Annotated in this window: 40 protein-coding genes and 1 pseudogene; 13 read left to right on the top strand and 28 right to left on the bottom strand. The window is 70.8% G+C overall.

What is annotated here, in order from left to right:
• Positions 1–97 precede the first annotated feature (97 nt).
• Entirely contained in the window at positions 98–1,096 is a 999-nt protein-coding gene (gene corA / locus AB0O76_RS41660; RefSeq protein ID WP_365502541.1) for a magnesium/cobalt transporter CorA, read from the bottom strand.
• A 62-nt stretch (positions 1,097–1,158) separates the two neighbouring features.
• Here corA and AB0O76_RS41655 point away from each other — a divergent pair, with 62 nt between their 5' ends.
• The 5 genes from AB0O76_RS41655 (at position 1,159) to AB0O76_RS41635 (ending at position 8,313) form a co-directional block, all read left to right on the top strand.
• Positions 1,159–1,845, top strand: a complete 687-nt coding sequence (locus AB0O76_RS41655; RefSeq protein WP_365502537.1) for a histidine phosphatase family protein — start codon at positions 1,159–1,161, stop codon at positions 1,843–1,845.
• Positions 1,846–1,926: 81 nt separating this feature from the next.
• The gene (locus AB0O76_RS41650; RefSeq protein WP_365502535.1) at positions 1,927–2,517 is read left to right on the top strand and encodes a DUF3090 domain-containing protein; all 591 of its coding nucleotides are present in this window, start codon (positions 1,927–1,929) and stop codon (positions 2,515–2,517) included.
• On the top strand, positions 2,481–3,353 hold the full coding sequence (locus AB0O76_RS41645) for an SCO1664 family protein (RefSeq protein ID WP_365502534.1): 873 nt from the start codon (positions 2,481–2,483) through the stop codon (positions 3,351–3,353). The genes AB0O76_RS41650 and AB0O76_RS41645 overlap by 37 nt, the downstream gene beginning before the upstream one ends.
• Before the next feature lie 502 nt (positions 3,354–3,855).
• A complete protein-coding gene (gene mshC, locus AB0O76_RS41640) occupies positions 3,856–5,085 on the top strand; it encodes a cysteine--1-D-myo-inosityl 2-amino-2-deoxy-alpha-D-glucopyranoside ligase (protein WP_365502532.1) in 1,230 nt (409 codons plus the stop codon).
• Between the two features lie 168 nt (positions 5,086–5,253).
• A complete protein-coding gene (locus AB0O76_RS41635) occupies positions 5,254–8,313 on the top strand; it encodes an NPCBM/NEW2 domain-containing protein (RefSeq protein WP_365502530.1) in 3,060 nt (1,019 codons plus the stop codon).
• Between the two features lie 81 nt (positions 8,314–8,394).
• Here the strand turns inward: AB0O76_RS41635 and AB0O76_RS41630 are convergent, their stop codons facing one another.
• The 4 genes from AB0O76_RS41630 to AB0O76_RS41615 form a co-directional block, all read right to left on the bottom strand.
• Positions 8,395–8,952, bottom strand: coding sequence for a hypothetical protein (locus AB0O76_RS41630; RefSeq protein WP_365502528.1), 558 nt, complete (start codon positions 8,950–8,952; stop codon positions 8,395–8,397).
• Positions 8,953–9,032: 80 nt separating this feature from the next.
• Positions 9,033–10,817, bottom strand: coding sequence for a S8 family peptidase (locus AB0O76_RS41625; protein ID WP_365502526.1), 1,785 nt, complete (start codon positions 10,815–10,817; stop codon positions 9,033–9,035).
• 245 nt (positions 10,818–11,062) lie between these two features.
• On the bottom strand, positions 11,063–12,019 hold the full coding sequence (locus AB0O76_RS41620; RefSeq protein ID WP_365502524.1) for a PAC2 family protein: 957 nt from the start codon (positions 12,017–12,019) through the stop codon (positions 11,063–11,065).
• Between the two features lie 154 nt (positions 12,020–12,173).
• Complete coding sequence (locus AB0O76_RS41615; RefSeq protein ID WP_249590945.1) at positions 12,174–12,845, bottom strand: FadR/GntR family transcriptional regulator; 672 nt, start codon at positions 12,843–12,845, stop codon at positions 12,174–12,176.
• 172 nt (positions 12,846–13,017) lie between these two features.
• On the opposite strand from AB0O76_RS41615, the gene AB0O76_RS41610 reads away from it, so the two are divergent.
• On the top strand, positions 13,018–13,560 hold the full coding sequence (locus AB0O76_RS41610) for a MarR family transcriptional regulator (protein WP_365502522.1): 543 nt from the start codon (positions 13,018–13,020) through the stop codon (positions 13,558–13,560).
• Here AB0O76_RS41610 and AB0O76_RS41605 read toward each other — a convergent pair.
• The 12 genes and pseudogenes from AB0O76_RS41605 to AB0O76_RS41550 all read right to left on the bottom strand — a co-directional run bounded on the left by AB0O76_RS41605 (position 13,542) and on the right by AB0O76_RS41550 (position 26,207).
• The gene (locus AB0O76_RS41605) at positions 13,542–14,561 is read right to left on the bottom strand and encodes an aromatic ring-hydroxylating dioxygenase subunit alpha (protein WP_365502520.1); all 1,020 of its coding nucleotides are present in this window, start codon (positions 14,559–14,561) and stop codon (positions 13,542–13,544) included. The two genes, AB0O76_RS41610 and AB0O76_RS41605, sit on opposite strands and share 19 nt — an antisense overlap.
• 5 nt (positions 14,562–14,566) lie before the next feature.
• Complete coding sequence (locus AB0O76_RS41600) at positions 14,567–14,791, bottom strand: recombinase-like helix-turn-helix domain-containing protein (protein ID WP_365502518.1); 225 nt, start codon at positions 14,789–14,791, stop codon at positions 14,567–14,569.
• 33 nt (positions 14,792–14,824) lie between these two features.
• Positions 14,825–15,760, bottom strand: a complete 936-nt coding sequence (locus AB0O76_RS41595; RefSeq protein WP_365502516.1) for a PDR/VanB family oxidoreductase — start codon at positions 15,758–15,760, stop codon at positions 14,825–14,827.
• Positions 15,761–15,774: 14 nt separating this feature from the next.
• Positions 15,775–17,586, bottom strand: a pseudogene (locus AB0O76_RS41590) (thiamine pyrophosphate-dependent enzyme); the annotation flags it as partial.
• Positions 17,587–17,614: 28 nt separating this feature from the next.
• Positions 17,615–18,367 carry a ferredoxin reductase gene (locus AB0O76_RS41585; protein WP_365502514.1) on the bottom strand — a complete coding sequence of 251 codons (753 nt, stop codon included), beginning with the start codon at positions 18,365–18,367 and terminating at the stop codon, positions 17,615–17,617.
• The gene (locus AB0O76_RS41580) at positions 18,360–18,989 is read right to left on the bottom strand and encodes a sulfite oxidase-like oxidoreductase (protein WP_365502512.1); all 630 of its coding nucleotides are present in this window, start codon (positions 18,987–18,989) and stop codon (positions 18,360–18,362) included. Before AB0O76_RS41580 ends, AB0O76_RS41585 begins: the two co-directional genes overlap by 8 nt.
• The gene (locus AB0O76_RS41575) at positions 18,986–20,356 is read right to left on the bottom strand and encodes an amidohydrolase (protein ID WP_365502510.1); all 1,371 of its coding nucleotides are present in this window, start codon (positions 20,354–20,356) and stop codon (positions 18,986–18,988) included. Before AB0O76_RS41575 ends, AB0O76_RS41580 begins: the two co-directional genes overlap by 4 nt.
• A gap of 49 nt (positions 20,357–20,405) precedes the next feature.
• Entirely contained in the window at positions 20,406–21,188 is a 783-nt protein-coding gene (locus AB0O76_RS41570; RefSeq protein ID WP_365502508.1) for a purine-nucleoside phosphorylase, read from the bottom strand.
• Positions 21,185–22,105, bottom strand: a complete 921-nt coding sequence (locus AB0O76_RS41565; protein ID WP_365502506.1) for an ABC transporter permease — start codon at positions 22,103–22,105, stop codon at positions 21,185–21,187. The genes AB0O76_RS41570 and AB0O76_RS41565 overlap by 4 nt, the downstream gene beginning before the upstream one ends.
• Entirely contained in the window at positions 22,102–23,199 is a 1,098-nt protein-coding gene (locus AB0O76_RS41560) for an ABC transporter permease (protein WP_365502504.1), read from the bottom strand. Before AB0O76_RS41560 ends, AB0O76_RS41565 begins: the two co-directional genes overlap by 4 nt.
• 1 nt (position 23,200) lies before the next feature.
• Positions 23,201–25,168, bottom strand: a complete 1,968-nt coding sequence (locus AB0O76_RS41555; RefSeq protein ID WP_365502502.1) for an ABC transporter ATP-binding protein — start codon at positions 25,166–25,168, stop codon at positions 23,201–23,203.
• Positions 25,152–26,207 (bottom strand): BMP family ABC transporter substrate-binding protein, encoded by a 1,056-nt coding sequence (locus AB0O76_RS41550; RefSeq protein WP_365502500.1) that lies wholly within the window; start codon positions 26,205–26,207, stop codon positions 25,152–25,154. The genes AB0O76_RS41555 and AB0O76_RS41550 overlap by 17 nt, the downstream gene beginning before the upstream one ends.
• 350 nt (positions 26,208–26,557) lie before the next feature.
• Here AB0O76_RS41550 and mtnA point away from each other — a divergent pair, with 350 nt between their 5' ends.
• Entirely contained in the window at positions 26,558–27,619 is a 1,062-nt protein-coding gene (gene mtnA, locus AB0O76_RS41545) for an S-methyl-5-thioribose-1-phosphate isomerase (RefSeq protein WP_365502498.1), read from the top strand.
• Positions 27,620–27,884: 265 nt separating this feature from the next.
• Here the strand turns inward: mtnA and mtnB are convergent, their stop codons facing one another.
• From mtnB to AB0O76_RS41500, 9 genes are all read right to left on the bottom strand, one after another.
• Positions 27,885–28,490, bottom strand: coding sequence for a methylthioribulose 1-phosphate dehydratase (gene mtnB / locus AB0O76_RS41540; RefSeq protein ID WP_365502496.1), 606 nt, complete (start codon positions 28,488–28,490; stop codon positions 27,885–27,887).
• On the bottom strand, positions 28,487–29,242 hold the full coding sequence (gene mtnC / locus AB0O76_RS41535; RefSeq protein ID WP_365502494.1) for an acireductone synthase: 756 nt from the start codon (positions 29,240–29,242) through the stop codon (positions 28,487–28,489). Before mtnC ends, mtnB begins: the two co-directional genes overlap by 4 nt.
• Positions 29,239–29,823: a cupin gene (locus AB0O76_RS41530; protein WP_361827500.1), complete on the bottom strand. Its 585-nt coding sequence runs from the start codon at positions 29,821–29,823 to the stop codon at positions 29,239–29,241. Before AB0O76_RS41530 ends, mtnC begins: the two co-directional genes overlap by 4 nt.
• A 68-nt stretch (positions 29,824–29,891) precedes the next feature.
• Positions 29,892–30,956, bottom strand: coding sequence for an LLM class flavin-dependent oxidoreductase (locus tag AB0O76_RS41525; RefSeq protein ID WP_365502492.1), 1,065 nt, complete (start codon positions 30,954–30,956; stop codon positions 29,892–29,894).
• A 43-nt stretch (positions 30,957–30,999) separates the two neighbouring features.
• Positions 31,000–32,124, bottom strand: coding sequence for an MsnO8 family LLM class oxidoreductase (locus AB0O76_RS41520; protein ID WP_365502490.1), 1,125 nt, complete (start codon positions 32,122–32,124; stop codon positions 31,000–31,002).
• 119 nt (positions 32,125–32,243) lie between these two features.
• Positions 32,244–33,866, bottom strand: a complete 1,623-nt coding sequence (locus tag AB0O76_RS41515) for a glycerol-3-phosphate dehydrogenase/oxidase (RefSeq protein ID WP_365502488.1) — start codon at positions 33,864–33,866, stop codon at positions 32,244–32,246.
• A 13-nt stretch (positions 33,867–33,879) separates the two neighbouring features.
• Positions 33,880–35,421 carry a glycerol kinase GlpK gene (gene glpK, locus AB0O76_RS41510; protein ID WP_365502486.1) on the bottom strand — a complete coding sequence of 514 codons (1,542 nt, stop codon included), beginning with the start codon at positions 35,419–35,421 and terminating at the stop codon, positions 33,880–33,882.
• A gap of 63 nt (positions 35,422–35,484) precedes the next feature.
• Positions 35,485–36,276 (bottom strand): MIP/aquaporin family protein, encoded by a 792-nt coding sequence (locus AB0O76_RS41505; protein WP_365502484.1) that lies wholly within the window; start codon positions 36,274–36,276, stop codon positions 35,485–35,487.
• A gap of 410 nt (positions 36,277–36,686) precedes the next feature.
• Positions 36,687–37,451 carry an IclR family transcriptional regulator gene (locus AB0O76_RS41500; protein WP_365502482.1) on the bottom strand — a complete coding sequence of 255 codons (765 nt, stop codon included), beginning with the start codon at positions 37,449–37,451 and terminating at the stop codon, positions 36,687–36,689.
• A 277-nt stretch (positions 37,452–37,728) separates the two neighbouring features.
• Between AB0O76_RS41500 and metH the strand changes: the two genes are divergently transcribed.
• The 4 genes from metH (at position 37,729) to AB0O76_RS41480 (ending at position 45,672) form a co-directional block, all read left to right on the top strand.
• The gene (metH, locus tag AB0O76_RS41495; protein WP_365502480.1) at positions 37,729–41,250 is read left to right on the top strand and encodes a methionine synthase; all 3,522 of its coding nucleotides are present in this window, start codon (positions 37,729–37,731) and stop codon (positions 41,248–41,250) included.
• Between the two features lie 110 nt (positions 41,251–41,360).
• Complete coding sequence (locus tag AB0O76_RS41490; protein WP_365502478.1) at positions 41,361–42,062, top strand: HAD family phosphatase; 702 nt, start codon at positions 41,361–41,363, stop codon at positions 42,060–42,062.
• Positions 42,063–42,386: 324 nt separating this feature from the next.
• Positions 42,387–43,994: an ABC transporter substrate-binding protein gene (locus AB0O76_RS41485; RefSeq protein ID WP_365502476.1), complete on the top strand. Its 1,608-nt coding sequence runs from the start codon at positions 42,387–42,389 to the stop codon at positions 43,992–43,994.
• Between the two features lie 91 nt (positions 43,995–44,085).
• Positions 44,086–45,672, top strand: a complete 1,587-nt coding sequence (locus AB0O76_RS41480; RefSeq protein WP_365502474.1) for an ABC transporter substrate-binding protein — start codon at positions 44,086–44,088, stop codon at positions 45,670–45,672.
• A 77-nt stretch (positions 45,673–45,749) separates the two neighbouring features.
• Here the strand turns inward: AB0O76_RS41480 and AB0O76_RS41475 are convergent, their stop codons facing one another.
• Both AB0O76_RS41475 and AB0O76_RS41470 read right to left on the bottom strand, forming a co-directional pair.
• Complete coding sequence (locus tag AB0O76_RS41475) at positions 45,750–46,421, bottom strand: response regulator transcription factor (protein ID WP_135332738.1); 672 nt, start codon at positions 46,419–46,421, stop codon at positions 45,750–45,752.
• Between the two features lie 14 nt (positions 46,422–46,435).
• Complete coding sequence (locus AB0O76_RS41470; protein ID WP_365502472.1) at positions 46,436–47,317, bottom strand: RecB family exonuclease; 882 nt, start codon at positions 47,315–47,317, stop codon at positions 46,436–46,438.
• Positions 47,318–47,889: 572 nt separating this feature from the next.
• Between AB0O76_RS41470 and AB0O76_RS41465 the strand changes: the two genes are divergently transcribed.
• Positions 47,890–49,539 (top strand): site-2 protease family protein, encoded by a 1,650-nt coding sequence (locus tag AB0O76_RS41465; RefSeq protein ID WP_365502539.1) that lies wholly within the window; start codon positions 47,890–47,892, stop codon positions 49,537–49,539.
• A gap of 50 nt (positions 49,540–49,589) precedes the next feature.
• Positions 49,590–50,492 carry a tRNA (adenine-N1)-methyltransferase gene (locus AB0O76_RS41460; protein ID WP_365502470.1) on the top strand — a complete coding sequence of 301 codons (903 nt, stop codon included), beginning with the start codon at positions 49,590–49,592 and terminating at the stop codon, positions 50,490–50,492.
• Positions 50,493–50,567 lie beyond the last annotated feature (75 nt).

Raw genomic sequence — 50,567 nt, 5'->3', positions numbered from 1 at the left:
GGAGGAGGGCGACAACGCGGAGCGTTGGCAACCGACGACAACGCGGCAGATGGGCGTGCCAGGGGTCGCGACCCCGGCAGGACCCATCGGACAGGTCCTAGAGCCAGCCGCGGCTCTTGAACATCCGGTAGAGGAAGACCTCGAGCGCGGCCATCAGCAGGATCACGGCCGGGTACGACCACACCCAGCGCAGCTCGGGCATGTGGTCGAAGTTCATGCCGTAGACCCCCGCGAGCATGGTGGGGACGGCGACCATGGCCGCCCACGCCGAGATCTTCCGCATGTCGTCGTTCTGCCGCACGCTCATCTGCGCCAGATGCGCGGAGAGGATGTCGGACACCAGCCGGTCGAGGCTGTCCACCGAGTCGTTCACCCGCGTCAGATGGTCGTTGACGTCCCGGAAGAACGGCCGGGCCGTGTCGTCCACGAACGGCACGGCGGGCGCGAAAGGGCCCGCTCCGGAGAGGCGCATCATGGGCATCGCCAACGGTCCCGTGGCTCGGCGGAACTCGACGATCTGGCGCTTGAACGTGTAGATCCGGGACGCCGTGTTGCGGGTGCCGCCGCGGTCCGGCGAGAAGACCTCCGCCTCCAGGACCTCCAGGTCCGTCTGCAGCTCGCCGGCCACGTCCAGATAGTGGTCGACCGTGGCGTCGGCGATCGCGTACAGGGCGGACGTCGGGCCGTGCTTGAGCACCTCGGGGTCCGCCTCCATGCGATGGCGTACGGCAGCCAGTGGCGACTCCTCGCCGTGCCGGACGGTCACCACGAAGGAGTCGCCGATGAAGACCATGATCTCGCCGGACGAGACCGCGTCGCTCTCCAGCTCGTACACGACCGGCTTCAGGACCACGAAGAGCGAGTCGTCGAACACTTCCAGCTTGGGCCGCTGATGCGCCTTCAGGGCGTCCTCCACCGCCAGCGGATGCAGCGCGAACTCCTCGCTGACCTGGTTGAACTCCGACTCCGTCGGCTCGTACAGACCGATCCAGACGAACGCGTCGCCGGTGGCGCGCGCCTCGGCGAGCGCGTCCGAGAAGTGGCCGGAGCACTCGGTCCTTCGCCCGTCGCGGTACAGCGCGCAGTCCACGATCACGGAGCGCATTCTTCCGAACCTCCGCTCGGGGCGCACCCTGTCGGCGGCTTAGGCTGGCCCGCATGCCCACGCTGATCCTCGTCCGGCACGGACGATCCACCGCCAACACCGCGGGCCTGCTCGCCGGGTGGACCCCCGGCGTGGCCCTGGACGAGCGCGGCGCAGCGCAGGCCGCCGCGCTCCCCGGACGCCTCGCGGACCTGCCCATCGCCGAAGTCGTCACGAGCCCGCTCCAGCGCTGCCAGGAGACCGTCGCGCCGCTGCTCGCCGCGCGGCCGGAGCTGCGGGCGCACACCGACGACCGCATCGGGGAGTGCCACTACGGAGACTGGTCGGGCCGCAAGCTCGCCGAGCTGTCCGACGAACCGCTCATGGAGGTCGTGCAGCAGCATCCGTCGGCGGCCGCCTTCCCCGGCGGCGAGTCCATGCGGGCCATGCAGACGCGGGCCGCCGAGGCGGTACGCGAGTGGAACGCGCGCGTGGAGCGCGACCACGGCGCGGACGCGGTGTACCTGATGTGCTCGCACGGCGACATCATCAAGTCCCTGATCGCCGACGCCATCGGGCTCCACCTCGACCTCTTCCAGCGCATCTCCGTGGAGCCCTGTTCCGTCACCGCCATCCGGTACACACGCCTTCGCCCGTTCCTCGTACGTCTGGGAGACACCGGCGACTTCGGGTCGCTCGCGCCGCGCGAGACGCCCGCCGGGGGCGACGCGGCGGTGGGTGGCGATGCGGGAGCACCGTGATCGTCCGCCGCAGTAGGGTGCAGAGGTCAGGCCGCACCACCGCAAGTGATCCATCGCAGTCGATCCCAATGGAGACAGGACGTGTCGCGTCAGGTGTTCCTCTACGACCCGCCGGAACGCTTCGTGGCCGGAACGGTCGGGCTCCCCGGTCGGCGTACCTTCTTCCTCCAGGCCACCGCCGGAGCCCGGGTGACCACCGTCGCCCTGGAGAAGACCCAGGTGGCCGCGCTCGCCGAACGCATGGAGGAGCTGCTCGACGAGGTCGTGCGCCGCAGCGGCGGCAACGCCCCCGTGCCGGCCGTCGCGCCGACCGAGGTCAGTGACAGCGCGCCCCTGGACTCGCCCGTCGAGGAGGAGTTCCGGGTCGGCACGATGGCGCTCGCCTGGGACGGCGACGAGGAGCGGATGATCGTCGAGGCGCAGGCTCTGGTGGAGCTGGACGCCGAATCGGACGAGGATCTCGCCGAAGCCGAGGAAAGGCTTCTGCAGGACGAGGAGAACGGGCCGCCGATGCTGCGCGTCCGGCTCACCGGCGCGCAGGCCCGCGCCTTCGCCAAGCGCGCCCTCGACGTCGTGAACGCGGGGCGGCCGCCGTGCCCGCTGTGCAGCCTGCCGCTCGACCCGGAAGGACACGTATGCCCGCGCCAGAACGGATACCGGCGGGGCGCGTGAGTCCGGCCTCCGGCGCCGATGCGGGCGCCGATGCGGGCGTCGACGCCATGGAACTGCTCACCCACGGGGAGCTGACCGTGCGCGGGCGGATCCGCGAGGCGTCGAACGCGGTGCTGTACTGCACGGTCGCGTACGAGGGCGAAACGGCCGCCTGCGTCTACAAGCCCGTCGCCGGGGAGCGGCCCCTGTGGGACTTCCCCGACGGGACCCTCGCCCAGCGCGAGGTGGCGGCGTACGAGGTCTCCGAGGCGACGGGGTGGGGGCTCGTGCCGCCGACCGTCCTGCGGGACGGGCCGTACGGCGAGGGCATGTGCCAGCTGTGGATCGAGGGCTCCGAGGCGGAGGCGGACTCGGCGGAGCTGCTTGCCCTTGTCGAGGGCGAGGAGCCGGGGGACGGCTGGAAGGCGATCGGCTTCGCCGACGTGGGGGAGGGGCGGACGGCGCTGCTCGTCCACGCGGACGATGTGCGGCTGCGGCGCCTCGCGGTCCTCGACGCGGTGATCAACAATGCGGACCGCAAGGGCGGGCATCTGCTGGTCGCCTCCGGGGGGCGGTTGTACGGGATCGACCACGGGGTCACGTTCAACGCCGAGGACAAGCTGCGGACGCTGTTGTGGGGGTGGGCGGGGGAGCCGCTGGCTGCCGAGGCGGTGGCGGTCCTGGAGTCCCTGCGGGACGCGCTGGGGGAGGCTGCTCCCCTTGCCCTGCGGCTCGGGAAGCTGATCACTGGGGCTGAGGTGGACGCGCTGCGCGCGCGGGTGTCCGCGCTGCTGGCTTCGGGCCTGCACCCCGCCCCGAGCGGCGACTGGCCCCCTATTCCGTGGCCGCCGGTTTAGCCCTCCGTCCCCCTGACCGCCTGGTACCTCGGCACCCGGCAGCGTGGCGTTGTGCCCACCCTTCCCCAAGCTCTCGGCTTCGCTCGAGCAGGGGAGACCCCACTCCAAGCTCTCGGCTCCGCTCGAGCAGGGGAGACCCCACTCGCCGTGCGGAACGCCTGCCCACAACGGGGCGGCCGGGCGGGCTCGTGCGTCCACGGTGGGGGCGGCCGGGTGGTCTGCGCGCTCGCGGCGGGGCGCGGTCGGTGGTCTGCGCGCCCACGACGGGTGGCGGGCGGTCGGGCGGTCTGCCCGCCCAAGACGGGGCTGGTCGGCGGGGCGTTGCGGGGTAATCGGGTGGGTGGGTGGGAGAGACCCGTTGGGTGGGTGGGAGAGATCCGTTGGGTGGGTGGGAGAGATCCGTCGCGCAGCGGCGGTGTAGTTGCCCCGCACAAGGCGCCCCGCCCGGATAAACCTTGATCCCCGCTCGTATACGGATGGCCCGTCCGGTTAGGCTCATGGCATGCATGCCTGGCCCGCTTCTGAGGTCCCCGCCCTGCCTGGCAAGGGCCGCGACCTCCGGATCCACGACACCGCGACCGGTGGTCTCGTCACCCTTGACCCCGGTCCCGTCGCCCGTATCTACGTCTGCGGCATCACTCCGTACGACGCGACCCACATGGGTCACGCGGCGACCTACAACGCGTTCGACCTTGTGCAGCGCGTGTGGCTCGACACCAAGCGGCAGGTTCACTACGTCCAGAACGTGACCGACGTGGACGACCCGCTCCTCGAACGCGCGAACCGCGACGGCAAGGACTGGGTCGAGCTCGCCGAGGGCGAGACCGCGCTGTTCCGCGAGGACATGACCGCGCTGCGGCTCCTGCCGCCCCAGCACTACATCGGAGCCGTCGAGGCGATACCCGGCATCGTGCCGCTCGTCGAACGGCTCCGTGACATGGGCGCCGCCTATGACCTGGAGGGGGACGTCTACTTCTCCGTCGAGTCCGACGCCCACTTCGGCGAGGTCTCCGGCCTCGACCGTGCCGCGATGAAGCTGCTCTCCGCCGAGCGCGGCGGAGACCCGGAGCGTCCCGGCAAGAAGGACCCGCTGGACCCGATGCTCTGGATGGCCGCCCGCGAGGGCGAGCCCAGCTGGGACGGGGCCTCCCTCGGCCGCGGCCGCCCCGGCTGGCACATCGAGTGTGTCGCCATCGCCCTGGACCACCTGGGGATGGGCTTCGACGTGCAGGGCGGCGGATCGGATCTCGCCTTCCCGCACCACGAGATGGGCGCGTCGCACGCGCAGGTCCTGACCGGCGAGCACCCGTTCGCCAAGGCGTACGTGCACGCCGGCATGGTCGCCCTGGACGGCGCGAAGATGTCGAAGTCCAAGGGCAACCTCGTCTTCGTGTCGAAGCTGCGGCGGGACGGGACCGATCCGGCCGCCATCCGTCTCGCCCTGCTCGCGCACCACTACCGCGCGGACTGGGAGTGGACCGACGACGTCCTGCGGGACGCCGTCGAGCGCCTCGGGCGCTGGCGAGCCGCCGTCTCCCGCCCGGACGGGCCGTCGGCCGACGCGCTGGTCGAGGAGATCCGCGACGCCCTCGCGAACGACCTGGACGCACCGACGGCGCTCGCCGCCGTCGACCGCTGGGCCGCCCGCCAGGACGCCGATGGCGGTACGGACGAGGGCGCCCCCGGCGTCGTATCGCGTGCCGTGGACGCGTTGCTCGGCGTGGCCCTGTAGCAGCTGCCCGCGAGGTCGGATCGCCCTTCGGGCTCGTCCTCAAACGCCGGACGGGCTCTCTACCGAGCCCCTCCGGTTCATCTCACCCGAATGGGCCGCTCCGGAAATCCAGGAGCGGCCCATCAAAGTCCATGGCCCCGGCGCCCGTTGAGGCGCTAGACCTCCGCCATGAGATCACCCACTCGCTTCAGACGGGCGGCGCTCGCCGCCGCCCTGCTAGGACTCCTCGCGGCGTTCGCAGGACCCGGCGGCGGCGCGCAAGCCGCCGACGAGCCCGCGACCACGGTCGGGGACGTCACGGACTTCGCCGCCGACGGGTCCGTGTACCGGATCGGCGCGGGCAAGGCCGAGGCCCGCGTCAGCTTCGTATCGAAGGAGACGTTCCGGCTGGAACTCGCCCCCGAGGGCGACTTCACCGACCCGACCGGCAAGGACATCGTCCTGCCGCAGGGCGAGCCGCCGCGCACCAACTGGGCCGACAAGGGCGACCGCTACGAACTGAGCACCTCCGAAGTGACCCTGCGCGCCTACAAGTCGCCCCTTCGGTTCGCGCTCCACCGCGCCGACGGGACCGAGATCTGGGCCGAGTCCAAGGGGCTCTCCTGGACCAAGGACGCCACCACGCAGAGTCTGGCGCGCGGCGCCGACGAGCAGTTCTACGGCGCCGGGATGCAGAACGGGCGCGGGAACACCTCGCACCGCGGCAAGAAGGTCGAGGTGAGCGTCGACTACAACTGGGACGACGGCGGCCACCCCAACTCCGTGCCCTTCTACCTGTCTTCGGAGGGGTACGGCGTCTTCCGTAATACGTACGCGCCCAACACCTATGACTTCGCCGAGCCGGTGACGGCCACCGCCAAGGAACAGCGCTTCGATGCCTACTACTTCGCCGGACGCGGCAGCGACTCCGCCAAGGACGTCATCGGGCAGTACACGAAGCTGACCGGGAAGCCCTTCCTGCCACCCATTTATGGGTTGGAGATCGGTGACGCCGACTGCTATCTCCACAACGCCAACCAGGGGGAACGGCACACCCTGGACTCCCTGAAGGTCGCCGACGAGTATCTGAAGCACGACATGCCGGGCGGCTGGATGCTCGTCAACGACGGCTACGGCTGCGGCTACGAAGACCTCGCCGAGACCGCCAAGGGCCTCCAGGACCGCGACATGCAGCTCGGACTGTGGACCGAGGACGGCATCGACCAGATCGCCGACCAGGTCAAGGCGGGCCAGCGCGTCGCCAAGCTCGATGTCGCCTGGGTCGGCGACGGATACAAGAAGGCGCTCGACGGCTGCAAGGACGCGCACAAGGGCATCGAGGACAACAGCGATGCGCGGGGCTTCACTTGGGCCCCCGAGAGCTGGTCGGGAGCCCAGCGATGCGGGGTGCAGTGGTCCGGGGACCAGAGCGGCAGCTGGGAGTACATCCGCTGGCAGATCCCCACGTACGCGGGTGCGACCATGTCCGGCCTGGCCTACACGACGGGTGACGTGGACGGCATCTTCGGCGGCAGCGCCAAGACGTACGCCCGTGATCTGCAGTGGAAGTCGTTCCTGCCGGTCACGATGACGATGGACGGCTGGGCCGCCCACGACAAGCAGCCCTTCCGGTACGGGGAGCCCTACACCTCCATCAACCGCAAGTACCTCAAGCTGCACGAGTCGCTGCTGCCCTATCTCTACTCGTACGGGCACGAGGCGACGAAGACGGGAGTCGGCGCCGTACGGCCGCTGGCCCTCGAATACCCCGACGACCCGAAGGCCGCCACCGACGCCGCCAAGTACGAGTTCCTGCCGGGCGAGGACTTCCTCGTGGCGCCCGTCTACAAGGACACCACCGTCCGGGACGGCATCTACCTCCCGAAGGGGACGTGGACCGACTACTGGAGCGGTCGTACGTATCAGGGTCCGACGACCGTCGACGGCTACAGCGCACCGATCGACACCCTGCCGCTCTTCGTCAAGGGCGGTGCCACCGTGCCGATGTGGCCCGGCGGCATCAGGTCCTACAAGTACCGCACCGCCGACTCGCCGATGGCCTGGGACATCTACCCGCAGGGCAGCTCCTCCTTCGAGCTGTACGAGGACGACGGCGTGACCCGCCGGCACCGCGACGGCGAGTACGCCACCCAGCGCGCCGAGGTCGATGCGCCCCGCGCGGGCAAGGGCGACGTGCGGGTGTCGATCGGCGCGAGCAAGGGGGAGTTCAGCGGCAAACAGACCAAGCGGCCGTACGCGTTCACGCTGCACACCGGGGACGCGCCCAGCGGCGTGGAACTCTCCGGCAGGGAGCTGCCCCGGCTCGCGTCGAAGGACGCGTACGACAAGGCGGCGCAGGGCTGGTTCTACGACCGGGACGACCGGGGCGGGGTCGTCAAGGTGAAGACGGCGGCTCTCCGCACCGACCGGGCCTTCGACCTGGAACTCGATGACACCAGCGCGGTCGGCGGTGCCGTGCCCGGCGCGACCGCGGCGGTGAGCGCCCCCGCGGGCCAGGAGCTCGGCGCGGGAGCCGCGGGCAAGGTCGCCGTCGACGTCACGGCGGGCACGCGGGACGCCACGGGTGTAGAGGTCACCCTCGACGCACCCGAGGGCTGGACGGTCGGAACCGCGAAAGCCGACCGCGTACCCGCCGGAACCACCCGCCGCGTGGAGGTGGCCGTCACCCCGGCCAAGGACGCCGACCCCGGTGAGCAGCCGCTCGACGCGAGCGCCCGCTACCGCTCGGCAGGGCAGGACCGCACCGCAGGACAGCGGATCGCGGTCGCCGTCATGCCGCCGGCGCCGACGGCCGACACCTGGGCGAGCGACATGGTCTGGCTCAAGTCCACCAACGGATACGGACCCGCCGAACGCGACCGCAGCAACGGCGAGTCGGGTGCCGATGACGGTCACACGCTGACCCTCGCGGGCAAGACGTACGAGAAGGGCATCGGCGTGCACGCCGACTCCGTGATCGAGGTCTACACCGGCGGGCAGTGCACGAAGTTCACCGCCGACGCGGGCATCGACGACGAGATCAACGGCTACGGAGAGGTCGCCTTCTCCGTAGAGGCCGACGGCAAGGTGCTGTGGACCTCGCCGAAGGTGACGGGCGCGTCGGCGACCGTGCCCGTGGACGTCGATGTGAGCGGGGCCCGGCACGTGGAGCTGAAGGTGAGCGACACCAACGGCTCCAAGAGCGGGGACCACGGGGACTGGGCGGCCGCGAGGTTCAGCTGCGCCTAGCCGTGTGACGGGCAGGGAGCGACGCCGGGCGGGAAGGACTCCGCCCGGCGCCGCCGTCTGTTCACATGGCGGCCGTGACCGTCACTTGGTGACCACGATGGCCAGGAGGTACCCCGGGTTGTTGGTGTCGTAGTAGCCGATCACCGGCTGTCCGAAGGCGAACGCCTCCTGGACCTCGTCGTGGGTCTGCGGGTTGGGGTTGATGAACGCCCGCCAGGCGCCGTCGACGTGCAGGTAGAGCACCGATGCCTGGCCGGGCAGCGGCTGGACGACGTCCCAGAACGTCGTCGCGACGTTGGACGCGAGCGCCTGCGTCGTGATCTGGGGCGCCTGCGCCTGCGGGACCTGCTGCTCCTGGCCGAACTGCTGGAGCAGCTGCTGGAACGGCTGCTGCTGGCCGAGCTGCTGGAGCTGCTGGCGCAGCTGCGGCGGGACCTGCTGCATGCCCTGCATGCCCTGCTGCCCCTGCATGCCCTGCTGGCCGAACGGTTGCTGCTGCTGGCCGAGCTGCTGCGGCGGGGCCGTGCTGGGACCCTGCTGCTGGCCCTGCGGGGAGCCGTACTGCTGCTGACCGTACTGTTGCGGCCCGTACTGCTGGCCTTGCTGCTGCATGGGACTCATTTGCGGGGTGGTGCTCATGCGGGTGCCACCTTCCCTCAATGGTTGTGGTGCTTCAGCAATGCGCATGGTGCTTGCGGTCCGTGACGGCGGGCGGTGCGTCAGCCTGTGACGACCAGGCCGACGACCTCGTCGTCGGAGAACCAGACACGTACGTCGGGATGTCCCCCCGCGAAGGCGGCGTGCACCGCCTGGCGGATGTGGGGGGACGGATCGTTGAGGTTGCGCCACTCGCCGGCGACGAACAGCCGCAGGCGTGGCGGGAGTTCGGGCGGATAGGGCAGCAGTTCGTCCCAGTAGCGCTCGGCGCGCCCTGAGCCCACCGCCGACGGCAGCAGGTTCGTCACCGCCGCCTTGATGTCGGGGCGGTTGCCGATCCGCTGGGACGCGGGCCGCCCCGGCGCGTCCTGCTGCGGCGAACCGGTCGCCCTGAGCACGGCGCGCGCCCGGTCCGGCGTCATCAGCTGCTGGCCCGCGGCCTTCAGCATGCCCTGCAGACAGGCAAGGGCGCCGACGACGATCGGCGATGCGGACGAGGTGCCGGAGAACGCGTCCGTGTACCAGGCGATTTCGTCGGCGCCGCCCTGCAGATCCCCGGGCCGGTCCCAGAAACCGCCGGTCGTGGTGGTCTCACGCCCCCAGCCCTGCGCGTCCACGCGGGCCCCGTAGTTGGAGAACCCGAGGCGTGAGCGGTCCGGGCCGTGGTCGCGGCCGTGGGTGCCGGGCGGCGGTGCGCCCGCGCCGACAAGGACGGCGCCCGACGGCCGGTTGGAGGGGTTGAACGGGTTGCGCCACCACTCGGGGAACTCGTCGGGCCTGCGCTCGTACACCGCGTCGTCCAGGGACTCCGCGCCGTTGCCCGCCGCGCCCACGACGATGACGCCCTTGGCGGTCGCGTGCCGGATCGCCGCGTAGTCGTCGGGCCACCACTCCAGGGCGATGTAGCCCTTCTGGTCGTCGCGGGGCTCGAAGTCGAACCGCGGGCCCGGGCGGTGCAGTTCGATGAGGATGATGTCGCCGGGGGCGAGGCGCTCCGCCGCGGCGTGGATCGTGGCCGCGGTGCCGAGCGGCTGGAAGCAGGCGGCCGCGGTCGTCGACTCCGGAGCGATGCCGCTGATGCCCATCTGGTTGCGGTCGCCGCCGAGCACGCCGATCACCGCGGTGCCGTGGTTGCGCCAGGCGACGTCCTGGATCGGGGTGCCGATGACCACTCCGGCGAGCTTCGCCGTCAGGTCCTCGTGCCCGAGCTGCCAGGCGCCCTCGATGTCGATCACCGTCACGCCCTCGCCCGAACCGCCGAGCCGCTGCCAGGCCCACTGGGCGTCGACGCCCTCGGGGGCCGGGCGCAGATAGCCCTGGCGGCCGGTGAAGTCGGGGGTGACGGGGGCACCCTCCTTGCGCCGCCCGGACTCGCCCGCCTCCGGGGACGACTCCTGGCGCTGCGGCGGGGGCTGCGGCCTGCCCGTCGCGCCGATCGAGGCGGGGACGGCGCCCGGCTTGACGTACGCCGTGTCGATCCCCGGCAGCGCCGCCATCCGCGAGCGCAGCTCCTGGGCGCGGCTCTCGCCGCCGCGCACCCGGTAGAAGAGCGCCAGGTCCGGTACGTCGTCGCCGTCGGTGGTCCCCTGCATGGCGGTGGCGTGGAGGCGTTCCTCGTTGCCGAACAGCGGTTCCAGGGCGAGCTGTTCGTCGGTGAGGAACATGTTCAGGGCCGACACGTCGGAACCTGCCGCCGAGCGGATGCCCTGCGTACCGGCGCGCAGCCGGGCCTCGGGCCGTGCGACGACGATCAGCTCCTGCTCGCCCGGTCGGTAGGTGAATCCCGCGCCGTCAGGTCCAGGGCCACTGGCTCCCGGGCCTCCCGCGGGCTCTGCCTGGTCGGTCATCGCTTCACCGCTCCCTTCCGTTCTACGGGTGCCGTGCTGCGCGCTGTGGCCGCGCCTTCGGGGCACACCTTGCTACGGCCGGGCGGAGTCGTCCACCCCCCTTTGCCCCAACTGAGTTTGAAATCAAGGCGATTGGGGAACCCCGTGCAATTCGTCTGGAAGTCGCCGTCAACGCGAAGGGGCGGCATCCGGAAGGATGCCGCCCCGCGCTCGTTCAGTCCTCGTTCAGTCCTCGCCAGTCCTCGTCAGTCCTCCGAGGAATCAGAGGGTCCGGATTCCTCGCCGGTGCCGCCGCTGTCCTCGTCCGTCCCCGGCCGCTGCGGCTTCGGGGGCCGGGTGCGCTCACCGGGGGTCGGGCCGCCGCCGTCGCGCCGCCGCAGGTAGCGCTCGAACTCGCGGGCGATGGCATCGCCGGACGCCTCCGGCAGCTCGGCCGTGTCCCTGGCCTCCTCGAGCGACTGGACGTACTCGGCGACCTCGCTGTCCTCGGCCGCGAGCTGGTCCACGCCCACCTGCCAGGCGCGGGCGTCCTCGGCGAGGTCGCCCAGCGGGATCCGCACGTCGATGAGGTCTTCCAGGCGGTTCAGGAGCGCCAGCGTCGCCTTCGGGTTCGGCGGCTGCGAGACATAGTGCGGGACGGCCGCCCAGAGGCTGACCGCCGGGACGCCCGCGTGCGTGCACGCCTCCTGGAGGATGCCGACGATGCCCGTCGGGCCCTCGTACTTCGTCTCCTCCAGGTCCATGGTCCGTGCCAGGTCCGGGTCGGAGGTGACGCCGCTGACCGGCACCGGGCGGGTGTGCGGGGTGTCGCCGAGCAGCGCGCCCATGATCACCACCAGCTCCACGCCCAGCTCGTGGGCGAAGCCCAGGATCTCGTTGCAGAACGACCGCCAGCGCATCGACGGCTCGATCCCGCGCACCAGGACGAGGTCGCGCGGCTTGTCGCCGCCCACGCGGATCACCGAGAGCCGGGTCGTCGGCCAGGTGATCTTGCGGACGCCGCCCTCCAGGAAGACCGTGGGGCGGTTGACCTGGAAGTCGTAGTAGTCCTCGGCGTCCAGCGCCGCGAAGACCTCGCCCTTCCACTCCTTGTCGAGGTGCGCGACCGCGGTGGAGGCGGCGTCGCCGGCGTCGTTCCAGCCCTCGAACGCGGCCACCATGACCGGGTCGACCAGCTCGGGTACCCCCTCGAGCTCGATCACCCAGGCCTCCTTCCGACGTCCTTTACGTACGCCCCAACCTTACGGCGTCCGCCGGGGCCGTCCGCAGCCCCCTTGCGGCTGCTCGGTGACCGGATCAATGCCCCGCCGGAGGGCCGCGCACTCCCGCGGCGGGCGGGTGCTTTACAGCGTCGAGTCAGAGCGTCGAGCGCAGCCACTGCTCCACGCTCGCGATGTGCACCGTCGCCCAGGACCGTGCCGCCTCCGCGTCGCGGTCCCGCAGGGCGGTGAGGATCGCCCGGTGCTCGTGCAGGGTGCGGCTGACGGCGTCCTCCTGGGTGAGGCCGCGCCAGATGCGGGCCCGTGTGGTGGGCCCGGAGAGGCCGTCGAGGAGCGAACAGAGCACCGAGTTGCCGGACGACTGCACGATGCCGCGGTGGAACTCCAGGTCGCAGGCGACCAGTTCCTCCACCGAAGGGGCCGCGCCGAGTGCGTCCAACTGGGAGGTCAGTACGTCCAGTTCGGCCTCGGTGATGTGGACGCTCGCCATGGCCGTGGCGGCCGGCTCCAGGATGCGGCGCACCGCGAGGAACTCCAGGACGGTGTCGTCCCGGTGGAAGTCGACGACGAAGCTCAGGGCTTCGAGCAGCAGTTGGGGATCCAGGCTGGTGACGTACGTACCGTCGCCCTGTCGTACGTCGAGGATGCGGATCAGGGAGAGGGCGCGCACCGCCTCACGCAGGGAGTTGCGCGAAAGGCCCAGGTCGGCGGCGAGTTCGCTCTCCTTGGGCAGCCGGTCGCCGGGGCGCAGCGCGCCGGAGACGATCATGCCCTTGATCTTTTCGATGGCTTCGTCGGTGACAGCCATGGGGACCTCGCCTCACAAGACAGAAGACATCCGATGTATTCGGATGATTATGGCGTGTCCCGGGGTTCTTGCGCACGTGGGTCAGGCGAATACGTACATCTCTCAGGGCTAAGATTTCAGTACGGATGTTTCCGTACTGACCGCGGGACCGGCGAGAGGGAGGCTACGGCGCATGGCGGGGAAGAAGCCGGCGGGGGCTCACGAGGACGCCGTCGCGTCCATCATCGAGGACTGGGCCAGAGAGCGGCCCGAGCTCGACACCTCGCCCCTGGAGGTGCTCGCCCGGCTGCACCGCACCTTCCTGCGGTACAACACCAGGCTCACCACCGCGATCGAACGGCACGGCCTCGCGGTCGCCGGATTCGACGTGCTGACCGCGCTGCGCAGGGCCGGGGCGCCCTACCGGCTCACGGCGGGCCAGCTCGCGGACTCCGGGCTCGTCTCGTCGGCCGGGGTGACGCTGCGCATCGACCGCCTGGAGAAGGACGGCCTGATCGTGCGGGAGCGGGACGCCGACGACCGCCGGGTGGTCTACTCGCGGCTCACGGACGAGGGCCTCGCCAAGATCGACGAGGTGTTCGCCGAGCATCTCGACAACGAACGCCGGATGCTCGGCGGACTCTCCCCGGCCGAGTGCCGCCAGCTGGCCCGTCTGATGTCCAAGCTGGAGCGGTCGATCACGGACTCCGACGGACCTCACGAAGCAGAGGCCTGAGCCTGAGCCTCCGCGCGGTACATGCGGCGCAGCCGGACCACGCCCAGGTCGTGCTGGTAGAGGTTCTCGCGCTGGTCCGCGTCGGCGGGCATCGCCTCCAGCATCACCCGGTCCTGCTCGAGGACCTGCCAGTGACGCTCCTCGATGAGGGTCTTGTAGAGGAAGCGCCAGGTGTCGCGCTGCCAGCCCTGGACGCGGCGGTAGCGCCAGAAGAAGACACCGGTGCGGTTCTCGTCGACCGGGCAGACCATGCCGACGATGCCGAACGGGCCGCCGGGTCCTGCCGACGGCGGGTACGGAATGGTCAGGTCCACCCAGTCCACGCCGGTGCGGCACAGCTCGACCCAGTCGAAGTTGACGCCCCGCTGGTCGGTCTTCTCGAAGAAGTAGCCGCGGTCCGTCTCCCTGATGCGGAACTTGGCGGTGGTGTCGCCGTCGTACATCGTGTGCGACTCGTGGTGGAGGAACGCGCCGTGCATCGGGTCGAGGAGGTTCTCCACCGCGAACCGCCAGGGGCCGTTCCACTCCGCGTAGCAGAGGAACGCGTCGACGTCCGGGGCGGTGAGCGGATCCGGCAGTGTCAGTTCGGCCGGCTCCGGGTGCCGCTCGTCGCTGAAGTAGGCGAGGATCGCGCCGCCGATCTCCCGCACGGGCAGCGACGTGACGAGCTTCTTGCCCTCCAGATTGCAGCCGGGCAGGCCAGGTACGGAGGAGACGGTGCCGTCGGTCTCGACCTCCACGCCGTGGTACCAGCAGGCCACGCGGTCGCCGAGGTGTTTCCCGAGCGACAGGGGAGCCCCGCGGTGCGGGCAGCGGTCGGCGAGCATCGACAGGGCGCCGTCGGAGCGGCGGAAGAGCAGCCACTGCTCGCCGAGGGCGGTGACCTTGCGCATGGCGCCTGCGGCGACGAAGTCCGAAGGGGCGACGGGGTGCCACTGGTTGCGCAGGCCGGTGGCGTAGATGTGGTCGGCGGAAGCGGTCGGGCCGGCAAGGGTGGTCATCGGGGTCACGCTCCCAGTCGGTTCATCTCGGCACAGAAGGATTCTTCGGTCCACTGGGCGCCGTCCGGCGCGTGGACCTGACGGGCATTCAAGCCACGTACGACATCGGCAAGTTCGTGCCCGTCCTTGGTGAAGACCTCTTCGAGGGTGGCGGCGAGCTTGTACTCGTACGGGGTCGGCTCGTGGGTACGGGACTGGTGGACGTCCAGGTACGGCCAGGTGGTGGTCACGGTTGTCTCCAAGGGGCACTTCGAGAAGAGTCGCTACAGGTCGAGGACGAGGCGGCCCGATGCGCAGCGCGAGACGCAGATCATCATCGAGGCGTTCGCGGCGTGCTCGGCGTCGCTGAGCAGGAAGTCGCGGTGGTCGGGTGTGCCGTCGAGTACGCGGGTCTCGCAGCTGCCGCAGATGCCTTCCTGGCAGGAGCTGCTGACGTTCAGGCCCGCGTCCTCGGCGGCCCGCAGGATGGACGTGTCGGCGCCGACGGAGAGCGTGAGCCCGGAGGTGCGGCACTCCACCTCGAACGCGGAGTCGTCCCCGGTCCGCTCCACGACGGGCGCGGCGAACCGCTCCACGCGCAGCCGCTCGGCCGGGCAGGCCGCCTCCACGGCGGCGAGCAGCGGTTCCGGTCCGCAGCAGTACACAAGGGCGCCTTCGGCCAGTCCGTCGAGCGCCGCGGCGAGGTCGATGTGCCCGTGCTCGTCCTGCGGGACGACGGTCAAGTCACCGCCGAGCGAGGCCAGTTCATCGGTGAACGCCATGGATCCGCGGTTGCGCCCGCCGTACACCATCCGCCAGTCGGCCCCGCGCCGTGCCGCGTCACGGGCCATCGCCAGGAGTGGGGTGACGCCGATGCCGCCCGCGATGAACAGGTAGCCGGGCGCGTCGTCGAGGGGGAAGTAGTTGCGCGGCTCGGACACCGCGACCGTCTGACCGGGCCGCAGCTTGGTGTGCACGTGCCGCGAACCACCGCGCGAGGACGGCTCGTTGAGAACGCCGATGCGGTAAGTGGACGCGTTCCGCGGGTCGCCGCAGAGGCTGTACTGGCGTACGAGACCACCGGCATGGACGTCGAGGTGCGCGCCGGGGGTCCAGGCGGGCAGCGGCTTGCCGTCCGGGTGGGCGAGCTCGACGGAGAGGACTCCGTCCGCCTCCCAGGTCATACGGCGTACCAGCAGAGTGAGTTCGCTCTCGCTCATGATGGGGGTCCTCCTCACTGGCCGGGGATCTTGACGGGCGGGGTGAACGGGTTCTTCATCGGCCCGAGCCGGGCCAGATCGACCTCGACGAGGGTCGGCCCGTCGGAGGCGACGGCATGACTGATCACGGGCTGCGCGTGGTCCTCGGCGGCGATCCGCGCGTACGCCAACCCGCAGGCCTGGGCGAGGAGTTCGAAGTCGGGCGTGGCGAGGTCCACTCCACTGCGGCGCTCGCTGTAGCGGTCCTGCATGTTGCGGAGCACGCCGTACCCGCCGTCGTTGAAGACGATCAGGGTGAGCCGGGGCCGCTCCTGGGCGAGCGTGAGGAGCTCCCCGAGGTGGACGGCGAGCCCGCCGTCGCCGGCGAGGACGACGGTGGGCGCGTCGGGCCTGGCGAGCGCCGCGCCGATGCCCATGCCGAGCCCCTGCCCGATGCCGCCGCCGCGCGGAAAGACGTTGTCGCGCGGGTCGTACATCTCAAGCAGCCGGTTGCCCCAGCTGCTGGACGGGATGGTGACATCGCGGGCGACGACGGCCTCGCGGGGCAGCGCGGCGCGGATGGCGTCGCAGATGGCGGCCTGCGGGCCGATGTTGTCGTGCAGGGTGGCGCGGACGTCGTGGCGGACCTCGCTGATACGTCGCGTCCAGCTCTCCTCGGCCCGCGTGGCGTGCGGCAGCAGCGCTGCGAGCACGTCGGGCGCGTGACCGTGCAGGGCGTGCCGCGCCGGGTACACGCGCCCGAGGGCGGCGGCGTCGATGTCGATCTGGATGTGCGCGGCGGGCAGTTCGAGCTCGTAGTCGGCGGTCTCGTTGGACCGGAAGTGCGTGCCGATGGTCAGCAGAATGTCGGCGTCGGCGAGGAGGGCGCGGGCGGCCGGGGTGGTGGCGAAGTTCCCGATGACCTGCGGGTGGTCCTCGGGCACGGAACCACGCCCGGAGTTGGAGGTGAGCAGCCCCGCGCCGGTGGCGTCGAGCAGCGCGCCCAGCTCGGCGCGGGCCCGGGTGGCTCCGCCACCGGCCCAGATGAGGGGGCGCTCGGCGGTGGCCAAGAGGGCCTGAGCCGCGGCGAGTTCGCCCTCGGCGGGAAGCGGGTGGCTGGCGCTCCGGGCTCCGAACGGCGAGGGTGCGGCGGCCGACCTGCGGTCCGCGTGCGCCGGGAGCGGCGATTCCGCGGGGCCGACGGGGCCCGCGTCGACCGCCCCGGCGTCCTCCGAGTCAGTCGGGCCTGCGTCCGTCGAGTCAGTCGGGCCTGCGTCTGTCGAGCGAGCCGGGCCTGCGTCTGTCGAGCTGGTCGGGCCCGCGTCCGTCGAGCCGGTCGAGCCTGCGTCTGTCGAGCGAGCCGAGCCTGCGTCCGTCGAGCTGGAGAGGCCTGCGTCCGTCGAGCGAGCCGAGCCTGCGTCCGTCGAGCCGGTCGGGCCTGCGTCTGTCGAGCGAGCCGGGCCCGCGTCCGTCGAGTCAGCCGGGCCCGTGTCCGCCGAGTCCTCCGCATCCCTCTGCGCCGCATACTGCAGATCAACCGGCCACTCCACGCTCGCCGGGCCGCCAGGGTCCGTCAGTGCTGCTCGTGCCGCCTCGCGGAGGATCCGGCCCGTTGCGTCGGCGGACGGCACCGTTGCGGCGTATGCGGAGACCGCGCGGAGCATGCCGAGTTGGTCCTTGGTCTCGTGGATGAAGCCGCGGCCGCTGCCGAGGAACTCGCTCTCCACCTGGCCCGTGATGTGGAGGACCGACGTGCCCGAGCTGAGCGCCTCTACCAGCGAACCGGCCGCGTTGCCCGCGCCCGTGCCCGTCGACGTGAGCGCGCAGCCCAGCGAGCCGCGGGCCCGGCCATAGAGGAGGTCTCGCCGTAGCGGTTCAGCCGAACCGCTCGATCCGGACCCGGTCCACCGGCTGGCCCGCGGCCACCAGCAGGCGGGAGGCGTGCTCCGCGAAACCGTTCGAGCCGCAGATGTACGCCTCCCAGCCGCCCTCGGGGAGGGCGGAAGGGGACAGGAGCGGGGCCAGGTGGGACGCGCTCAGGCGGCCCTCCGTGCCCGTGAGGATCGCCCGCGTCTCGTCCCCGTACTCATCCGCGTAGATGAGATCCGTGGACGTCCGCGCCGAGACGATCAGCCGCAGCGGCACGCTCGGCCCCACCTTCCGCCAGTGCCGCAGCATCGACATCAGGGGGACCACCCCCGACCCCGCCCCGAGCAGCAGCGCCGGACGGTCCCCCGGCCAGGCGAAGAAGCCGGACAGCGGGCCCCGCACCTCGACGGTGTCGCCGACGCGGGCGACCGTGTGGAGGTGCCCGGACACCTCGCCGCCCGGAACGTGGTCCAGGGTCAGCTCGATCTCGCCGGACGCCTCCGCGTCCTGAGGAGCGGACGCGATCGAATAGTGGCGCTGGGCGACATAGCCGTCCGGAGCCGTGAGCCGCAGCATCAGATGCTGGCCCGGCAGATGCCCCTGCCAGTCGGGCACCTTGAGGCGGAACGTCGAGACGGCGGGCGTCTCCCGGCGGATCTCGACGACCGTCGCCCGCTGCCAGACGGCCGCCGCGCGATTGCTCACCGCGATCCGGCCCGGCACGGCGAACCGTGTGGGGGGTACGAAGGTGTCAGTCACCGGAGTAGCGCTCCTCCCGCCAGGGATTGCCCCGGTGGTGATAGCCGTTCTGTTCCCAGAAGCCCGGCTCGTCGTGGTCGAGGAGCCGCAGCCCCGCGATCCACTTCGCGCTCTTCCAGAAGTAGAGGTGCGGGACGATCAGACGGGCGGGGCCGCCGTGCTCGGGCGGCAGGGGCCCGTTCCCGTACTCCCAGACGATCCACGCCTTGCCGTCCGTGACGTCGGACAGGGGCAGGTTTGTGGTGTAGCCGGTGTGCGAGTACGCGACGACGTGCGTCGCCTCGGGGCGCGGCCCCGCGGCGGCCAGGAACGCGTCGAGGCTCGCCCCGCCGAAGCGCACCCCGAACTTGGACCAGCTGGTCACGCAGTGGATGTCGCCGCGGTACTCGGACGCGGGCAGCGCGTGTGCCTCGTCCCACGTCCAGGTGCGGGGGGAGGTGACCAGGCCGTCGACGCGGAACGTCCAGTCCTCTGGTGTCAGCTCGGGCGTCACCTCGGCGGACAGGACGGGCCAGCTGTCGGCCGCGTCGTACTGCCCGGGAGGCAGCCGCGGATCGCGGTCGGCCGCGCGGGCGCGGCCGGTGAAGCCGCGGGTGGGCTCGAAGGCCGTTTCGGAGGTCATGCGGTGCTTGCCACTTCGGAGGTGCTGATCGGTGCTGAGGACGCCGCGTCCCGCAGGGCGCCGAGTGCGTGCTGTTCGTCCAGGGTCTCCAGCGTACGGGCGCGCATCAGGACACGGCCGTCGACGACCGTGTCGCGGACGTCGGAGGACGCCGCGCTGTACGCGAGCATCGACCACGGGTCGTGCCGGGGCGTGAGGTGCGGCCGGGAGAGGTCCAAGACGATCAGGTCCGCGCGCTTGCCGGATTCGAGCGAGCCGAGCTGGTCGGCGAGGCCGAGCGCCCGCGCCGACTCGATGGTCGCCATGCGGACCGCCTGCTCCGCACCGACCGCCGTCGGGTCGCCGCCCGCCTTGTGCACCAGCGCCGCGACGTTCACCGCGCCGAGCAGATCGAGGGTGTTGGAACTCACCGCGCCGTCCGTGCCGAGGCCCACCGTGACGCCCGCTTCGAGGAGGTCGGGGACGCGGGCTATACCGCAGCCCAGCTTCAGATTCGACACCGGGCAGTGCGCGACCGCCGTGCCGGTGCGGGCGATGGCCTCGATCTCCGCGTCGGTGAGGTCGACGGCGTGCGCGAGCAGCGTGTCCGGGCCGAGCACGCCGAGCGATTCGAGCAGTTCCACGGGGCGCATGCCGTGCTGCTCGACGACGGCTCCCACCTCGCCCGCGTTCTCGGCGGCGTGGATGTGCAGGAGGGCCCCGTGCTCACGGGCGAGCGCGGTGATCGCCGTCAGCTGCTCGGGCACCAGGGTGTACGCGGAGTGCGCGAAGAGCACCGGGCGTGTGCCCGGCGCCGGGGTGCGGGCGGTGAGGTCGGCGGCCGCCCAGCCGAGCCTGTCGGCGTAGGCGCGGCCGTCCGGCGGGCCCGGTACGTCCATGAACGTGGGCCCTGTGAGCAGCCGCCACCCGGCGTCGCGGGCCACTGTCTCGGCCGCCTCGTGGAACCAGTACATGTCGAGCGCGGCGGTGACCCCGGCACGTACGGACTCGGCGATCGCGCCGAGCATCCCCGCGGTGACCGTCTCCGGTGAGAGCCGCTCGGCCTCGGCCGGGATCACCCGGGCCAGGAAATCCTGCAGGGTGACGTCGTCGGCGATGCCGCGGAACAGCGTCATCGCCAGGTGGGTGTGCGTGTTGATGAGGCCCGGCAGGACGAGACAGCCCGTGGCGTCCAGCTCGTCGGCCGCCTCGTACGCGGCGCGCAGCCGCTCGGCGGGGCCGACCTCGACGATCTTCCCGTCGCGGACGGCGACCGCGCCGTCCGTCACGACGGTGCCCGACGGGTCGACGGTGAGGACGTCGCCGCCGTGGACCAGGAGATCCACGGAGCCGCCCCGGTCCTGGGCCGGCAGGTCAGTGGGGTGCATCGGTTCCGTTCTCCGTGGTTCTTCGGCGGCCTGGGTGCGGGCGCGCGGCTCAGTGGTCGGCGTCGGCCAGCAGGCGCAGCGCGTCCAAGGTTATCCGGGCGCCCCGGTCGACTCCGTCGGCGACCACGTCGCGGTGCGGGTTGTAGCGACCTGTCGAAAAGGGTGCCTCCTCGTCGACCAGGTCGTCGGCGTTCGCGCCGTCCACGACGAGCGCTCCCCCCGCCGTGAGGCCGTGCGTGGAGGCGAAGACGAGCAGCGCCGAGAGCTCCATCTCGATGGCCGCGATCCCGGCCGCCGCGTACGCCTCGCCGGGCAGCGGCAGGAAGCCCGGCTGGAACGCGGCCCGCGTCCACACCACGCCCCGGTGGTGCGGCGCGTCGGCCGCCCGCGCGGCGCGCTGCAGCGCGATGACCGCCTCCGGGGTCGAGAACGCCGGGTACTCGGCGGGGATCAGCTGCCCCGTCACGCCGTCGTCGCGCACCGCCGCGTCGGCGATGACGAGGTCGCCGTCGCCGATGCCGGGGCGGATCGCGCCGGCCGTGCCGAGCCGCAGGATGGTGGTGACGCCCGCCTCGGCCAGCTCCTGGAACAGGAGGATCGCGCCGGGTGCGCCGACGCCGTGCGATGCGACCACGACGGGCGTGCCCTGCCAGGTGCCGGTGAAGGTGCGGTATTCGCGGTGGTACGACACCTCCTTGGCGTCGGCGAGCAGGTCGGCGACGGCCGCCGCGCGGGCCGGGTCGCCGACGACGACCGCACTGGTGGGCAGGCCGGTGCGCGGGACGCGGGTGATGGGCAGTGTGTCAGTGCTGTCGGCGGGTGACGTGGTCATGCGGGTTCTCCTACCGAGGGTGCCGGGGATGTCGGGGACACCGGGGACTTGCGGCGGCGCCTGCGCGCCGTGGACAGGAAGAGGGCGACCAGGGTCACCACGTACGGAGCCGCGTCGGTCGCCTGCTGCGGCATGCCGAGCCCCTGCAGCCGGAAACCGACGGCCTCCGCGATGCCGAAGAGCAGCCCCGCGAGCAGCACGCCCAGCGGCAGCGCGCGGCCCAGCATCACGGCGACCACGGCGATCCAACCACGGCCCGCCGTCATGTTCTCGGAGAACAACGTGACGTTGCCGAGGGCGAGTTGAGCGCCCGCGAGCCCGCACAGGACGCCTGACGTCAGGACGGCCGCGTACTGGTACTTCGCCGGACTGACGCCCAGCGTGGCCGCCGCGTCGGGCGCCTCGCCGACGCCGCGCAGGCGCAGGCCCCACGGGTGGCGGGCGAGGAACACCGCCGCCACGGCGACGGCGGCCCACGACAGATACACGAGCGCGGAGTGCCCGGACAGGACGGGACCCACGAACGGGATGTCGATCCCGCCGAGCCCCGCCAACTCCGGGTCGGAGAAGGTGCCTTGCACGCCGAAGACCGTACGCAGCAGGAATCCGGTGAGCCCGACCGCGAGGAGGTTCAGTGCGACGCCGAGGACGACGGCGTCCCCCCGCAGACTGATCGTCCCGACGGCCAGGATCATCGAGTACGCCGCCGAAGCGAGGGCGGCGAACGCGACACCCAGCCAGGCGCTCCCGGTGAACCAGCTGCCCGCGACGCCGCTGAAGCAGCCGATCAGCATCATGCCTTCGAGACCGATGTTGAACACGCCCGCCCGCTCACAGATCGCGCCGCCGAGTGCGGCGAGCAGGATCGGGGTGAGCGCGAGCAGCGCGGAGTGGAACAGGGCGGAGTCGATGCTCATCGCACGCTCACTTCCTTCGCATCATGCGTGTCGGTGGGCCTCTTCCTGGCGCGCCGCCACGTCAGATTCAGCCGGGCGGCAAGGAAGACGATGACGACGGCCTGCAGGACCTGGGTCAGCTCGCGCGGCACCTCCGTGGTCCGCTCCATGGCGAGCCCGCCCACTTCGAGCGCCGCGAAGAACAGCGCCGCGAGGGCGGTCCCGACGGGCGCGGCGGCGGCCAGCAGGGCGGCGGTGAGGCCGGTCCACGTGTGCCCGGCGGCGTTGAGCGAACCGTCGATGAAGCGGTAGGGGAAGCTGAGCACGCCGATCGCGCCGACCAGGCCCGCGACGGCGCCGGACAGCGCCATCAGACGCAGCGTCAGCTTCGGCCGGTCGACCCCGGCGTACGCGGCGAAACGCGGATTGAGCCCCGTCATGCGGATCTCGTAGCCGGTGGCGGTACGGGCGTCCGCGAACAGGAACACGGCCGCTGCGACCGCGACCAGAACGAGCCCGACCGTGACGGTCGACGCGCCGAAGACGGGCAGCTCCACCCCGTCCGGAAGACGCCGGGTCTGCGGGAGGCTCGACCCCTCCTCCTTGAGCGGGAAGCGCGCGAGATAGGAGGCGAAGGACATCGCCGGATAACCGAGCAGCAGACTGCTGACCAACAGCGGTACGCCGAACCGGTTCTGGCACACCGCGGCGAGCGCGGCGTACGCACCGCCGGCCGCCATCCCCGCGAGCAGCGCGGCGACGACGGTGAGCGGCGCGGGCAGCGGCGAGTAGAGCCCCGTGGCGGCGGCCGCGATCCCGCCGAGCACCAACTGCCCGTCCCCGCCCAGGTTGAGCAGCCCGGCCCGCATCGGGATGGCGAGCGCAATGGCGAGCCCGATGATGCTGGTCCCGGTGGTGAGCGTGGACCCGATCCCGTCGGGCCCGAGCGCCCCGCTGACGACGGAGCCGTACGCCCCGACGGGATCGGCCCCGGTCCCGATCAGAAAGAGCGCGCCGACGAGAACGGCGGCGACGACGGAGTGCAGAGCGGGCGCGCGCAGCACACGCGCGCCGAGCGCCCCCAAGGTGCCGGGGGACTGCGTCTCGACGGCCATGTCAGGGACCCTCCTTCACGGGCGCGGGCTCGTCACTCTCGCGGGGAGCGGGGACGACGGAGGGACCACCGCCGGCCTGATCGTCGCGGGAGGCGTCGACATCGGCCGGGCTGCTGTCGACGCCATCGTCACGACGCAGGGGTGGAGCCACCTCTGCCGGGGCGCTGCCCGGTGGGGCGGCTGCTGCCGCGGCGTCGGTGCTGTCGTCCGCTGCCGCCGCGGCGCCGGAGCCGTCCGTCGGGCCCGCCGCGGCCTTCGCCCGGTCGTTGCCCGGTGGGCTCGCTGCCGACGCGGCGTCAGAGCTGTCCGCCGTGGCGGGTCCGGGCGTTCGCTTGTCGGCGGGAGGCGCCGCCTCCGCCACGGTGCTGCCCGACGCGTCGGTCGGTGTTGTGGTGCCGGAGGCGCCTGCCGGGCCCGATGCGGCGGTCGCGCGGCCGGCACCGGTTCCGCCCTCCGCGGCGCCCGCGTCAACCCCGCCCGCCATCGCAAGACCCAGCGTCTGTTCATCCGCGTCCGCGCGAGCGTATTGCGCTGCCACCCGGCCCTCGTACATCACCAGGACGCGGTCCGAGAGGCCGCGGATTTCGCTGAGTTCGGCGGAGATCAGGAGGATCGCATGGCCCGCGTCGCGGTGGGCGATCAGTTGGTCGTGGATGGTCTGGATGGCGCCGATGTCGACGCCCCGCGTGGGCTGTTCGACGATCAACAGGGGGGCCTCGTGGGCCAGTTCGCGGCCGATGACCAGCTTCTGGAGGTTGCCGCCGGACAGCGAGCCCGCCGTGTGCCGGGACGACGCCGTCTTGATGCCGAAGCGGTCGATCAGGACGCGTGCGTGCTCGCGGAGCCAGGCCGGGCGAAGGAGACCGTGGCCCCGGTGGTGGCCCATGGCCAGGTTCTCCGCGATCGTCGCGGCCGGTGCCGTGCCGACCGCTGTACGGTCCTCGGGAACGTACGCCAGACCCGCCGCACGGCGGCCCGCCGCCGACGCGTCCGTGATGTCCTGGCCGGAGAGGACGACGCGGCCCTCGGCGATCGGGCGCAGGCCCGCTATCGCCTCGGCCAGTTCGGACTGGCCGTTGCCCGCCACGCCCGCGACACCGACGATCTCCCCGGCGTGCACGGCGAGCGAGACGTCACGGACGGCGTCCGTGCTCAGACCCGTCACGGTCAGGACCTGTCCGCCCGGCGTGCCCGGGGGATGCACCCGGTCCAGTTCGACAGCGCGGCCCGTCATCGCCGCCGCGATACCGTCCGCCGTGGTGTCGGAGGTCCGCATCCGTGCCGCCACCCGGCCGTCCCGCAGGACCGTCACCGCGTCGCTGCCCTCCATCACCTCACGCAGCTTGTGCGTGACCAGGAGAACCGTGCGGCCGTCGTCCGCGAGGGACCGCAGCACGGCGAAGAGCGCGTCGGCCTCCGCCGGTGTCAGGACCGCCGTCGGCTCGTCGAGGATGAGCGTACGGGCGCCCCGGTAGAGGAGTTTGAGGATTTCGACGCGCTGACGCACACCCACCGGCAGGTCCCCGACCTTCGCCGCCGGATCCACCGCGAGCCCGTGCTCATCGGCGAGCGCGCCGACGCGGCGCACCGCCTCCGCCCGGTCCGTCAGACCGAAGCGGCGCGGCTCGGCGGCGTACACGACGTTCTCCGCGACCGTGAAGGAAGGGAACAGCTTGAAGCTCTGGTGCACCATGCCGAGCCCGGCGGCGATCGCCTCGCTCGGGTTGGCGAACGTCACCTCGCGCCCGTCGAGCAGGATCTGCCCGGCGTCCGGCCGCCGCAGCCCGTACAAGACGGACATGAGTGTCGACTTGCCCGCGCCGTTCTCGCCCATCAGGGCGTGGATCTCACCGCGCGCGACGGTCAGATCCACCTGGTCGTTGGCGAGCGTGCCGGGGAACTCCTTGGTGATCCCGCGGAGTTCGACGGCGGGCGTATCGGCCGTGACGGACTCAGGCCGCCGGGTCATTGACCTTCAGCTTCCCCGCGACGATGTCGTCCCGCAGCGACTCGACGCGCTTCAGCACGTCCTTGTGGTCGGCGATCAGGCACGTGGACTCCGCGAGCCCCGGCTCGAGCCCGGTCAGCGACATGCCGCCCTCCTTCAGGCCGTACGACACCGTGGTGCCGCCCTTGCCCTTCAGGATCTGCGCGATGCCCTTCTCGACGGCGACATCGGTCTTCTTCAGTACGTTGTCGACGACGACCCCCGAGCTGCCGATGCACTGGTTGGCGTCCACGCCGTACGCCTTGAAGCCCTGGGACTTCGCCGCCTGGAAGACACCGGTGTTGCCGCCCGCCGTGGCGGCCATCACCTGGTCGGCACCGCCCGAACCGAGCGTCGCCGCCTGGTCCTTGGCGCGCGCTGCGTCATTGAACGGCGACTGCCCGCCCACGAAGAGTGTGCGCGAGGTGGCCTTCGGCCGGACCTTCTTCGCACCGGCCGCGAACGGCTCGCTGTAGCGCCGGAACTGCGGGGTGTCGAGCGCGTCCACCGCGCCGACCTTGTTGCTCTTGGTCAGCAGACCGGCCTCCGCGCCCGCGAGGTACACCGCCTCGTGCTCCCGGAAGACCGCGCAAGTGACGTTCTTGTACGTCTTCTTCGTGCACGCGTCGACGAGCAGGAACTGCTGCTCGGGGTGCGCCTCGGCCTGCTGCGCGGCGATGTCCGCGAACTCGAAGCCGACCAGCGCGATGACGTCGGGCGCGGAGTCCACGGCCGACTGCACGTTCTGCTGCCGCGACGACGTGTCGCTGCTCTGGAAGACCTTCGGCGTCCCGGCGCCCTGCGCCTTCGCCGCCGACTTCACTCCGGAGACGGACAGTTTGAGGAACTCGTTCTGGGCCACGGGGTCGGGCGTGACGAGCGTGAACGCCTTGGCGCCCTTGTCGCCTTCGGAGTCGCCCTTGTCGGCTGCGGCGTTGCAGCCGGAGGCGAGGAGGACGGCGCCGACGGTGGCGGCGGCGATCCTCACGGACGTACGCGTGGTGTGACTGGAACGCGACATAGGGAAGCGCCTTCTCGAAGGTGCCTGGGAGCCCAGGCGGTGGCGGGGAGCGGGCGGTGCGGAGCGGCGTCGCTCAGCGGCGGCAGGAGCGACAGCCACGACAGCGGCACATTCGCCGGGCGTCGAAGGACACGGCGGGGCAGCACATGACGTCCGTGCCGTTGATGGCGCCGTACATGGCTGTCCTCCTCGCACCGTGGATCGATCCGTCCTGGGTGGCGGTGAGGGTAACACCGGATTTCGGACAGCCGCACGAACGTCTCGAATTGTGGTTCGAGGGCTTCGGGTACGGTGACGGCACCCCTCCTCGCATGGCCCCAAACGCCCCTGTTTCTTCGGAGTTGACCACCATGACCAGCCAGGATCTGCGCGCCGTCACATGGCAGGCGGCCGCGGAGGGCGGCGCCGTCCCGTCCCTCTCCCTGATCGACCAGACCGCGCTGCCGCACGCCCTGAACCGCCTCGACGTCACCACCGTCGACCAGTTGGTCGACGCCATCGTGCGGCTCGTGGTGCGCGGCGCGCCCGCGATCGGTGCCGCCGGCGGATACGGGGTCGCGCTGGCCATGGCGCAGGGCGAACGCGAGGGCTGGGACCGGGCGCGCCTGGACGCCGAGGTGGCCCGGGTGCGGGCGGCGCGGCCGACCGCGGTGAACCTGATGGTCTGCGTGGACCGGGTCGCTCCCCTCGTCGACGCGGGTCTGCCCGCGGTGCTCGCCGAGGCGGAGGCGATCGTCCGGGAGGACCTGGAGGCGAACCACGCGATGGGCGCGTTCGGCGCCGACTGGCTCCTCAAGCGCGTCCCCGCGGCCGGGGACCGCCCGCTGCGGATCCTCACCCACTGCAACACGGGGGCGCTCGCCACGGCGGGCTGGGGCACGGCCCTCGGCGTCATACGTGAACTCCACGGGCGTGGTCGCCTGGAGACCGTGTACGCCGATGAGACCCGCCCTCTGCTGCAGGGCGCGCGGCTCACCGCGTGGGAGCTGGTGCAGGAGGGGATACCGCACTTCGTGCAGGCGGACGGGGCGGCGGCGGGGACGATTCTGCGGGGTGAGGTGGACGCGGCGATCGTCGGGGCGGACCGGATCGCGGCGAACGGCGACACCGCGAACAAGGTCGGCACGGTGGGGATCGCGCTGGCGTGCGCGCACGCGGGGATCCCGTTCGTGGTGGCCGCACCGACGACGACGGTGGATCTCGCCACGGCGACGGGTTCGGACATCCACATCGAACTGCGGGGCGAGGATGAGGTGTTGGAGTGGGCGGGTGTCCGCACGGCTCCTGCGGCCTCGCGCGGCCACAATCCCGCCTTCGACGTGACGCCGGGTTCGCTGGTGTCGGCGCTGGTGACTGAGCGGGGTGTGCTGGAGGTTTCGGCGGGCGAGTTGCCGGTGGGCGGGCTGAGCTGAGAGCGCTTTGCCGGTCTTGAAGTATCCAGCCCGGCCGCAATCATTCAGCCTGTCCGGCGTTTGGAAGGCCCCGCAGGGCTAGGGCCTGTCCGATGGGTCCTGCCGGGGTCGCGACCCCTGGCACGCACATCTGCGGCGTTGTCGTCGGTTGCCAACGCTCCGCGTTGTCGCCCTCCTCCGCCTTGCAGCTGCACGCACCAGGGCCCGCTCGGCCCTGCTGAATCGGCACCCGGCGCGAAGACCGGCCTGACCCATCGGACAGGCCCTAACCCCGGGTCAGCTCCAACTCCAGGAGCCACTCCACGACTTCAGTACGGTGCCGCGCCTCGCGAGGATCCGCACCCCAGACGTAAATCCCGTGCCCGGCCACAACCACCGCCGGCATCCCCGGTGAGAGCGCCGCCTCCAGGCGATCCCCAAGCACCGTCATGTCCTGGCTGTTGGCGATCACCGGCAGCGTCACCTCCACCTCGTGCGTCCCGTGCCCGAGCCCCTTCAGCATCTCCAGGTCACGGAACACCACACCCTCGGGCGACCGATGCCCCATGGCCACCGAAGCCACCGTGTGGACATGGACGACCGCCCCCGCCCCGGTCAGCCGCGCGACCCGCGCGTGCAGCGCGGCCTCCGCCGACGGCCGCCCCGGCCCCAGCGCCGCACCCGACTCATCCGTCAACACCACGTCCGCAGCAGTGAGTTCACCCTTGTCCCGCCCACTCGCTGTCACGGCAAGCCGCAGCGGCGTACGCGAGAGCACCACGGACAGGTTCCCTGACGTACCCCGCATCCACCCGAACGAGGCGAACCGCGCCGCCTCGGCGGCCAGGACGGCGCCCGCCTCCTCCAGGTCCAACGCAGTGGTCTCGCTCATGCCGTGCCCCTCGAAGCCGAAGCCGAAGCCGAAAGATTGATCTCGTCGAAGGCGAACGCCTCCGGATGCCCGCCGACCCCGGCGGCGAAATAGGGCTCCCCGGCCCGCCGTACGCCCACCGTCAGCCACCCCGCCGCCCGCGCCGCGTCCAGCTCACCGGGCCGGTCGGAGAGGAACAGCGTGCGATCCGCACGCACCCCCACCGCCGCCGAAATGGCCCGGTACGAGCCCGCCTCCTGCTTGGGCCCCGCGTTCTCGGTGTCGTAGAAGCCACTCACGAGGTCCATCAAGGACCCGTCGGGCGAGTACGTGAACCACGCGCGCTGCGCGGAGACCGACCCGGACGAGTACACGTAAAGGCGCACCCCGCCCGCCACCCAGCCCCGCAGCACCCCGATCACCTCGGGGTAGAAGTGCGAGACCAGCTCGCCCCGCGCGAACCCCTCCGCCCAGAGGATCCCCTGAAGGGTCTTCAGGGGCGTCGCCTTGCGGTCCTCGTCCACCCAGCCGTGCAGGATCTCCTCGATCCTTCCCGCATCGGCGTCCGGCTCACCGGCCAGCTCCCGCACCTGCGCGACGGCCCGCGCCACCTCCGGCTCCGCGCCCCGCGTGCCGAGCAGCGTCCCGAACCGTTCGCGCGCGTACGGGTACAGCACATCCACCACGAACCCCGTGGCGCTCGTGGTGCCCTCGATGTCGAGCACCACGGCGTCAACACTGTTTGCGGCGCCCGCGTCGAAAGAGACACTCACGCGGCGTACCCCGCGTGGATCGTGTCGAAGTCCGGGAAGCGGTCGGCGATCGGGCTGCCGGTGAAGGTGCCGATCCAGCCGTCCTCCTCGTGGAAGAAGCGGATCGCCGTGAACGCGGGGGACGTGCCCATGTCGAACCAGTGCGTCGTGCCGCGCGGCACCCCGAGCAGATCGCCCTTCTCGCAGTAGACCGCGTGCACTTCGCCGCCGACGTGGAGGTAGAAGATCCCGGCGCCCGCGACGAAGAACCGCACCTCGTCATCGTCGTCGTGCGTGTGCTCGGCGAGGAACTTCTGCCGGGCCGCCTTCGCCTTCTCCGGCCACGCGGGGTCGTCGCTGGGGTGCAGCGCCACCACGTCGACCGTCTGGAATCCCTCTTCGGCGTTGAGCTTGTCGATCTCCGTGCGGTACGCGGCGAAGACGGTGTCGCTGTCCGCGTCGGCGGGCACGTCCTCGCGCACCGGCCACTGCTCGTAGCGCACGCCGACGGGGGCGAGCGCGGCGGCGATCTCGGCCGGGTCGGACGTCCGGCGTATGACGGTCTCGGGGCCGGACTCGGCCCAGGTCGTCAGGAGAGTCATTGATCACTCCAGGGCAGGTCAGGTCAGGTCAGGGATGTCTTCGGATCGTAGCCCCAGGTGCCTACCCGTCACACGGCATCCCACAGCGTGGACGGCGCGGCCCTGCGCACCACCGGCGCGATCTCCTCGGCGAAGCGCTGGAGCGTCTCGATCTGTTCGGCCCGCTCAAGACCGAACCCGTCCACGGTGATGGACTGCAGGTCATGGCCGTACACCTCGTGGTAGCCGAGGATCTTGTCGATGATCTGCTGCGGGGAGCCGATCAGCTGGGGCCCGTCGGCGATCGCGTCCTCGATGGTGCGGAAGGGCGTGTTGTAGCCCGCCTTGCCCTCCAGATGTGGCTTGAAGGACTGCCTCACCTTCGCCTCGTACAGCTCGCGGTAGCGCGATACCGCCTGCTCCGCGGAGTCCGCGATGAGGAGACCGCCCGAGCCCGCCGCCACATGGGCGCGCGCCGGATCATGTCCGTACGCCTCGAACCGCTCGCGGTAGTACGCGATCAGCTTCGCGTACGCGGCGCGCGGCTGGACGGCGTTGGCGGTGAAGAGGGGATCCCCGTGCCGGGCCGCCAGATCGGGCGAGTTGAGGGACGTCGCCGAGCCGTGCCAGACCCGCGGCACTCCCGCGTACGGGCGCGGCACCGTCGTCACGTTCTTCAGGGCGGGCCTGAACTCGCCCTCCCAGTCGACGTTCTCCTCGCTCCACAGGCGCCGGAGGAGCTCGTACTTCTCCTTCTGCAGATCCCACTGCCGCTCCTCGTCGAGCCCGAAGAGGTCGAAGTGCCCTGCCTCCGCGCCCTTGCCGATGACCAACTCGATGCGCCCGCGCGAGATCTGATCGAGCGTCGCGTAGTCCTCGGCGACCCGTACCGGGTCGAGGATCGCGACGACCGTGACTCCGGTGAGCAGTTTGATGCGCGTGGTCCGTGCCGCGAGCGCGCCGAGCACGACCGTCGGGCTCGACGAGAGGAAGGCGCCCGCGTGCCGCTCGCCCACGGCGTACGCGTCGTACCCGAGCCGTTCGGCAGCCACGCCGACCTCGATCACATCCGCCAACCGGTCGGCTGACGTGGGCAGTTGACCGGTCAGTGGGTGCGGGGCATGGCCGATGATCGACAGTACCTGGAACTTCATGGTGTCCTCTTCTTCGAGCGCACGTGCCGGACCGGTGTCTGTCTCAGGCCTGCTTGAACCAGGCCTGGGCGAGCAGCTCGTACGAGCGCAGCCGGTCCGCGTGGTCGTGCGTGATGGTGGTGATCAGCAACTCGTCGGCGCCGGTGGCCCGTTGGAGTACCGCGAGCCGCTCCGTCACCGTCTCGGGCGCGCCCACGAACTGGGTGTCGACGCGGTCGGCCACCAACTCCCGGTCCTCGTCCGTCCATTCATGACGGGCGGCCTCCTCGGGTGTGGGGAACTCGATCGCGCCCTCGGCGCTGCGGATCGACCGCACCCACGGCGCGTATCCGGCCGCGAGCCGCCGCGCCGTCCCGTCGTCCGGCGCGACCACGACATCGGCGGACACCGACACATACGGCTCCGACAGCACGGCGGAGGGCCGGAACGCCGCGCGGTAGGCCTCCACGGCCTCCACCACCGTGCCCGGACTGACGTGGTAGTTCGCCCCGAAGGGCAGGCCCCGCGCGCCCGCGACCTCGGAGCTCTCGCCCGCGCTGCTGCCCAGGATCCATACGTCGACGGCGGCGCCGTCACCCGGGGTCGCGTGCGCCTCGACGCCGTCCTCGTCGCGGTACGTACCGCCGAACAGCGCCAGGATGTCGTCGATCTGCTCGTCGTACGCAGGAGTCTGCGCGCCCGGCTGCTGGAGCAGGCTCAACTGCAGCCGGAAGCGCGGCGATCGAAGGAGTCGGGCGAAACCCGTGAACTTGGGCGGCAGATAGAGGCCCTCGTCCGTGAAGGTGCCCCCGCGCTCGGCTGCGGTCGCCACCGGGGGAGTGCCGCGCGGCCGCCCCGACCGTCCCACGCCCAGGTCGATCCGCCCCGGATACAGCGCGTCCAGGATCCCGAACTGCTCCACGACCGACAGCGGCGTCTGATGCCCGAGCAGCACCGCGCCCGACCCCACCCGGATCTCCCGCGTCGCCTGCGCGACGGCCTGGATCACCAGAGCGGGCGCGGAACCGGCGACGCCCGGATTGAGATGGTGCTCCGCCAGCCAGTAGCGGCGGTAGCCGAACTCCTCGGCGGCGCGGGCCAGTTCGACGGTGTTGCGCAACGCCGTCGGAGCGTCGGAACCGGAGCTGACGGGGACCAGATCAAGTACTGAGAGAGGAACCGGAGGCATCCTCCAACTCTCCCCGCGGCGTATTGCACGCGTATGTACGCGGTATGGCAGCCCGGCCGGGTACGCCGGAGGGGCGGCCCCCCCAAGAGGGAGCCGCCCCTTCGACGATCGACCAGTGCCTACTTGTTGTCGAGCACGTCCTGGACCTTGCCGCGGACGTCGTCCGTCGCGAGGCCACGGATCGTCAGCGTCGTACGGCGGCGAAGGACGTCGTCCGCCGTCTCGGCCCACTCGTGGTCGCGGGCGTAGACCACCTGCGCCCAGATCTCCGGGGCGTCCGGCGAGATGCGCTCGGCGAGCGCCGGGTCCTCGTTCGCCAGGCGGGCGATGTCGAAGGAGAGCGAGCCGTAGTGCGTCGCCAGGTGCCTGGCGGTGTCGGCGGCCATCCGCGGGCCGGGCGCCGGGCCGTCGACCAGGAGGCGGTGCGCGACCGCGCGCGGGTTGGCGATGCCGGGCAGCGGAAGCCGCTTCTGCAGCTGCGAGATCGGCTCGTATTCCTCGCCGAGCGGGTGGCCCGGCAGCGACTCCAGCTTCTTCATCACCGTACGGCCGATGTGGCGGAAGGTCGTCCACTTGCCGCCCGCGACGGAGAGCATGCCGCCCGCGCCCTCGGTGACGACCGTCTCGCGCTTGGCCTTCGAGGTGTCGCCGGGCCCGCCGGGCAGCACCCGCAGACCCGCGAAGGAGTACGTGATCAGGTCACGGGACAGCTGCTGGTCGCGGATGGAGAACGCGGCCTCGTCCAGGATCTGCGCGGTGTCAGCCTCGGTGACCTTGACGTCGGCCGGGTCGCCCTCGAACTCCTCGTCGGTGGTGCCGAGCAGGAGCATGTCCTCCCAGGGGAGGGCGAAGGTGATGCGGTACTTGTCTATCGGGGTCGCGAGCGCGGCCTTCCAGGGGGCGGTGCGCTTGAGGACCAGGTGCGCGCCCTTGGAGAGGCGGATGGAGGGCGCCGCGTCGGGGTTCTCCATCTTGCGCAGGTGGTCGACCCACGGCCCGGTGGCGTTCAGGACCAGACGGGCGTTGACGCCGAACTCGTCGCCGCTCATGCGGTCCTTGAGCTCCGCGCCGGTGACCCGGCCCTTGGTGAAGCGCAGTCCTGTGACCTCGGCGTGGTTGAGGACGGAGGCACCGGCCTCGACGGCCGCGCGGACCGTCATCAGGGCCATGCGCGAGTCGTTCATCTGGTCGTCGCCGTACACGGCGACGGCCTTCAGGTTGTCCGTACGCAGCTCGGGCACGTCCTGCGCGGCCTTGGAGGGGCTGAGCAGGTGGCCGACGCCGTCACCGAACGCGGACAGCGCGCTGTACGCGAACACGCCCGCGCCCAGCTTGGCCGCGCCGTGCGGGCCGCCCTTGTAGACGGGCAGGTAGAAGGTGAGCGGGTTCGCCAGGTGGGGGGCCACCTGACGGGACACCGCGCGACGCTCGAAGTGGTTCTCCGCGACCAGCTTCACCGCGCCGGTCTGCAGGTAGCGCAGACCGCCGTGGAGGAGCTTGGAGGAGGCGGAGGAGGTGGCGCCGGCGAAGTCACCGGCGTCCACCAGGGCCACCCGCAGTCCCGACTGCGCGGCATGCCAGGCGGTGGAGATGCCCAGGATCCCGCCGCCGATCACCAGGAGGTCGTACGTCGCCTTGGAAAGCTGCTCCCGGGTCTCGGCGCGGCTCGCCACTCCAAAAGAAGCGCGCGTACCGGCAGCCGGATGCGTCCCGAGGGCGGGGACGCTCTGCAGGGTGGTCATGACTTACTCCTCGTCAGCTTTCGTCCTCGAGCCAGCCCATGGTCCGCTCGACGGCCTTGAGCCAGCTCTTGTACTCACGGTCGCGGGTGTCCGCGTCCATGCGGGGGGTCCACTCCGCCGCCCGGCGCCAGTTGGCGCGCAGTTCGTCGGTCGAGGACCAGAAGCCGACGGCGAGACCGGCGGCATAGGCGGCACCGAGGCAGGTGGTCTCGGCGACCATCGGGCGCACCACGGGGGCGTCCAGGAAGTCCGAGAGCGTCTGCATCAGCAGGTTGTTGGAGGTCATGCCGCCGTCGACCTTGAGGGCCGTGAGCTCGACGCCGGAGTCCTTCGTCATGGCGTCGGTGATCTCACGGGTCTGCCAGGCCGTGGCCTCCAGGACGGCGCGCGCGATGTGCGCCTTGGTCACGTACCGGGTGAGACCGGCGATCACACCGCGGGCGTCGGAACGCCAGTACGGGGCGAACAGGCCGGAGAAGGCCGGTACGAAGTAGGCGCCGCCGTTGTCCTCGACCGACGACGCGAGCGTCTCGATCTCGGCGGCGGAGTTGATCAGGCCCATCTGGTCGCGCATCCACTGCACCAGCGAGCCGGTGACGGCGATGGAACCCTCGAGCGCGTAGACCGGCTTCTGGTCGCCGATCTGGTAGCCGACCGTGGTCAGCAGGCCCGAGTAGGAGTTGATGGCCGTCTCACCGGTGTTCATCAACATGAAGGTGCCGGTGCCGTACGTGGACTTGGCCTCGCCCTGGGCGAAACACGTCTGCCCGAAGAGGGCCGCCTGCTGGTCGCCGAGCGCGGAGGCGACGGGGATGCCGCCGAGGACGTCGCCGAGAGAGCCGCCGGTGACCTCGCCGTAGACCTCGGCGGAGGAGCGGATCTCGGGGAGCATCGCGAGCGGCACGCCGATGGACTCGGCGATCTTCTCGTCCCACTGCATGGTGTGCAGGTTCATCAGCATGGTGCGCGACGCGTTGGTGACGTCGGTGACGTGGTGGCCGCCGTTGACACCACCCGTCAGGTTCCAGATGACCCAGGTGTCCATGGTGCCGAAGAGGATGTCGCCGGCCTCGGCGCGCTCGCGCAGGCCCTCGACGTTGTCGAGCAGCCAGCGGGCCTTGGGGCCCGCGAAATACGACGCGAGCGGCAGGCCGGTCTCGCGGCGGAAGCGGTCCTGGCCGACGTTGCGGCCGAGTTCCTTGCACAGGGCGTCGGTGCGGGTGTCCTGCCAGACGATGGCGTTGTGCACCGGCTCGCCGGTGTTCTTGTCCCAGAGCAGCGTGGTCTCACGCTGGTTGGTGATGCCGATCGCCTTGATGTCGTCGCGGGTGATCCCGGCCTTGGCGATGGCGCTCGCGACGACCTCCTGGACATTGGTCCAGATCTCGGCGGCGTCGTGCTCGACCCATCCCGGCTTCGGGAAGATCTGCTCGTGCTCCTTCTGGTCGACCGAGACGATCCGGCCATCTTTGTCGAAGACGATGCAGCGGCTGGACGTGGTGCCCTGGTCGATGGCCGCGATGAAGGGGCCTGCGGTGTGTGCGTCGGTGGTCACGGTGTGCTCCAGAGTTCTTGCTCGGCGGTCTGTCTCAGGCGGTCGTCGGTCGCGGTCGCGGTCCTACTTGAGCGCGAGATTGTAGAGACCGCCCGCCAGGGCGCCGCCGATCAGCGGGCCGACGACCGGAACCCAGGCGTAGCTCCAGTCCGACTTGCCCTTGTTGGGCAGCGGGAGCAGGGCGTGCACGATGCGCGGGCCGAGGTCACGGGCCGGGTTGATCGCGTAGCCCGTGGGGCCACCGAGCGAGAGGCCGATGCCGACCACGAGGAGCGCGGTGATCAGGGCGCCGAGGACGCCGAGGCCGTTGCCGCCGTCGTTCAGACCCTGCGTGAGGATGGCGATGACCAGGACGAACGTGCCGATGATCTCGGTGAGCATGTTCTGCACGTAGTTCCGGATCTCGGGTCCGGTCGAGAAGATGCCGAGCACCGGTCCTGCCTTGGGCGCGGCCTTCTGATCGACCATGCCTTCCTCCATCGGCTGTGCCGCGAGGATCTCGGGATCGGTCAGGTGGGCCTGGAATTGGCCCATGTAGGTGACCCACACCAGGAAGGCGCCGATCATCGCGCCGAGCATCTCGGAGGCCAGGTAGAGCGGTACGTCGCTCCACTTGGTGCCGCCCTCGATCGCGAGGCCGATGGTGACGGCCGGGTTGAGGTGGGCGCCGGAGACGCCGCCGGCCATGTAGGCGCCGGTCAGAACGGCGAAGCCCCACCCGAAGGTGATGGCGAGCCAGCCGGCGTCCTTGGCCTTCGAACGCTTGAGTACGACGCCGGCGACGACTCCGCCGCCGAGCAGGATGAGCAGGGCGGTACCGATGGTCTCGCCGATGAAGATGTCGGAGCTGGACACCCGCGACTCCTTTGTCCTTCGTCCAGGGGAAGGCGAACCCCGGGTCCCACCGGGAGTCCGCGACCTCAGGTGAGGTCGTTGCCGGCCCTTGGCCTTGCCACACTCTAGCGCGTAATGCCGGTAGGTGTTCGACAATGCCGACCGATGGACGCGAGTCTCACCCCGGGGTTACATGCTCGTCAAGAGTTCTCTTATTGAAAACACGATCGTTATTGATCGTTCCGGGTTATCGGTGACCACGGGGCGAAACGCGGTCCAACGATGGTCGCGCAGAAGGGTGCACCCTGCATGTTGAGCGGCGGGATGATGCGCCCCGTAAGGGGCGCGGGGCTGTGACATGTGCGGCTCCGCCGCGTGGGCGCGACCAGCCACGGACGGCCCGCAGATTCGGCACCGGCCTACCAGTGGAGCTAAAAGCGCCCGGCGCCCAGGTCACGCGACACGGCGCGCGCGCAATCCCGTACGGCGGCAATCAGGTCAGGCCGGAGTTCGCCGTCCTTCTGGACGCGCTCCACGGCGCCGGTGATGCCCACCGCGCCGACCGGCATACGGCGCCGGTCGTGAATGGGCGCGGCCACCGAGGCGATGCCCTCCCACGTCTCCTCGACGTCCGCGGCGTACCCGCGCGCACGGGTGAGGTCGAGGACGCCCTCGAAGTCGTCCGGGTCGATCACGGTGTGCACGGTGAAGGACTGCCAGTCGGCCTCCGCGGCCTCGCTGTGCGCCACCGGGTCGTACGCGGCGAGCACCTTGCCGAGCGCCGTGGAGTGCAGCGGCTGCATGGCGCCCACCTCCAGGACCTGGCGGCTGTCGTCGGGCCGGAAGACGTGGTGCACGATCAGGACGCCCTGCTGGTGCAGGACCCCCAGATAGACGCTCTCCCCACTCGAGCGGGCCAGGTCGTCGGTCCACACCAGGGCGCGGGCCCGCAGTTCGTGCACGTCCAGATAGCTGTTGCCGAGGCGCAGCAGTTCGGCGCCGAGCTGATAGCGGCCCGACGCGGAGTCCTGCTCGACGAAGCCCTCCGCCTGCAGGGTGCGCAGAATGCCGTGGGCCGTGCCCTTGGCCAGGCCAAGGGCGGAAGCGATCTCCGAGAGGCCGAGCCGTCGCTCTCCGCCCGCGAGCAGCCGCAGCATCGCGGCGGCCCGCTCGAGCGACTGGATGTTGCGTGCCATCGCAGCCCCTTCCTCCGTCCCCTCAGATATCAACGTTCGACAATGCTGAACACTATCGGTCGTTGTCGACCTCCCGCTAATGAGCGACAGGCGATGTTTCTCGCCGTTTCCCCCTCGTTCTACGTGACAACCCCCGGAGCTCCGACGGGGGCGGTACGGGGCGGCGTCCGGCACGTGAACACCCGAGCGCCTTGGACCTTCGTCCGGCTACCCTGACCGAGTGCGCCTCCAACCGAAGCGCAAAGCCGACAGCCGTCGCACCTCAGGGAGCTCTTTCATGGCCTCGTTGCCGACCCCCTCGTCCGGTCTCTACGACGGGACCCGAGTCGAAGCCCTCCGCGAAGCCCTCGCCACCAGGGTGGTGGTGGCCGACGGAGCGATGGGCACCATGCTCCAGGCGCAGGACCCCACGCTCGACGACTTCCAGCAGCTCGAGGGCTGTAACGAGATCCTGAACGTGACCCGGCCGGACATCGTCCGCTCGGTCCACGAGGAGTACTTCGCCGTCGGTGTCGACTGTGTCGAGACGAACACGTTCGGTGCGAACTACGCCGCCCTGAACGAGTACGAGATCCCCGAGCGGAACTTCGAGCTCTCCGAGGCCGGCGCCCGCATCGCCCGCGAGGTCGCCGACGAGTTCACCGAGAAGACCGGGCAGCAGCGCTGGGTCCTCGGCTCCATGGGCCCCGGCACCAAGCTGCCCACCCTGGGCCACGCTCCGTACACCGTGCTGCGCGACGCGTACCAGATCAACGCCGAGGGCATGATCGCCGGCGGCGCCGACGCGCTCCTGGTGGAGACCACCCAGGACCTCCTTCAGACCAAGTCCGCGATCCTCGGTGCCCGCCGCGCCCTGGAAGCCACCGGCGCGAACCTCCCGCTGATCTGCTCGGTCACGGTCGAGACCACCGGCACGATGCTCCTCGGCTCCGAGATCGGCGCCGCCCTGACGGCCCTGGAGCCGCTCGGCATCGACATGATCGGCCTGAACTGCGCCACGGGCCCGGCCGAGATGAGCGAGCACCTGCGCTATCTCGCCCGCCACTCGCGCGTCCCGATCTCCTGCATGCCCAACGCCGGCCTGCCGGTCCTGGGCAAGGACGGCGCCCACTACCCCCTGACGGCGCCCGAGCTCGCCGACGCCCAGGAGACCTTCGTACGCGAATACGGCCTCTCCCTGGTCGGCGGCTGCTGCGGCACGACCCCCGAGCACCTGCGCCAGGTCGTCGAGCGGGTGCGCGGCGTGCAGACGCCCGCCCGTGAGCCGCACCCCGAGCCGGGTGCCGCCTCGCTCTACCAGACCGTGCCGTTCCGCCAGGACACCTCGTACATGGCGATCGGCGAGCGCACGAACGCCAACGGCTCGAAGAAGTTCCGCGAGGCCATGCTGGAGGGCCGCTGGGACGACTGTGTGGAGATGGCCCGCGACCAGATCCGCGAGGGCGCGCACATGCTCGACCTGTGCGTCGACTATGTCGGCCGCGACGGCGTCGCCGACATGGAGGAGCTTGCGGGCCGCTTCGCCACCGCCTCCACGCTGCCGATCGTCCTGGACTCCACGGAGCTGCCCGTCATCCAGGCCGGCCTGGAGAAGCTGGGTGGCCGCGCGGTCATCAACTCGGTCAACTACGAGGACGGCGACGGCCCCGAGTCGCGGTTCGCGAAGGTCACCGCGCTCGCCAAGGAGCACGGCGCCGCGCTGATCGCGCTGACCATCGACGAGGAGGGCCAGGCCCGCACCGTCGAGAACAAGGTCGCCATCGCCGAGCGCATCATCGACGACCTGACCGGCAACTGGGGCATCCACGAGTCGGACATCCTCATCGACACCCTGACCTTCACCATCTGCACCGGTCAGGAGGAGTCCCGCAAGGACGGCGTCCACACCATCGAGGCGATCCGGGAGCTCAAGCGCCGCCGCCCGGACGTGCAGACCACCCTGGGTCTGTCCAACATCTCCTTCGGCCTCAACCCGGCCGCCCGCGTCCTGCTCAACTCCGTCTTCCTGGATGAGTGCGTCAAGGCGGGCCTGGACTCGGCGATCGTGCACGCCTCCAAGATCCTGCCGATCGCGCGCTTCGACGACGAGCAGGTGAAGGTCGCAAGCGATCTCATCTACGACCGCAGGGAAGAGGGCTACGACCCCCTCCAGAAGCTCATGGAGCTCTTCGAGGGCGTCTCCACCAAGTCGATGAAGGCCGGCAAGGCCGAGGAGCTCCTGGCCCTGCCGCTTGACGAGCGCCTGCAGCGCCGCATCATCGACGGCGAGAAGAACGGCCTGGAGGCGGACCTGGACGAGGCCCTGCAGGACACGCCCGCCCTCGACATCGTCAACAACACCCTCCTGGAGGGCATGAAGGTCGTCGGCGAGCTCTTCGGCTCCGGCCAGATGCAGCTGCCGTTCGTGCTCCAGTCCGCCGAGGTCATGAAGACCGCGGTGGCGCACCTCGAACCGCACATGGAGAAGTCGGACGCCGAGGGCAAAGGCACCATCGTGCTCGCCACGGTCCGCGGCGACGTGCACGACATCGGCAAGAACCTCGTCGACATCATCCTGTCCAACAACGGCTACAACGTGGTCAACCTGGGCATCAAGCAGCCCGTCGCCGCGATCCTGGACGCCGCCGAGGAGCACCGCGCGGACGTCATCGGGATGTCGGGCCTCCTGGTCAAGTCGACGGTGATCATGAAGGAGAACCTGGAGGAGCTCAACCAGCGCAAGCTGGCGGCCGACTTCCCGGTGATCCTCGGCGGCGCGGCCCTGACCCGTGCGTACGTCGAGCAGGACCTGCACGAGATCTACGAGGGCGAAGTGCGCTACGCCCGCGACGCGTTCGAGGGCCTGCGCCTGATGGACGCCCTCATCGCGGTCAAGCGCGGGGTGCCCGGCGCGACCCTGCCCGAGCTCAAGCAGCGCCGTGTCCAGAGCAAGGCCTCCGCCGCCGTCCTTGAGGTCAACGAGGACGAGGGGCCCGCCCGCTCGGACGTCGCCACCGACAACCCCATTCCCGAGCCGCCGTTCTGGGGCACCCGGGTGGTCAAGGGCATCCAGCTCAAGGAGTACGCGTCCTGGCTGGACGAGGGCGCCCTCTTCAAGGGCCAGTGGGGCCTCAAGCAGGCCAGGACCGGTGACGGTCCGACGTACGAGGAGCTGGTGGAGACCGAGGGCCGTCCGCGGCTTCGCGGCTGGCTGGACGAGCTGCACACCAAGAACATGCTCGAAGCGGCCGTCGTGCACGGCTACTTCCCGTGCGTGTCCAAGGGCGACGACCTGATCCTCCTGAACGACGACGGCTCGGAGCGCACCCGCTTCTCCTTCCCCCGCCAGCGCCGCGGCCGCCGCCTCTGCCTCGCGGACTTCTTCCGCCCCGAGGAGTCCGGCGAGACCGACGTCGTCGGCCTCCAGGTCGTCACCGTCGGCTCGAAGATCGGCGAGGAGACCGCCAAGCTGTTCGCCGCCGACTCCTACCGCGACTACCTCGAACTGCACGGCCTGTCCGTGCAGTTGGCCGAGGCCCTCGCCGAGTACTGGCACGCCCGGGTCCGCGCCGAGCTCGGCTTCGGCGGCGAGGACCCCGCCAACGTCGAGGACATGTTCGACCTGAAGTACCGCGGCGCGCGCTTCTCGCTCGGCTACGGCGCCTGCCCCGACCTGGAGGACCGCGCGAAGATCGCCGAGCTCCTTCAGCCGGAGCGGATCGGCGTACAGCTCTCCGAGGAGTTCCAGCTGCACCCCGAACAGTCCACGGACGCGATCGTCATCCACCACCCCGAGGCGAAATACTTCAACGCGCGCTAATCCGCCGCAGTCGTACACTGGTCGGTCCAGTGCAGGCCGGTTGCCCTCTGTCAGAAATGTCTGTCAGAAGGGCGGCCGGCCTTCTCGTCCCTCATGGAAGGTGTGGTCGCATGACCAGTACGGTTCCCGCGCTCGGCACCCGAACGGCCGAAGGCTCCGCGCTTCAGGGCGTTCTTCTCGACATGGACGGAACCCTCGTCGACACCGAGGGGTTCTGGTGGGACGCCGAGGTCGAGGTCTTCGCCGCACTCGGACACACGCTCGACGAGGCCTGGCGCGATGTGGTCGTCGGCGGTCCCATGACGCGCAGCGCGGGTTTCCTCATCGAGTCCACGGGTGCCGACATCACCCTCGCCGAGCTCACCGTGCTGCTCAACGACGGCTTCGAGGACCGTATCGGCCGTGCCCTGCCGCTGATGCCGGGCGCCGCGCGGCTGCTCGCGGAACTGGCCGCGCACGAGGTGCCGATGGCGCTGGTGTCCGCGTCCCACCGGCGCATCATCGACCGCGTACTCGACTCGATCGGATCCCACCACTTCGCGCTGACCATCGCGGGCGACGAGGTGGCGCGGACCAAGCCGCACCCGGATCCCTATCTCCTCGCTGCGGCCGGAATCGGTGCGGAACCGGCCAGATGCGCCGTCATCGAGGACACCGCGACCGGCGTCGCCGCGGCCGAGGCCGCGGGCTGCCGGGTGGTCGCCGTACCGTCCGTCGCGCCGATCGACCCCGCGTCCGGCAGGACCGTCGTCCCCTCGCTCGAACACGTCAACCTGCCTTTCCTACAAGGCCTGATGGCCGGAAATCGCTGAACCGTCGCATGTGTGACCTTTCCCACTCGATGGAGGGTCGACAGTCGGCCGGGACTGTGCGGGGGCACCGAAATGCACCGGTTGCGGCGTGGCGATGTGTCCGGATTCAGGGGAACCTGCACGAATCCTTCCCGTGTTGGGTTATCAGTGCGTCCGCGCCCGGTTTCGCTGCGTGATTGAGGGTCAACTCCGGTCTCTTCCGGCGCTTGTGGTGGTGCGGACTAATGTCGTCGCGAGAACATCGCCCCACCCCCCAAGAACCGGCTGACCCCACCCCTGGTTGCCGGTTCGCGCGGGATTCAACAGCTCTGGAGAACGTCGAGCATGAACCGTAAGACTTTGGTGCTGCCGGCCGTCATAGGCCTGCTCGCCCCCGCGCTCGCCGCGTGCGGCGGAGCGGGTGGTGGAGGGGGAGACGACGAGATCGCCGTCGGCACCACGGACCGGTTCGCCACCTCTGCCGAGGTTCCGGCGCCCTTCGACCCGGCGTACGCCTATGACGCGGGATCCTGGAGCGTCCTGCGCCAGACCCTCCAGACGCTGATGATCATGCCGCGCGGCGACGGCGAGCCGGAGCCGGAGGCCGCCGAGAGGTGCGGCTTCACCGACACCGGCAACGAGCGCTACGAGTGCACACTGCGCAAGGGCCTGAAATTCGCCGACGGCTCGGCACTGACGGCCGCCGATGTGAAGTTCTCCATCGAGCGCGTGCGCGACATCAAGATCAAGAACCCCAGCGGGTCCGACGGCCTGGTGGCCAACGTCGACGAGATCGAGACGCAGGGCGACCGCGGCGTCGTCTTCCACCTCAAGAGCCCCGACGCGACGTTCCCGTACAAGCTGGCCACGCCCACGGCGGGCATCATCAGCAAGGACAAGTACAGCAAGAACAAGCTGCGCGACGGCTTCGAGGTCGACGGCTCGGGCCCCTACACCGCCGAGCACGAGGTCGAGGGCGGCCAGCTGGTCAAGACGGTGTTCTCCAAGAACCCCAATTACAAGGGCGCGTTGACGCCCAAGAGCGACACGATCGAGATGCGCAACTACGCCTCCACCGAGGCGATGGGCAAGGCGCTCGAGAGCGGCGACATCGACATGATGACCCGCACCATGTCGCCCCAGCAGATCAGGGATCTCGACGAGACCCCGTCGAAGAACATCGAGCTGGTCGAGATGCCCGGCCTCGAGATCCGCTACCTCGGCTTCAACACGGACGCGAGCACCGTCAAGTCCAGGGCCGTCCGCCAGGCCATGGCGCAGATCGTCGACCGCGGCGCCCTCGCGACCGGCGTGTACGGAACCGCAGCCGAGCCGCTCTTCTCGCTGGTGCCGACCACCGTCACGGGTCACACCAACTCGTTCTTCAACAAGTACGGCAACCCCAGCCCGGCCAAGGCCCGCGCCCTGCTGCAGCGGGCCGACATCACCACCCCGGTGAAGCTCACCCTGCACTACACGACCGACCACTACGGCCCGGCCACCAAGAAGGAGTTCCAGCTGTTGCAGAAGCAGCTGAACGACAGCGGCCTGTTCGACGTGTCGATCAAGGGCGCCCCCTGGAGCACCTTCCGCGCCGCCGAGCAGAAGGGCGCGTACGACGTCTACGGGATGGGCTGGTTCCCCGACTTCCCCGACGCCGACAACTTCCTCGCGCCGTTCCTCGACAAGGACAACTTCCTCGGTTCGCCGTACGAGAACAGCACCATCAACGAAGAGCTGATCCCGCACTCGCGCCGCGAGGCGGACCGGCTCACGGCCTCCAAGAGCATCAAGAAGATCCAGGACATCGTCGCCGAGGACGTGCCGGTGCTTCCCCTGTGGCAGGGCAAGCAGTACATCGCCGCCCGCGACGACATCACCGGCGTCGAGTGGGCCCTCAACTCCTCGTCGAACCTGCAGCTGTGGGAGCTCGGCCGCGGTGTGAGCGGCTGACCTCCGCTCGCACCGGCACCAACGCCGAGCTCCGCTCCGCGCGCATGCCGAGTTCCGCTCCACCGATGGACAACAACGACAAGGTACGTACGTGAACTTGCGTAACCAGTGGCTGGCCCTTCCCCTCACGGGAGGACTGGCCGCCGCCCTGCTGACCGGCTGCGGTTCGGAGACGGGCGATGCGGGGGAATCCGGTGACGCGGTGGTCGTGGGGATGTCCGACGACATCCTGGCCACCGACCCGGCCTCCGGCTACGACCCGGGGTCGTGGCTGCTCTTCAACAACGTCTTCCAGTCCCTGATGAGCTTCCCGAACGGGGCCACGGAGCCGGAGCCCGAGGCCGCCAAGGAGTGCGGCTTCACGGACACGGAGACCAAGGTCTTCAAGTGCACGCTCCGTGACGGCCTCAAATTCAGCAACGGCAAGTCGCTGACCTCGAAGGACGTCAAGTACTCCTTCGACCGCATGCGCACGATCGGCGACGACGCCGGCCCCGCGATCATGTTCCCGATGCTCAACCGCGTCGAGACGCCGGACACCAGGACCGTCGTCTTCAAGCTCAAGTACCCCGACGCGACCTTCCCCAGCAAGATCGCGTCCGGCGCCGGATCCATCGTCGACCACCGCTCGTACGACATGAACGCGCTGCGCGGAGACGACCAGGCCACCGGCTCGGGGCCGTACAAGCTCGACTCCTTCACCAAGGAGAAGGCGGTGTTCTCGGTCAACCCCGAGTACAAGGGCACCGCCAAGGTGAAGAACAAGGGCATCACCATCAAGTTCTTCCACAACGACCGGAAGAGCCTGAAGCAGGCGATCCTGGACAACAAGGTCGACATCGCCTACCGAGGCCTCGCCGCCTCCGACGTCGCGGACATCGAGCAGGACACCTCCAGCGAGAGCCAGAGCATCGACGTCGTCGAGGGCACGAGCGCCGAGGTGCAGCACCTGGTCTTCAACGTGAAGGACCCGGTCGCGGGCAAGCTCGGCGTGCGCAAGGCCATGGCGTACCTCCTGGACCGGGACGCCCTGGTCAAGGAGGTCTACCAGGACACGGCGACGCCGCTGTACTCGATCGTCCCGGCCGGCATCGGCGGTCACAACACCGCCTTCTTCGACACCTACGGCGCCCGCCCGCAGCGCGCCAAGGCCGAGGCCGCCCTGCGTGCCGGCGGCGTGAGCGGCAAGGTCAAGCTCACGCTCTGGTCCACGCCCTCGCGTTACGGCCCCTCGACGGATGACGAGCTGAAGGCGATCGCCAAGCAGCTCAACAAGAGCGGCCTGTTCGACGCCGACGTGAAGTCCATCGAGTTCAAGCAGTACGAGAAGGACATCAAGGCCGGCAAGTACGGCGTCTACGTCAAGGGCTGGGTGCCGGACTATCCGGACCCGGACAACTTCACCCAGCCGTTCTTCGGCAAGGGCAACGTCCTCGACAACGGCTACACGAACAGCGACATCACCGGGAAGATCATCCCCGGCACCGCGGCCCAGAGCGACCGCACCAAGACCAACAAGGACTACGCGAGGCTCCAGGACACGGTGGCGAACGAGCTGCCGATCCTGCCGGTCTGGCAGGCCAAGCAGTACGCGGTGATCCGCGACGACGTGTACGGCGTGGAGTCCTGCCTGGACGCGTCGACGGTGTTCCGCTTCTGGGAGATCAGCAAGGGCTGATTCCGGCCGCGTACGTCCGCATACAGAAGAAGGTGGCCGCCCCGAGGGGCGGCCACCTTCTTCCGTCATCCGTTGAACTACTGCGCGCCGGGACGCACCAGACCGCTCTCGTACGCGTACACCGCGGCCTGCACGCGGTCGCGCAGGCCCAGCTTGGTGAGCACATGGCCCACATGCGTCTTGACCGTCGTCTCGCTGACGAACAGATCCGCCGCGATCTCCGCGTTCGACAGACCGCGGGCCACCAGCTTCAGGACCTCGACCTCGCGCTCGGTCAGCGTGTGCAGGGTGTCCGGCACGGGCTCGTCGCCCGACGGGAGATGCCCGGCGTACTTGTCCAGAAGCCTGCGGGTGATGCTCGGCGCGAGCATCGCCTCGCCGGACGCGACCACCCGGATCGCCTGCACCAGCTCGTTCGCCGGGGCGTCCTTGAGCAGGAAGCCGCTGGCGCCCGCGCGCAGCGCCTCCACCACGTACTCGTCGAGGTCGAAGGTGGTCAGGACCAGGACCTTCGCCGGGCCGTCCCGGCCAGGTCCGGTGATCTGCCGGGTCGCCTCGACACCGTCCATCCGCGGCATGCGGATGTCCATCAGGACCACGTCGGGCTGCAGCGCCCGCACCTGGTCGAGAGCCTGCAGGCCGTCTCCGGCCTCGCCGACGACCGCGACGTCCTGCTCGGCCTCCAGAATCATCCGGAACCCGGTGCGCAGCAGTGGCTGGTCGTCGACCAGTAGGACACGGATCGCCACGTAACTCTCCTTCGCTAGCCCGGCCCCATTCTGCCCTGCTCACCCGCACCGGACTCGGGCACCCTCACCGCAAGCGGGTACGGCGGGGGAGTCCCGCCGAATTCCGGACATACGGCCTGGTGGTCGCACCAGCCGCAGAGCTTCGTCGGCCGCGGCCGCCAGTCACCCGTCTCGGTGGCGAGCGTGATCGCCTCCCACAGCGCGTGCAGCTTCCGCTCGACCTGCTCCAGGTCGGCGATCACCGGGTCGTACGTGATGACATCGCCGCTGCCCAGATAGACGAGCTGGAGCCGGCGCGGCACCACGCCCTTCAGGCGCCACACCACCAGGGCGTAGAACTTCATCTGGAAGAGGGCGCCCTCCGCATACTCGGGGCGGGGCGCCTTGCCCGTCTTGTAGTCGACGATCCGCACCTCGCCGGTGGGCGCCACGTCCACCCGGTCGATGATGCCGCGCAGCTTCAGGCCGGAATCCAGCTCGGCCTGCACGAACAGCTCCCGCTCCGCGGGCTCCAGACGAGTCGGGTCCTCCAGCGTGAACCACCGCTCGACAAGCTTCTCCGCGTCCCCGAGCCAGCGCGCGAGCCGCCGGCCTTCCTCATCGTCCGCGAACAGCTCCGTAAGCTCCGGTCTGGCTTCCCGCAGCTTGTCCCACTGCCCCGGGATCAGCGCCTTGGCGCGGGGCGCGGTCCGCTCACCGGCCGGGGCGTCGAAGAGGCGCTCCAGGACGGCGTGCACCAGTGTGCCGCGGGTCGCCGCCTCGCTCGGCTTCTCCGGCAGCTTGTCGATCACCCGGAACCGGTAGAGCAGCGGGCACTGCATGAAGTCGCTGGCGCGCGAGGGCGACAGCGACGCCGGGCGCACGGCCGCCACGGCACCGTCGGTGCTGGTTTCCATGAGGACAGACCCTACGGCCCGCCACTGACAACGGCCGCATACCATCGACGACAGACCCTCTCGCCCTGCATGATCGTGCGTGTACCGCGCCGGACAGGGGCGAGGGACGCTTCGAACGAGGGGACATCGTGGACGAAAGCGGCGGGAGCGGCAGGCCGCGGTCCGACGGCACGGACGGTGGGCGGCCGGGTGTCGGCCAGCCGCGCCCGGTGGAGCCGGCCGACTCCGCGCGGCCGACCCGGAGCGGACCGGACGCCGCGATCGGCGCCGGGCCCGGGCCCGAAACCACACCGGACGACGCGAAGCCCGAGCACCCGACACCCGAGCCCGAACCCCGCCCCACCGCGCCTGAGCCCGCCGAGCCCGGCCCCGGCAAGACCCCCGTCACCGCGCAGCCCGGCGACCGCCCGGCCGGGTCCCAGCCCGCCGAGTCCGGCCCCACCGAGCCTGGGCCCGTCACGCCCGGCCACGTCACGCCCGATTCCGCGCCTGGCTCCGTCACGCCCGAGTCCGCCGCACCTGGCCCTGCTGAGCCCGGCCGTGTCACGCACGGCTCCGTCGAGCCTGCTCCGATCGAGCCGGAGTCCGTCGCGCCTGGGCCCGTCGCGCCCGGGCCCGAAAACACCGGCCCCGCCGCGCCCGGCCCCGCCGCGCCCGGCCCCGGCAAGACTCCCGTCACCGCGGAGCCCGGCGACCGCCCGGCCGGGTCCCGGCCCGCCGAGTCCGGCGAGACCGGCCCCATCGAGCCTGGGCCCGTCACGCCCGGCCACGTCACGCCCGAGTCAGCTGAGCCCGGCCCTGCCGCGCCTGGCTCCGTCGAGCCTGCCCCCATCGAGCCTGGCCCCACCAAGCCCGAGTCCGCCGCGCCTGCCCCCACCGAACCCGAGCCCGCCGCGCCCCGCCCCGCCGGACCTGAGTCGGTCGCGCCCAGCTCCGGCGACCGTCTCGTGAAGGCGCCCCGCACGGAGTCCACCGGCGACGCCGCGCCGCGCTCCACCGACGCCCACCCCGAGTTCGCGCACGCCACCCACGGTCCCGCACCGAAGCCCACGCCCCCCAAGGCGCAGAAGGGGCCCGGGGGAGGGCTGCTCATGGGGCGGCCGTTCGGGGTGCCTGTGTATGTGGCGCCGAGCTGGTTCCTTGTCGCCGCCCTCATCACCTGGGTCTTCGGCGGGCAACTCGACCGCGTCCTGCCCGAACTCGGCGGCGCCCGCTACCTGGTGTCCCTGTTCTTCGCCGTCGCCTTCTACGCCTCCGTACTCGTCCACGAGCTGGCCCACACCGTCGCCGCCCTGCGCTTCAAGCTGCCGGTGCGCCGCATCCAGCTGCAGTTCTTCGGTGGAGTGTCGGAGATCGAGAAGGAGAGTGAGACACCCGGACGCGAGTTCATCCTCGCCTTCGTCGGGCCGCTGCTCTCCCTCGTCCTCGCCGGGGTGTTCTACGCCGGCATGCGCGCCGTCGAGCCCGGCACCGTGCCCGGCGTCCTGCTCGCGGGACTGATGATCTCCAACCTCATCGTCGCCGCCTTCAACCTCCTGCCGGGGCTGCCCCTGGACGGCGGACGGATGCTGCGGGCCGTGGTTTGGAAGATCACCGGAAAACCCATGAGCGGCACCATCGCCGCCGCCTGGGTCGGCCGCGCCCTCGCCATCTCCGTCCTGGTCGGCCTGCCCATCCTCAACCAGTCCGGCGCGCTCGGCGGCGAGGCCCAGGACATCGGCGGCATGGACACCGTCACGGACGCCCTGCTCGCCGCGATCCTCGCCGCGATCATCTGGACCGGCGCCGGCAACAGCCTGCGCATGGCCCGGCTGCGCGAACACCTGCCCGAGCTGCGGGCCCGCGCCCTGACCCGCCGCGCCGTCCCCGTCGAGACCAGCACCCCGCTCTCCGAAGCGCTGCGCCGCGCCAACGACGCGGGGGCCCGCGCCCTGGTCGTCGTCGACGCCGACGGCGACCCCATGGCCGTGGTCCGCGAAGCCGCCATCGTCGGCGTGCCCGAACACCGGCGCCCCTGGGTCACCGTCAGCGGCCTCGCCCAGGACATCACCGAAGGCATGCGGGTCTCCGCCGAGCTCGCGGGTGAGGAGCTCCTCGACACCCTGCGGGCCACACCCGCCACGGAGTACCTCGTCGTCGAGGACTCCGGCGAGATCTACGGAGTGCTCTCCGCCGCCGACGTGGAGCGCGCCTTCGTGAAGGCCATGGCCCGCCCCAGCTGACGTACGCCACCGTGGTCGGCGACCCCCGCACGGGCCGGTAGGCTGGTCACATGTCCGAACCGACCGGTGCCGCCCGCCGACGCGGGCCCTTCAAGGTCGGGGACCAGGTTCAGCTGACCGACCCCAAGGGCCGCCACTACACGTTCACGCTCGAGGCCGGGAAGAACTTCCACACCCACAAGGGTTCCTTCCCCCACGACGAGCTGATCGGTGCTCCCGAGGGCAGCGTTGTCCGCACCACGGGAAACGTCGCCTACCTCGCGCTGCGCCCCCTGCTCCCCGACTATGTCCTGTCCATGCCCCGCGGCGCCGCCGTGGTCTACCCCAAGGACGCGGGGCAGATCCTGGCCTTCGCCGACATCTTCCCCGGCGCCCGCGTCGTCGAGGCCGGCGTCGGCTCAGGATCGCTCAGCAGCTTCCTCCTGCGCGCCATCGGCGACCAGGGCATGCTGCACTCCTACGAGCGCCGCGAGGACTTCGCCGAGATCGCCCAGCAGAACGTGGAGCGCTACTTCGGCGCCCCGCACCCCGCCTGGCAGCTCACCGTCGGCGACCTCCAGGACAACCTGAGCGACACCGAAGTCGACCGCGTCATCCTCGACATGCTCGCCCCCTGGGAGTGCCTGGACGTCGTCTCCAAGGCGCTCGTCCCCGGCGGCATCCTCTGCTGCTACGTCGCGACGACCACCCAGCTCGCACGGACCGTCGAGTCCATCCGCGAGATCGGCGGCTTCAACGAGCCGACCGCCTGGGAGTCGATGATCCGCAACTGGCACATCGAGGGCCTCGCCGTCCGCCCCGACCACCGCATGATCGGCCACACCGGCTTCCTGCTCACCGCCCGCCGCCTCGCGGACGGCGTCGAGCCCCCCATGCGCCGCCGCCGCCCCGCCAAGGGCGCGTACGGCGAGGACTACTCGGGTCCGAACGCCGACGGCGGCACCCCGCGCTGACCCGCGCGGCGAGCCCCGTCCAACAAGCAGGCGCCCGCGGCCGGGGGGGCCCCCCCCACCGGGCCCGCCGGGCCG

It is taken from the genome of Streptomyces sp. NPDC086554, from assembly GCF_040686095.1.
Classification (GTDB): Bacteria; Actinomycetota; Actinomycetes; order Streptomycetales; family Streptomycetaceae; genus Streptomyces.
The sequence above is the reverse complement of the archived record's forward strand: the minus strand, read 5'-3'. Positions and strand labels throughout refer to the sequence as shown.

Bases quoted from the DNA above. Each gene is read 5' to 3' on its own strand.
- AB0O76_RS41655 (WP_365502537.1), top strand. From the start codon at position 1,159: ATGCCCACGCTGATCCTCGTCCGGCACGGACGATCCACCGCCAACACC.
- AB0O76_RS41645 (WP_365502534.1), top strand. From the start codon at position 2,481: ATGCCCGCGCCAGAACGGATACCGGCGGGGCGCGTGAGTCCGGCCTCC.
- mshC (WP_365502532.1), top strand. From the start codon at position 3,856: ATGCATGCCTGGCCCGCTTCTGAGGTCCCCGCCCTGCCTGGCAAGGGC.
- AB0O76_RS41635 (WP_365502530.1), top strand. From the start codon at position 5,254: ATGAGATCACCCACTCGCTTCAGACGGGCGGCGCTCGCCGCCGCCCTG.
- AB0O76_RS41630 (WP_365502528.1), bottom strand. From the start codon at position 8,952: ATGAGCACCACCCCGCAAATGAGTCCCATGCAGCAGCAAGGCCAGCAG.
- AB0O76_RS41625 (WP_365502526.1), bottom strand. From the start codon at position 10,817: ATGACCGACCAGGCAGAGCCCGCGGGAGGCCCGGGAGCCAGTGGCCCT.
- AB0O76_RS41615 (WP_249590945.1), bottom strand. From the start codon at position 12,845: ATGGCTGTCACCGACGAAGCCATCGAAAAGATCAAGGGCATGATCGTC.
- AB0O76_RS41610 (WP_365502522.1), top strand. From the start codon at position 13,018: ATGGCGGGGAAGAAGCCGGCGGGGGCTCACGAGGACGCCGTCGCGTCC.
- AB0O76_RS41605 (WP_365502520.1), bottom strand. From the start codon at position 14,561: ATGACCACCCTTGCCGGCCCGACCGCTTCCGCCGACCACATCTACGCC.
- AB0O76_RS41595 (WP_365502516.1), bottom strand. From the start codon at position 15,760: ATGAGCGAGAGCGAACTCACTCTGCTGGTACGCCGTATGACCTGGGAG.
- AB0O76_RS41580 (WP_365502512.1), bottom strand. From the start codon at position 18,989: ATGACCTCCGAAACGGCCTTCGAGCCCACCCGCGGCTTCACCGGCCGC.
- AB0O76_RS41575 (WP_365502510.1), bottom strand. From the start codon at position 20,356: ATGCACCCCACTGACCTGCCGGCCCAGGACCGGGGCGGCTCCGTGGAT.
- AB0O76_RS41570 (WP_365502508.1), bottom strand. From the start codon at position 21,188: ATGACCACGTCACCCGCCGACAGCACTGACACACTGCCCATCACCCGC.
- AB0O76_RS41565 (WP_365502506.1), bottom strand. From the start codon at position 22,105: ATGAGCATCGACTCCGCCCTGTTCCACTCCGCGCTGCTCGCGCTCACC.
- AB0O76_RS41560 (WP_365502504.1), bottom strand. From the start codon at position 23,199: ATGGCCGTCGAGACGCAGTCCCCCGGCACCTTGGGGGCGCTCGGCGCG.
- AB0O76_RS41555 (WP_365502502.1), bottom strand. From the start codon at position 25,168: ATGACCCGGCGGCCTGAGTCCGTCACGGCCGATACGCCCGCCGTCGAA.
- AB0O76_RS41550 (WP_365502500.1), bottom strand. From the start codon at position 26,207: ATGTCGCGTTCCAGTCACACCACGCGTACGTCCGTGAGGATCGCCGCC.
- mtnA (WP_365502498.1), top strand. From the start codon at position 26,558: ATGACCAGCCAGGATCTGCGCGCCGTCACATGGCAGGCGGCCGCGGAG.
- mtnB (WP_365502496.1), bottom strand. From the start codon at position 28,490: ATGAGCGAGACCACTGCGTTGGACCTGGAGGAGGCGGGCGCCGTCCTG.
- AB0O76_RS41530 (WP_361827500.1), bottom strand. From the start codon at position 29,823: ATGACTCTCCTGACGACCTGGGCCGAGTCCGGCCCCGAGACCGTCATA.
- AB0O76_RS41525 (WP_365502492.1), bottom strand. From the start codon at position 30,956: ATGAAGTTCCAGGTACTGTCGATCATCGGCCATGCCCCGCACCCACTG.
- AB0O76_RS41520 (WP_365502490.1), bottom strand. From the start codon at position 32,124: ATGCCTCCGGTTCCTCTCTCAGTACTTGATCTGGTCCCCGTCAGCTCC.
- AB0O76_RS41515 (WP_365502488.1), bottom strand. From the start codon at position 33,866: ATGACCACCCTGCAGAGCGTCCCCGCCCTCGGGACGCATCCGGCTGCC.
- AB0O76_RS41500 (WP_365502482.1), bottom strand. From the start codon at position 37,451: ATGGCACGCAACATCCAGTCGCTCGAGCGGGCCGCCGCGATGCTGCGG.
- metH (WP_365502480.1), top strand. From the start codon at position 37,729: ATGGCCTCGTTGCCGACCCCCTCGTCCGGTCTCTACGACGGGACCCGA.
- AB0O76_RS41490 (WP_365502478.1), top strand. From the start codon at position 41,361: ATGACCAGTACGGTTCCCGCGCTCGGCACCCGAACGGCCGAAGGCTCC.
- AB0O76_RS41485 (WP_365502476.1), top strand. From the start codon at position 42,387: ATGAACCGTAAGACTTTGGTGCTGCCGGCCGTCATAGGCCTGCTCGCC.
- AB0O76_RS41470 (WP_365502472.1), bottom strand. From the start codon at position 47,317: ATGGAAACCAGCACCGACGGTGCCGTGGCGGCCGTGCGCCCGGCGTCG.
- AB0O76_RS41460 (WP_365502470.1), top strand. From the start codon at position 49,590: ATGTCCGAACCGACCGGTGCCGCCCGCCGACGCGGGCCCTTCAAGGTC.